General features: G+C 63.0%; 55 protein-coding genes, 1 tRNA gene and 1 CRISPR repeat array. Of the genes, 21 read left to right on the top strand and 35 right to left on the bottom strand.

The window, feature by feature from the left end; all coding sequences use genetic code 11:
* Positions 1–445: 445 nt before the first annotated feature.
* On the bottom strand, positions 446–802 hold the full coding sequence (locus QMC96_03705) for a hypothetical protein (GenBank protein ID MDI6875861.1): 357 nt from the start codon (positions 800–802) through the stop codon (positions 446–448).
* A gap of 173 nt (positions 803–975) precedes the next feature.
* On the bottom strand, positions 976–1,458 hold the full coding sequence (locus QMC96_03700) for a hypothetical protein (GenBank protein ID MDI6875860.1): 483 nt from the start codon (positions 1,456–1,458) through the stop codon (positions 976–978).
* Between the two features lie 15 nt (positions 1,459–1,473).
* On the opposite strand from QMC96_03700, the gene QMC96_03695 reads away from it, so the two are divergent.
* Positions 1,474–3,303 carry a PAS domain S-box protein gene (locus QMC96_03695; protein ID MDI6875859.1) on the top strand — a complete coding sequence of 610 codons (1,830 nt, stop codon included), beginning with the start codon at positions 1,474–1,476 and terminating at the stop codon, positions 3,301–3,303.
* 489 nt (positions 3,304–3,792) lie between these two features.
* Positions 3,793–4,095: a hypothetical protein gene (locus tag QMC96_03690; protein MDI6875858.1), complete on the top strand. Its 303-nt coding sequence runs from the start codon at positions 3,793–3,795 to the stop codon at positions 4,093–4,095.
* Between the two features lie 373 nt (positions 4,096–4,468).
* Here the strand turns inward: QMC96_03690 and QMC96_03685 are convergent.
* Positions 4,469–4,542: transfer RNA gene (locus QMC96_03685), tRNA-Val, on the bottom strand.
* Positions 4,543–4,613: 71 nt separating this feature from the next.
* On the opposite strand from QMC96_03685, the gene QMC96_03680 reads away from it, so the two are divergent.
* Together QMC96_03680 and QMC96_03675 are read left to right on the top strand one after the other, a co-directional pair.
* The gene (locus tag QMC96_03680) at positions 4,614–6,086 is read left to right on the top strand and encodes a bifunctional metallophosphatase/5'-nucleotidase (protein MDI6875857.1); all 1,473 of its coding nucleotides are present in this window, start codon (positions 4,614–4,616) and stop codon (positions 6,084–6,086) included.
* A gap of 18 nt (positions 6,087–6,104) precedes the next feature.
* Complete coding sequence (locus QMC96_03675; protein ID MDI6875856.1) at positions 6,105–6,476, top strand: DUF202 domain-containing protein; 372 nt, start codon at positions 6,105–6,107, stop codon at positions 6,474–6,476.
* A 366-nt stretch (positions 6,477–6,842) separates the two neighbouring features.
* Here the strand turns inward: QMC96_03675 and mch are convergent, their stop codons facing one another.
* From mch to QMC96_03640, 7 genes are all read right to left on the bottom strand, one after another.
* The gene (gene mch, locus QMC96_03670; protein ID MDI6875855.1) at positions 6,843–7,790 is read right to left on the bottom strand and encodes a methenyltetrahydromethanopterin cyclohydrolase; all 948 of its coding nucleotides are present in this window, start codon (positions 7,788–7,790) and stop codon (positions 6,843–6,845) included.
* Positions 7,791–7,883: 93 nt separating this feature from the next.
* Positions 7,884–9,008, bottom strand: a complete 1,125-nt coding sequence (locus QMC96_03665) for an ORC1-type DNA replication protein (protein ID MDI6875854.1) — start codon at positions 9,006–9,008, stop codon at positions 7,884–7,886.
* Between the two features lie 63 nt (positions 9,009–9,071).
* Positions 9,072–9,587 (bottom strand): hypothetical protein, encoded by a 516-nt coding sequence (locus QMC96_03660; protein ID MDI6875853.1) that lies wholly within the window; start codon positions 9,585–9,587, stop codon positions 9,072–9,074.
* A 33-nt stretch (positions 9,588–9,620) separates the two neighbouring features.
* Positions 9,621–11,162, bottom strand: coding sequence for a beta-ribofuranosylaminobenzene 5'-phosphate synthase (locus QMC96_03655; GenBank protein ID MDI6875852.1), 1,542 nt, complete (start codon positions 11,160–11,162; stop codon positions 9,621–9,623).
* 26 nt (positions 11,163–11,188) lie between these two features.
* Positions 11,189–12,358: a cofactor-independent phosphoglycerate mutase gene (locus tag QMC96_03650; protein MDI6875851.1), complete on the bottom strand. Its 1,170-nt coding sequence runs from the start codon at positions 12,356–12,358 to the stop codon at positions 11,189–11,191.
* A complete protein-coding gene (locus tag QMC96_03645) occupies positions 12,355–12,825 on the bottom strand; it encodes a small multi-drug export protein (GenBank protein ID MDI6875850.1) in 471 nt (156 codons plus the stop codon). The genes QMC96_03650 and QMC96_03645 overlap by 4 nt, the downstream gene beginning before the upstream one ends.
* Positions 12,822–13,763: an NAD-dependent epimerase/dehydratase family protein gene (locus QMC96_03640; GenBank protein MDI6875849.1), complete on the bottom strand. Its 942-nt coding sequence runs from the start codon at positions 13,761–13,763 to the stop codon at positions 12,822–12,824. Before QMC96_03640 ends, QMC96_03645 begins: the two co-directional genes overlap by 4 nt.
* Before the next feature lie 204 nt (positions 13,764–13,967).
* Here QMC96_03640 and QMC96_03635 point away from each other — a divergent pair, with 204 nt between their 5' ends.
* The 5 genes from QMC96_03635 to porB all read left to right on the top strand — a co-directional run bounded on the left by QMC96_03635 (position 13,968) and on the right by porB (position 17,897).
* A complete protein-coding gene (locus tag QMC96_03635) occupies positions 13,968–14,840 on the top strand; it encodes a methanogenesis marker 12 protein (GenBank protein ID MDI6875848.1) in 873 nt (290 codons plus the stop codon).
* 199 nt (positions 14,841–15,039) lie between these two features.
* Entirely contained in the window at positions 15,040–15,585 is a 546-nt protein-coding gene (locus QMC96_03630) for a pyruvate ferredoxin oxidoreductase subunit gamma (GenBank protein MDI6875847.1), read from the top strand.
* On the top strand, positions 15,585–15,842 hold the full coding sequence (locus tag QMC96_03625) for a 4Fe-4S binding protein (GenBank protein MDI6875846.1): 258 nt from the start codon (positions 15,585–15,587) through the stop codon (positions 15,840–15,842). The genes QMC96_03630 and QMC96_03625 overlap by 1 nt, the downstream gene beginning before the upstream one ends.
* On the top strand, positions 15,843–17,000 hold the full coding sequence (locus tag QMC96_03620) for a transketolase C-terminal domain-containing protein (GenBank protein MDI6875845.1): 1,158 nt from the start codon (positions 15,843–15,845) through the stop codon (positions 16,998–17,000).
* Positions 17,001–17,897, top strand: coding sequence for a pyruvate synthase subunit PorB (gene porB / locus QMC96_03615; GenBank protein ID MDI6875844.1), 897 nt, complete (start codon positions 17,001–17,003; stop codon positions 17,895–17,897).
* Here the strand turns inward: porB and QMC96_03610 are convergent.
* From QMC96_03610 to QMC96_03580, 7 genes are all read right to left on the bottom strand, one after another.
* The gene (locus QMC96_03610; protein ID MDI6875843.1) at positions 17,881–18,456 is read right to left on the bottom strand and encodes a LysE family transporter; all 576 of its coding nucleotides are present in this window, start codon (positions 18,454–18,456) and stop codon (positions 17,881–17,883) included. The two genes, porB and QMC96_03610, sit on opposite strands and share 17 nt — an antisense overlap.
* Positions 18,449–18,964 carry a DUF5803 family protein gene (locus QMC96_03605; protein ID MDI6875842.1) on the bottom strand — a complete coding sequence of 172 codons (516 nt, stop codon included), beginning with the start codon at positions 18,962–18,964 and terminating at the stop codon, positions 18,449–18,451. Before QMC96_03605 ends, QMC96_03610 begins: the two co-directional genes overlap by 8 nt.
* Before the next feature lie 41 nt (positions 18,965–19,005).
* Positions 19,006–20,211, bottom strand: coding sequence for a threonine synthase (gene thrC / locus QMC96_03600; protein ID MDI6875841.1), 1,206 nt, complete (start codon positions 20,209–20,211; stop codon positions 19,006–19,008).
* A 46-nt stretch (positions 20,212–20,257) separates the two neighbouring features.
* Positions 20,258–20,956 carry a metal-dependent hydrolase gene (locus tag QMC96_03595; protein MDI6875840.1) on the bottom strand — a complete coding sequence of 233 codons (699 nt, stop codon included), beginning with the start codon at positions 20,954–20,956 and terminating at the stop codon, positions 20,258–20,260.
* The gene (locus QMC96_03590) at positions 20,953–21,765 is read right to left on the bottom strand and encodes a nitrilase-related carbon-nitrogen hydrolase (GenBank protein ID MDI6875839.1); all 813 of its coding nucleotides are present in this window, start codon (positions 21,763–21,765) and stop codon (positions 20,953–20,955) included. Before QMC96_03590 ends, QMC96_03595 begins: the two co-directional genes overlap by 4 nt.
* Complete coding sequence (locus tag QMC96_03585) at positions 21,762–21,968, bottom strand: hypothetical protein (protein ID MDI6875838.1); 207 nt, start codon at positions 21,966–21,968, stop codon at positions 21,762–21,764. Before QMC96_03585 ends, QMC96_03590 begins: the two co-directional genes overlap by 4 nt.
* A 617-nt stretch (positions 21,969–22,585) precedes the next feature.
* Complete coding sequence (locus QMC96_03580; GenBank protein MDI6875837.1) at positions 22,586–22,801, bottom strand: hypothetical protein; 216 nt, start codon at positions 22,799–22,801, stop codon at positions 22,586–22,588.
* Positions 22,802–23,052: 251 nt separating this feature from the next.
* Here QMC96_03580 and QMC96_03575 point away from each other — a divergent pair, with 251 nt between their 5' ends.
* A complete protein-coding gene (locus tag QMC96_03575) occupies positions 23,053–23,223 on the top strand; it encodes a hypothetical protein (GenBank protein ID MDI6875836.1) in 171 nt (56 codons plus the stop codon).
* A 703-nt stretch (positions 23,224–23,926) separates the two neighbouring features.
* On the opposite strand, the gene ndk is transcribed toward QMC96_03575, so the two are convergent.
* From ndk to QMC96_03535, 8 genes are all read right to left on the bottom strand, one after another.
* On the bottom strand, positions 23,927–24,385 hold the full coding sequence (gene ndk, locus QMC96_03570; protein ID MDI6875835.1) for a nucleoside-diphosphate kinase: 459 nt from the start codon (positions 24,383–24,385) through the stop codon (positions 23,927–23,929).
* 6 nt (positions 24,386–24,391) lie between these two features.
* On the bottom strand, positions 24,392–24,583 hold the full coding sequence (locus QMC96_03565; GenBank protein ID MDI6875834.1) for a 50S ribosomal protein L24e: 192 nt from the start codon (positions 24,581–24,583) through the stop codon (positions 24,392–24,394).
* 4 nt (positions 24,584–24,587) lie between these two features.
* On the bottom strand, positions 24,588–24,797 hold the full coding sequence (locus tag QMC96_03560) for a 30S ribosomal protein S28e (protein MDI6875833.1): 210 nt from the start codon (positions 24,795–24,797) through the stop codon (positions 24,588–24,590).
* A 9-nt stretch (positions 24,798–24,806) separates the two neighbouring features.
* Entirely contained in the window at positions 24,807–25,175 is a 369-nt protein-coding gene (gene rpl7ae, locus QMC96_03555; protein ID MDI6875832.1) for a 50S ribosomal protein L7Ae, read from the bottom strand.
* 146 nt (positions 25,176–25,321) lie between these two features.
* Positions 25,322–27,319: a DUF2298 domain-containing protein gene (locus QMC96_03550; protein ID MDI6875831.1), complete on the bottom strand. Its 1,998-nt coding sequence runs from the start codon at positions 27,317–27,319 to the stop codon at positions 25,322–25,324.
* On the bottom strand, positions 27,312–28,283 hold the full coding sequence (locus tag QMC96_03545; protein MDI6875830.1) for a lysylphosphatidylglycerol synthase transmembrane domain-containing protein: 972 nt from the start codon (positions 28,281–28,283) through the stop codon (positions 27,312–27,314). Before QMC96_03545 ends, QMC96_03550 begins: the two co-directional genes overlap by 8 nt.
* Entirely contained in the window at positions 28,267–28,983 is a 717-nt protein-coding gene (locus tag QMC96_03540) for a glycosyltransferase family 2 protein (GenBank protein MDI6875829.1), read from the bottom strand. Before QMC96_03540 ends, QMC96_03545 begins: the two co-directional genes overlap by 17 nt.
* The gene (locus tag QMC96_03535) at positions 28,976–30,199 is read right to left on the bottom strand and encodes an NAD(P)/FAD-dependent oxidoreductase (protein ID MDI6875828.1); all 1,224 of its coding nucleotides are present in this window, start codon (positions 30,197–30,199) and stop codon (positions 28,976–28,978) included. The genes QMC96_03540 and QMC96_03535 overlap by 8 nt, the downstream gene beginning before the upstream one ends.
* 117 nt (positions 30,200–30,316) lie before the next feature.
* Between QMC96_03535 and QMC96_03530 the strand changes: the two genes are divergently transcribed.
* Positions 30,317–31,498: a tubulin/FtsZ family protein gene (locus QMC96_03530; protein MDI6875827.1), complete on the top strand. Its 1,182-nt coding sequence runs from the start codon at positions 30,317–30,319 to the stop codon at positions 31,496–31,498.
* 8 nt (positions 31,499–31,506) lie between these two features.
* On the top strand, positions 31,507–32,619 hold the full coding sequence (locus QMC96_03525; GenBank protein ID MDI6875826.1) for a hypothetical protein: 1,113 nt from the start codon (positions 31,507–31,509) through the stop codon (positions 32,617–32,619).
* A gap of 1,562 nt (positions 32,620–34,181) precedes the next feature.
* Here the strand turns inward: QMC96_03525 and QMC96_03520 are convergent.
* The 3 genes from QMC96_03520 to tuf are packed head-to-tail and all read right to left on the bottom strand — an operon-like array spanning position 34,182 to position 37,431.
* Positions 34,182–35,801, bottom strand: a complete 1,620-nt coding sequence (locus tag QMC96_03520; GenBank protein ID MDI6875825.1) for a TIGR03663 family protein — start codon at positions 35,799–35,801, stop codon at positions 34,182–34,184.
* A gap of 15 nt (positions 35,802–35,816) precedes the next feature.
* Positions 35,817–36,125 carry a 30S ribosomal protein S10 gene (gene rpsJ, locus QMC96_03515; protein ID MDI6875824.1) on the bottom strand — a complete coding sequence of 103 codons (309 nt, stop codon included), beginning with the start codon at positions 36,123–36,125 and terminating at the stop codon, positions 35,817–35,819.
* 28 nt (positions 36,126–36,153) lie between these two features.
* Positions 36,154–37,431, bottom strand: a complete 1,278-nt coding sequence (tuf, locus tag QMC96_03510; GenBank protein ID MDI6875823.1) for a translation elongation factor EF-1 subunit alpha — start codon at positions 37,429–37,431, stop codon at positions 36,154–36,156.
* A gap of 191 nt (positions 37,432–37,622) precedes the next feature.
* Here tuf and QMC96_03505 point away from each other — a divergent pair, with 191 nt between their 5' ends.
* Positions 37,623–37,937, top strand: coding sequence for a hypothetical protein (locus tag QMC96_03505; GenBank protein MDI6875822.1), 315 nt, complete (start codon positions 37,623–37,625; stop codon positions 37,935–37,937).
* Here QMC96_03505 and QMC96_03500 read toward each other — a convergent pair.
* From QMC96_03500 to QMC96_03490, 3 genes are all read right to left on the bottom strand, one after another.
* Entirely contained in the window at positions 37,891–38,775 is an 885-nt protein-coding gene (locus QMC96_03500; GenBank protein MDI6875821.1) for a 4Fe-4S binding protein, read from the bottom strand. The two genes, QMC96_03505 and QMC96_03500, sit on opposite strands and share 47 nt — an antisense overlap.
* Positions 38,776–38,836: 61 nt before the next feature.
* On the bottom strand, positions 38,837–39,547 hold the full coding sequence (gene cobS / locus QMC96_03495) for an adenosylcobinamide-GDP ribazoletransferase (GenBank protein MDI6875820.1): 711 nt from the start codon (positions 39,545–39,547) through the stop codon (positions 38,837–38,839).
* Entirely contained in the window at positions 39,544–39,978 is a 435-nt protein-coding gene (locus tag QMC96_03490) for a phosphatidylglycerophosphatase A (protein ID MDI6875819.1), read from the bottom strand. Before QMC96_03490 ends, cobS begins: the two co-directional genes overlap by 4 nt.
* A 41-nt stretch (positions 39,979–40,019) precedes the next feature.
* On the opposite strand from QMC96_03490, the gene QMC96_03485 reads away from it, so the two are divergent.
* Entirely contained in the window at positions 40,020–41,030 is a 1,011-nt protein-coding gene (locus tag QMC96_03485; GenBank protein MDI6875818.1) for a TIGR00303 family protein, read from the top strand.
* Here the strand turns inward: QMC96_03485 and QMC96_03480 are convergent.
* Positions 41,021–43,786 carry a cation-transporting P-type ATPase gene (locus QMC96_03480; protein MDI6875817.1) on the bottom strand — a complete coding sequence of 922 codons (2,766 nt, stop codon included), beginning with the start codon at positions 43,784–43,786 and terminating at the stop codon, positions 41,021–41,023. The two genes, QMC96_03485 and QMC96_03480, sit on opposite strands and share 10 nt — an antisense overlap.
* 122 nt (positions 43,787–43,908) lie before the next feature.
* Between QMC96_03480 and QMC96_03475 the strand changes: the two genes are divergently transcribed.
* The 4 genes from QMC96_03475 (at position 43,909) to QMC96_03460 (ending at position 47,706) form a co-directional block, all read left to right on the top strand.
* Complete coding sequence (locus QMC96_03475) at positions 43,909–44,463, top strand: GMP synthase subunit A (GenBank protein MDI6875816.1); 555 nt, start codon at positions 43,909–43,911, stop codon at positions 44,461–44,463.
* Positions 44,451–44,987 carry a YkgJ family cysteine cluster protein gene (locus tag QMC96_03470; GenBank protein ID MDI6875815.1) on the top strand — a complete coding sequence of 179 codons (537 nt, stop codon included), beginning with the start codon at positions 44,451–44,453 and terminating at the stop codon, positions 44,985–44,987. Before QMC96_03475 ends, QMC96_03470 begins: the two co-directional genes overlap by 13 nt.
* Positions 44,987–46,180 (top strand): TraB/GumN family protein, encoded by a 1,194-nt coding sequence (locus QMC96_03465; protein MDI6875814.1) that lies wholly within the window; start codon positions 44,987–44,989, stop codon positions 46,178–46,180. The genes QMC96_03470 and QMC96_03465 overlap by 1 nt, the downstream gene beginning before the upstream one ends.
* A gap of 1,010 nt (positions 46,181–47,190) precedes the next feature.
* On the top strand, positions 47,191–47,706 hold the full coding sequence (locus tag QMC96_03460) for a nitroreductase family protein (protein MDI6875813.1): 516 nt from the start codon (positions 47,191–47,193) through the stop codon (positions 47,704–47,706).
* Here the strand turns inward: QMC96_03460 and QMC96_03455 are convergent.
* The 3 genes from QMC96_03455 to QMC96_03445 all read right to left on the bottom strand — a co-directional run bounded on the left by QMC96_03455 (position 47,678) and on the right by QMC96_03445 (position 50,154).
* Positions 47,678–48,241, bottom strand: coding sequence for a DUF2115 domain-containing protein (locus QMC96_03455; protein MDI6875812.1), 564 nt, complete (start codon positions 48,239–48,241; stop codon positions 47,678–47,680). The two genes, QMC96_03460 and QMC96_03455, sit on opposite strands and share 29 nt — an antisense overlap.
* Positions 48,238–49,056 (bottom strand): helix-turn-helix transcriptional regulator, encoded by an 819-nt coding sequence (locus QMC96_03450; protein ID MDI6875811.1) that lies wholly within the window; start codon positions 49,054–49,056, stop codon positions 48,238–48,240. Before QMC96_03450 ends, QMC96_03455 begins: the two co-directional genes overlap by 4 nt.
* 87 nt (positions 49,057–49,143) lie before the next feature.
* A complete protein-coding gene (locus tag QMC96_03445) occupies positions 49,144–50,154 on the bottom strand; it encodes an EF-Tu/IF-2/RF-3 family GTPase (protein ID MDI6875810.1) in 1,011 nt (336 codons plus the stop codon).
* Between the two features lie 113 nt (positions 50,155–50,267).
* On the opposite strand from QMC96_03445, the gene QMC96_03440 reads away from it, so the two are divergent.
* The 3 genes from QMC96_03440 (at position 50,268) to QMC96_03430 (ending at position 51,716) form a co-directional block, all read left to right on the top strand.
* Positions 50,268–50,549 (top strand): glutaredoxin family protein, encoded by a 282-nt coding sequence (locus QMC96_03440; protein MDI6875809.1) that lies wholly within the window; start codon positions 50,268–50,270, stop codon positions 50,547–50,549.
* On the top strand, positions 50,546–51,046 hold the full coding sequence (locus QMC96_03435) for a ferredoxin-thioredoxin reductase catalytic domain-containing protein (protein MDI6875808.1): 501 nt from the start codon (positions 50,546–50,548) through the stop codon (positions 51,044–51,046). The genes QMC96_03440 and QMC96_03435 overlap by 4 nt, the downstream gene beginning before the upstream one ends.
* 202 nt (positions 51,047–51,248) lie before the next feature.
* Entirely contained in the window at positions 51,249–51,716 is a 468-nt protein-coding gene (locus QMC96_03430; GenBank protein MDI6875807.1) for a hypothetical protein, read from the top strand.
* A 303-nt stretch (positions 51,717–52,019) separates the two neighbouring features.
* A CRISPR array of direct repeats spans positions 52,020–56,019; the repeat unit is 37 nt; unit sequence CTTTCAATCCTCATTTTCCGAGGAACGGTATTGAAAC.
* Positions 56,020–56,038 lie beyond the last annotated feature (19 nt).

Genomic DNA, 56,038 nt, shown 5'->3' with positions numbered 1-56,038 from the left:
CGTTTCGTCATACAGGGTATCGCTCTGCCATGGTGCAGGAGGATCCGATAGAGGGTATCGCGGGGGACAAGGACTCCATGCTCTTCCCCGATCTGCTCCTCGAGGAGGATGGGTCCGAGTCCGTAGGTATCCTGTGCCGGGATGACGCGTGCGCCCGTATCATGAGGGATTCTCTCGGGTCGTCTCCCGGGCGTTCGCAGATATGGATGAAAGCCGTTCTTTTTGTAGAACGAGATGATTCGATGAATCCTCTGTCTGGTCACCGGGTGATATTCGGCGATCTCCCGCACCGCTCTCCCTCGTTTCCACGGATTGATGATTGTGCGAATATCCCGTCTTGATCATTTGCTCACATCAGGGTAGAAACATGGTGTCAAGAGTGTTTCGGGATACTACACTCCTCACTCTCTTCTCTCCTCTTCTTTTCGCCGTTCATACCCCTCGATCAGCGCAGGAGAGAAGGCCAGGAGCAGCCCCCCACCCCTAGCAGGAGAGCCACTTTCTGATCGTCCGGGAGTTTTTCATCCGGCAGGTAATGCCAGCAGGCTTTATTCAAGAAGGGACGGGAGAAGTTCTTGTAGATAGAATCGGTCGGAGGAGAATAGCCCGCTATTTTGAGGTAATCCCCACCCGTCTCCATCGTCATATCCAGGAGAGCCACAACGGCACGATCGCCCTGAGGTTTAGCCGCTTCTCCCGCCTTTAGCGCCTCTTCTCTTTTCTCATCGGCAGGAATGATATCTTCTGCAATGTCCTTTTTCCCGCCTTCAACCGGGATATTCTCTTCTATCGGCCCTGTCATGGCAGCCGCCGGAGCTCAAAGAAGAGACCATATTCCTCAATAATGATCCCCCCGATACTTTTCCGTCTCTCTCGAACTTCTCCTTTAACCCGGAGTCATTGAGGACTTTTTTCTAATAGTCCCGCAAGCTTCGGAGCAGCATCCAGCCCGCCGAACATCGGTATCCCCCACCATTAACCGCCGCAATGTGGGATTATACCGAACTTCATTCTCCTGATAAGCAGCCAATCTTTTACGAGAGGGGGATTCCACAGAAAGTATACCCCGATAGCCGCGCCGATCACAAAGACCGCGGCAGCCGCCCACATCAAGCCGCCCCCGCTTGTCTCTTCTGTTTTCTCTTCTCGTTTCTCTTCTCGAGGAGCCGCGTTTTCTTCCCCTTTCGGGAGGGGGTAGAGCTGCAATTTTCTCTTTTTCCCCCGCTTTTCTCGTATAGGAGCCGCTTGCTTTACCTCTTGTTTGTCTTTCATTGCAGGAGCCGCCGCTGACTCATTTTTTCGTTCGATGCGATATTTCCCACAAACAGGACATTTGCGCTTTTTCTTTAGACCTGGATCGCGCACCGCCCATTCATTCGAACCGGAGAGACAACCCGCTATTGCCTCTAAATTCTCCCCTTTTTTTTCTGTATTTTGCTCCTTTTGCTCCTCTGCCATAGCAATAGCAGGAGATTGAGGAGTATAAATATAGATGGCAACATGGACCCAATAACCGGGAATATGATGAGAATCTCAGCCAGATTCTCCTTGCTTCTTGTATTCTGTGAGGCCGTCAGGAGCATAAATACTTTTTTAATATCACAGGTGAAAGCTCGTTCAGCTCAGGGAATATTCTCTCGCGATCGGAGCGGCATGGCAGGATCCCCCAACCCATCCAAAGACAACCAGCCATCGGCACGGAAAGGACCGGAGAAGATCTCCCCTGCTGAAGTAGAAGAGATCGTGCAGAAGCGAGTGGCAGCCTTAGAGGAAGAAAACGCAGCGCTTCGCAGGGAAATTACATCCCTGAAACAGGCAGACACCGAGCGCAAGCGGGCGGAGGTGTCTCTACAGGAAGCTCTCGAACGACTGAGTTTTGCACAAAAAGCGGCAAAAGCCGGATTTTGGGACTGGAATATGGTCACCGGAAAACTTGAGTGGTCTCCGGAGTTTTTCGTTTTATTCGGTCTTTCCCCCACGACCGAGGCGTCGTTCGAAACGTGGCTCAATGTACTGTATCCGGACGATCGTGAACCGGCCATGGCCAAGATCAACCAATCGATCGAGCAACGAATATCTCTGGAGAATGAATATCGGATTGTTCTGCCCGATCGAGAAGTACGCTGGATACGTGCTTTGGGCGACACAACGTATGATGCAGATGGAAAACCCCTCCGCATGGCCGGCATCTGCTTTGATATCACCGAGCGCAAGCGGGCGGAGGAGGCATTGCGGGAGAGCGAGGGGAGGTACCGGAGCATCTTTGAGGAGAGCCACGCAGCGATGCTCCTGATCGATCCCGATACCGGAAAGATCGTGGATGCCAATCCTGCGGCGAGCGTTTATTATGGATATTCCCGCGACCGCCTGAAGACGATGAAGATCACTGACATCAATACCCTGAACGCACATGAGGTGTTCAGGGAGATGACCGATGCAAAAGCGGGCAGGAAGCGTCTCTTCAGGTTCCGGCACCGGCTTGCCTCCGGTGAGATTCGGGATGTTGACGTGTTCAGCGGGACCGTGACGATTCAAGGGCGGGAACTTCTACATTCGATAATCCACGACATGACCGATGCAAGAAAGGCCGAAGAAGCACTCAAAGAGTATGCTGAACGTCTCGAGCGTTCTAATGAAGATCTCGAACGCTTTGCCTATGTCTCCAGCCACGACCTGCAGGAGCCCCTGCGGACCATGGTCAGCTTCGCCCAGCTGCTGGAGAGGCGATACCGGAATAAGCTGGACTCGGATGCAGACGAGTACCTCAACTATATCGTGGGCGCCGGGAAACGGATGCAGAACCTGATCAATGACCTGCTGGAGTTCTCCCGGGTCAGCACCATGGGCGGGGACTTCCGCCCCATCGATGCAACGGCGGTTCTCGAGGATGCCCTGGCCTTTGTCCATTCCACTGCGGAAGAGAACGGTGCGACGATTACCTCGGATCCTCTTCCCCGTGTGATCGCCGATGCCAACCAGCTCCGGCAGGTCTTCCAGAATCTCATCAGCAATGCGATTAAGTTCCAGAAACCGGACGTTCCCCCCGTCATCCACATATCGGCCCAGAAACAGGAGGGCATGGTCCGGTTCTCGGTTTCGGATAACGGGATCGGGATCGAGCCCCAGTACTTCGAGAAGATCTTTGTCATCTTCCAGCGATTGCATGGCAGGGATGCCTATGAAGGCACGGGTATCGGTTTGGCCATTGTGAAACGGATCATCGACCGGCACGGAGGCCGAATCTGGGTAGAATCAGAATTGGGAAAGGGTTCGACCTTCCACTTTACCGTGCCAGCGGCATAATCTGACAAACCATTCCCAAAAATCGCCTTTCTTCAACCCACTTTTCGGTTCTGATACCGTATCCAGCATCTGTTTCGCCAGCTTCGCCGCCCCTGATCATATCGATGCGCGACCTCTGTGCCATCATCCAAGGTATAGGTATAGCGTTTTGTCGCGCCCTTAACCTCCTCTTCTTGTCGTACCGCTGTCCGCGCAGAGATCGGAATACCGCCAATGTACATGACCGCTGAAATCATGCTGTCACAGCCAGAAGAAAGGCACCCCCTCCTTTTTTCGCTACCTGCTTGACCGAATCCCGCAGCTCTCCGGGGTCCGCCATCAATACCCCCGTATCTTCTCCTGTGGATAGATGATCTTAATCTCAGGGATCGCATCGGAAGCCCTGTTAATCCTCCGAGAAGAGACCGTCCCAGCCATCAGACCTCCCCGTTATGCATCTCCTCATGGTGCAGATCGATCAGCTCCGAAAAGGAGAGCGTGTTTTCTCGAATGATCGCAGGGCAGTTCTTTCAGGTCTTGGGTCTTCTTGCATCGATTCCAATGATCATTAGTTTCGTACAAAACCCCCATCACCCTTCAGTTTACCTCCACGCACCTGCAGATACCTGGAGTGCAATCCTTTTTGCAATGAATTCCATTTTGGGAATAATAATTGGCGCTGGATTCCTGGCGTTTATCATTAAAGTAACAATCCGCCATGCCTTGAGATTTTACAGGTACATCCTTTTCATTGTTGCTCCATCGATTGAATCCCAATTTATCCCCAAAGCTGATCCCAAATCCAGCAGTTGATGCAACAGCGGCTGTCGTAATCCAATCGATGCGTAAAAAAGGTCTGTAGCCGATGTGATTGCGCTTTCGCAACAAACCTCATTGCTGCTATCCATTTTTATGGCGCGGCATCGAAAATCACACTAAAGGCACCTGTCTGGACAACCAGCCAATCAAGAGAAAAGAGAATGGAGAAAGAAGATAATGGAAAAAGAGACGCAATACGCTAGAATCAGGGAGAGATTGCACATCACACTATCGCCCGAGAGTCACGAGCGGGTGAAAAACAATCCAACGAATACCTCCCGATTGATAGATAGCCCAATCAACGGAGTTAAAAAAGGGATAAAGCCAGTTTACGTGTTTTTTTTCGTCAAAACAGGCTCAAAACAGATGGGCTTGGTCGGATTCGAACCGACGATCCCCGCCTTGTAAAGGCGATATCATGACCGACTAGACCACAAGCCCCGATTCACGTACATTTGGTCTGTGATCTATTAAAATTGTTTATTCCCCCGGCCGGGCCCCAAAGGTTTTTATTGCGGCCGATTCTGTGGTGTAGCAGACTGCCGATGACCCGCGAGCTGACGATCGTCCAGGTGAACGATACCCACGGATACCTCGAGCCGCACCCGGAGCTCTTCTGGCATGGGGACCACGCGGAGTTCCGGGTGGCGGGAGGGTACGCGAGGATTGCGGCGCTCCTCCAGCAGATCCGGAGGGAGCGGCCCGGAAAAGTGCTGGCGTTCGACTGCGGGGACACGCTCCACGGCACCTACGTGGCGGTGCAGACGCAGGGGATGGTCCTCGTGCCGATCCTGAACGCCCTGGATCTGGATGCCATGACGGTCCACTGGGAGTTCGCCTACGGTCCCGGGCACGCGGCGAGGCTGGCAGAGGAGCTCAAACACCCGATTCTCGCGATCAACTGCTACCGCAGGGAGAGCGGCGACCTGTTCTTCACCCCCTGGATCGTGAAGGAGGTGAACGGGCTTCTGGTCGGGATCATCGGCATCGCCTCGAACATCGTCGACAAGGTGATGCCCCCCTCCTACAGCGAGGGGGTGTACTTCACGCTCGGCAACGAAGAGCTGCCCTCCTGCATCGCGGCGCTGAAAGAGCGGGAGGGCGCCGATCTCATCGTCGTCGTCTCGCACCTCGGATTCCCCCAGGAGATGCAGCTCGCCGGCGAAGTGGACGGGATCGACGTTCTTCTCAGCGCCCATACCCACAACCGCCTTTACGAACCCGCGATCGTGAACGACACCATCCTCATCCAGTCGGGCTGCCACGGATCGTTCCTGGGCCGGCTCGACATCCAGGTGGAGGACGGCAGGATCGCGGACTTCAGCCACCGCCTCGTCACGGTCGGGGAGGAGGTGCCGCCCGATCCCGCCGTCGAGGGGATGGTGAACCGTGCCGTCGAGCCGTACCGCGACGAGTTGAACCGCATCGTCGGTTCCACGCCGATCGCCCTCCACCGCTACGCGGTGCTGGAGTCGACGATGGACAACCTCCTCCTCCAGTCCCTGCTCGATTGCACCGGCGCCGATCTGGCCTTCTCCAACGGGTGGCGCTTCGGCGCCCCCGTCCCCCCGGGACCGCTGACGGCAAACGACCTCTACAACATCGTCCCGATGAACCCGCCGCTCTCCACGGTGGAGCTGACGGGCCTCGAGATCTCGCGGATGCTGGAGGAGAACCTGGAACGCACCTTCTCGCGGGACCCCTACCGCCAGATGGGAGGATACGTGAAGCGGTGCATGGGCCTCACCCTCTACGCGAAGATCGAGAACCCGGAGGGGCACCGCATCCAGGAGCTCTTCGTGCGGGGGGAACGGGTGCGTCCCGATGCCACGTACACAGCCGCCTACATCACCCCGCAGGGCGTCCCGGCGAAGTACGGCTCCAACCGCCGCCACCTGGACATCCGTGCCGTGGAGGCGATGGAGCGCTACCTTGCCCGGGGCACCCCCGATGCGGCGCTCCGGGGGACGGTGGTGGCGGTCTGACCGGAGGAGGGCTCTGCGATGGGTGACGGCAACGGGGGCGGCGACAGACTCGCGAAGGAGAGGACGGATCTCGCCCAGGAGCGGACGCTGCTCGCCAACGAGCGGACCTTCAGCGCCTGGGTGCGCACCGGCCTCGCCGCCGTGGTCGGGGGGCTCGCGGTCGCCCGCCTCTTCGGGCCTCCCGGGGAGTTATGGATCGCCCAGGTCGTCGGCGTCATCCTCATCCTGACCGGCGCCGGGTTCTACGCCGCCGCCTACCGCAGTTACTGCGAGCAGTGCCAGGTGGCGGGGCGGGGCGCCGCCCGGCTGATCCCGGAGTGGTTCCTGCACGTTCTCGTCATCGCCCTCCTGGTGAGCACTGCATTTGCCCTCTACCTGGCGATCGTATAGAGCGGTCCAGCCCGTTCCGTTCGGGAGGTGAGACGCAGGACACTCCCCGAGCTCTGGCGGAGCAGCCGTATCGCAGGGGGGCGGCGCTCTGGCCGTCTCCTGCCGGACGTTTGCCATGGCGTGCAGGCCGCACACACCGCGGAGCGGCGTGGCGGGGGATGCGTGTTCTCTGCGGCGGCAGGGCGGGTTGCGGTGAAGGGGCGGACGCGAGCGGGGCCAGCCCCCTGAACAATACTATGAACAATTTAACCAATGAACAGCTGGTATGGAATGGAGATTAGAGGCTGATATGCACGGGGAATCGCACGAACCTTTGGTTCGTGATGGAACTCCCAAATAACAAAAAAGAGGCTTGTGCCCTCGCGTTCACAGGAGCCCGAAGGACTTGAGCGTGACCTCCGGGTTCACCTTGCCCACGTGGTAGACGGCCCCCTCGGAGAGCTCGTTGATGATCACTTCCGCCGGCGAGAAGAGCGCCGTATCGATCTGGTAGAAGTCGAAGTTCGCCTCCTTGAAGATCTCGTAGAAGGGTTTCCCGTATCCCCTGGAGGTGCTGCTCGGAATCCTGTCCAGGTAGTCCTTGATCTCGGGGGCCTTCATCGTCAGAAGGATGCTGCCGTGATAGATGGTGGCATCGTTCGTCGCCCCCATTGCCCGCGTGCTGTCCTTCTTCACCGGCGCGATCGGGGCGGTGCCGATGCCGCTCTGGATCTTCGTCGTGTCGAACCCGAGTTCGTTCAGTTTATAGACAGCCGTCTCCACGCAGCGCCCGGCCACCTGGATCGATCCGACCAGGGACGCAGTCGGGGCGACCACCACGCCCACGTTCTCCACATCGACGTTGCACTCCTCGGCGATCTTCTCCATCACCTCGCCGTTCGGCAGGGTGTTGCTCTCCAGCGCCAGGATGGCGTAGTCGAAGTCGTCCTCGTAGTTGATCACCTCGAACGTGTGCTTCGGCTTCAGCGAGAGAGCACGGGCAGGACCGCTCCCCATCGCGAAGTAGTTGCCCACCTTGACCGTCCAGCCGGCCTTCTGCGACCCCAGACAGGCGATGGCGGGAAAATCGGTGTTGACCTCGACGAATGCCAGAGGCACGTCCCGGACCCGCCCCATCCGGAAGGTAACCTCCCCGAGCCCCCCCAGGCATATCTCGGTGAACCGCTTGCCGGCGAGGTATCCGCCGGTCGTCCGCACCCCGCAGTCGACGATGCGACCGCCGTTGTCCAGCTGGTGGAACGCGGCGTTAAACTCCTCCGGAAACTCGGCAATTTCATCGAATAAATCCAATGCCAGTTCGTTTACACTGATCACAAGGAAACCCCCTGTACCCGGATAAAAGACGGTGCTGAAACAGATAATTGTTTTTAATTGATATCTGCCATGCAGACCTGCATGGCGATTCCGTCAGCGGAGCGCCTCGAGCACCTTCTCCGGCTCGTAGCGGAGACTGATCAGCCGCGTCCTCCCCCGCCCCTCCCGGTAGTGGAGGTTGATCAGACGCAGCGCATCGAACTTCCTGACCATCTCGTAGAACTTGGTGTAGCGGATCTGCAGGGGCTCCTTGACCTGGTTGAAGACCTCGCCGGCGTTCATCTCCTGGTCTCCCCCGGACATCTCCGCGATCCGCTGCAGGAGCTGCTTCTCCTCGGGCTTCAGGACCCGTACGGTGAACGAGAGGTGCAGGTAGCGGGAGATCTCGTACGCCTTGCAGATATCATCGCGGTTCACCGTTCTGCGGGCTTCGTGCTCGGCATTCAGCACCGCCCGCTTCAAGAGGTCGATCCCCACCCGCAGATCCCCGCTCTTCATCGTCTGCTCGACCACCATGTCGGACATCTCCGCGGAGAGCACCCCGGGGTAGAGCCCCTGGAGCACCCGTTCCTGGAGGATGTGGCGGATCTCCTCCTCCGTGTAGGGGGGGAAGTAGATCTCGGTGGGGCGGAAGACCGAGGCGACGCGGGCATCCAGCTCACGCGTCATGTCCACCGCCATATCGCTCACGATCAGGACGACCCCGATGCGGGTGCCGGGGTAGACCTCGTGGGAGCGGAGGAGGGTGTAGAGCACCTTGTTGAGCTCGTTCTCGTAGAGGAGGTAGTTCGCGTCGTCCAGGATCACCAGGAGCACATGATCCTCCCGCTGCATGATCCTCGCCACCGCATCGAAGACCTGCTTGAAGGAGGTGCCGGACGAGGGGGGAAGGTGGCCCGCGAGTTTGCGGTAGATCTGGGAGAAGATGGCGAACTTGGTGTTGTCGATCTGGCAGTTGATGTAGACGGGGACCACCTTCCGCGTGGTCTCCTCGATCTCGGAGCAGAGCTTCTTGACGCTCGTCGTCTTGCCGGTGCCGGGGAGACCTTTGCAGATGGTGTTCAGCGGGCGCCCTCCCCGGAAGGCGGGGCGGATCTGGAAGGCGAGCTCCCGCATCTGGATCTCGCGGTGGTGGAACTGCTCCGGAACGTAGTCGATCTCGAAGACCTCGGGATCCCGGAAGAGCGTCTCGTCCCACATCAGCAGGTTCTTCTTCATACCGGCAGCGCCACAGAGAGTATTTGCCCTGCAGAGCAAAAATATTTGCCTGTCTGGCCCGCTTTACGGTGCCTTCATGCATTTCTTGCAGAGCGTCCGCCCCGTGAAGAGCTGACTCATCTGGTTCTGGCCCTTGGAGACCGGCGCCTGGCACTCCTCACAGACGAACTCGGCCGATGGCGGCGCTCCAGCCGGTGAGGGGCTCTGCACAGCCGTCTCCGGTGGTCTGGCCGCCGCCGGTGCGGACGGGGCGGGCGGTTCGGGGATGCGTTTCGGCGCCGCCGCCGCGGGGGGAGCCGCTGCCGGCGCCTTCTCCTGCGGCGGTTCCCTCTTCGGAGGGGCCTGCTGCTCCGGGGCCCCCTCCGCCTTCTGCAGGGCGAAGACCCGGCTGCGGTAGCTGTCCACCCGCTGTGCGGTCTCCTTGGTGCCTCGCCCGAGCCGGGACAGGATCCGGTCCAGGAACCCGATCAGCTCCTCGGCGTCCTGCTCGTTCTCAATCTCGCCCCCGACATCCAGGCGGAGGTTCTCGTAATTGTCGAGATTGATGGTGATTCCGATGCTGAAGTTCCTCTTTGACATCTGCACTGATGTATACGACCGCTGACAGGATAATTATGTTCCCTGCGCCGTGCGGATGAAAGCACCGGTGTTTCGGGCTTTTGTGACCCTGATGTCGCCGCCCTCCTCCCCCAGCACCTCGCGGGCAGCCTTCTCCAGCGCCGGCACGCCCGTGTCGGCGACGGCATACACCGTCGGCCCGAACGAACTCATGCCGGCGCAGGCTGCTCCGCCCTCGCGGAGGGCGTCCATCAGGGTGCCGACGAGCGGCGCCTGCCTCCCGATCTCCACCTTCTTGAACCCGATCTGCTGGATGCGGTTGACTGCAGCCCCGAATAGGTCCAGATCGTGCTCCACGACCCCCGGCAGCATCCGCACCAGCACCTCGTGGCAGATCTCCCGCACCTCGTCGAGGGGGACGGGACAGCAGCTGCGGAATATATCGACCTCCTCCCTCCGGCTCGCCCCCTCCCCCGTGCGGGGCGTGACGAGCAGGATGCTCCAGTCCTCCGGAAAGGGGTGGCGGGCGATCGGATGCGCCGGCGTCGTCCCGCGGGATGCAGCGCTGGGGCGGAACTCCTTCTTCTCCCCGAACTCCCCGAAGCTGTGCCCGCCGTCGACGATGAGGCCCCCCGTCTCGAACGCGGCGGTGCCGATCCCCGACGTGCCGCCCCTCCCCACGATCCGGGCCATTTCGCGCACGCCGAGCGATCGGCCGGCCAGCTGGCAGACCGCTGCCGCCGTGGAGAGTGCGATCTGCGTCCCGCTCCCCAGCCCCCTGTGCTGCGGGACGGGATCGATCAGCGTGAACTCTCCCGAGGGCGGAAGGCCGAAGTGGCGGCAGACGGCCCCGGCAGCCTCCCGCACCCGGGCCTGCTGCTCCTCGCCCCCACCCCGCACCGCGAGCGTGCCGCTCCTCCGGGCGAGCAGGACCGTTCTCGGGCTGTCGAGCGTGATGCCGACGCCCCCGTCCACCCTGCCCAAGCCCCCGTGCATGTCCGTCAGGGCGAGGTGGAGGCGGGACGGGGCATCCACGGCGACGGTGATCGTGTCGCCGAACCTGGAATAGGGGAACACCTCCTCGATGGCGATGAGGGGCTTCTCCTGGTGGACGATGTGGTAGGACCGGGTGATGAGCGGCTCGTTTCTGAAGATCGAGAAGACCGAACTGAGCTGCTCGTCGGCGGGGCGGATGCCGAACCCGGTGATCTCGCGCCGCGCCTCGATGCGGTGCCGCTGCATGATCTTCCCGATGGGGATGTCCGCCCGCATCAGGTCCGCCCGGAACGCCGGGTCGAGCCTCCGCAGGGGAGTCTCCGAGCGTGCGTAGATCAGCACCTCCCCCGTCCGCCCGTTCTTCAGCTCCACGATCCGGTGGTTCACCGGATCGCCCTCCGCAATGCCGAGGGATTCCGCCAGCGCTGCATCGCAGGGCCCCACCTCCTGCAGAAGCGTCTCGATCTCCACCGGGCCTCCCGTGACGATCTCCAGCAGGGCCGTCACCGACCCGTCCGTCCCCAGGAGTATCTTCTGCACCGTCGAGAGTGCGCCCAGCTCCCGTTCCAGTTCCTCCAGCATCGTGCGGATGTCCTGCATCTCCCGCCTCCCCCGGCTCCCGGCAATCATACCGTCCGCCCATCCCTGCCAAAGAGCATCGGCAGGAACTCCGTGGCGTTCATCGTTCCGAACATGCCCTTCGCCGCCTCGCTCTCGGAGAAGCTCCCGCATCCGTCCGTCCCCCTCCCGAGAACGGCGAAGGGGACGGGCGTGCGGGTGTGCGTCTTCAGGCGGAGCGGCGTGGCATGGTCGGGCAGCACCGCCACCACCCCGTCGAACCGGTCCAGGATCGTGCCCACCATGCCGTCGAAGCGTTCGAGGGCGCGGATCTTCTCCTCCAGGCTCCCCAGATGGCTCGCCTCGTCGGTCGCCTCCACGTGCAGGTACACGAAGTCCAGGCGCTCGAGGGCGGCGAGCGCGTAGCGTGCCTTCGCCTGGTAGTCGGTGTCCAGATAGCCGGTCGCCCCCGGCACCCGGATCACCTCCATGCCGGCGTAGCGGGCGATGCCGTTCAGGAGATCGACCGCCGAGATCATCCCCCCCGGCAGCCCGTACTTCTCGGCAAAGGAGGGCATGGACGGGCGCCGCCCCCCGCTCCAGGGCCAGACCATCGTCGCCGGCGGCTTCCCCGCCCGCACCCGCGCGGCGTTGAGCGGGTGGTGGGCAAACACTCTCCTGCTCGCCTCCATGACGGCAAGAAGCCTCTCTCTGTCCCCTCCGCGGGGGAGGTAGTCTGCGCAGGGCCGTCCCACGATGTCGTGCGGGGGTGTGGTGACCGCCCCCTCCCCCCCGGGCACGACGAGCAGATTGCGGTAGCTGATCCCGGGGTACGCCCGCACCGGGGAGACTTCCGCGTCCAGGGCGCGGATCAGCGCAGCCCCCTCCTCGCTCCCGATGTGGCCGGCGGAGAAGTCCTGCATCACCCCGTCCCGGACCGTGACCAGGTTGCAGCGGTAGGCGATATCCCCCTCCAAAAGCGGCACCCCGATGTTCGCCGCCTCCAGCGGACCCCGTCCCGTGTAGTATCGGGCGGGATCGTAGCCCAGGATGGAGAGGTTGGCGATGTCGCTTCCCGCCTCCATCTCATCCGGAATGGTGCGGAGCAGACCGCAGGCGCCCTCCCGGGCGATCCGGTCCATGTTCGGGGTGCGGGCGTGCTGGAGCGGAGTCCGCCCCCCGAGAGCCTCGATCGGCTCGTCCGCCATGCCGTCCCCCAGGAGCACGATGTACTTCATGCGGCGCCTCCCAGGACCCCCAGGACCCCCAGCGTGGGGAGGGTGGTGATGAGGGCGGCGACCGCCGCCCCCGCCGCAATCGCCGGCAGGGCGTGACGGAACTGGATCCCGAAGATGAACGCCGCGGCGGCGCCGCTCCAGGCGCCGGTGACCGGAACCGGCAGGGCGACGAAGAGGAAGAGCGCGAACGTCCCCCACCGCTCGAAGCGGTCGCCGTGGCGGCGGGTCCGCTCGAAGAGCCAGGCGAAGAACCGATCGAAGAGTCCCGAGCGGGCCGAGAGCCAGTCCGATACCGGCTCCAGGAAGAGCAGGAGGGGGATCACGGGAAGGATGTTCCCGAGAAGACCCAGGGCATAGGCTTCCAGGGGGGCGAACCCGAGCAGGATGGCGAACGGTATCGCGTAGCGCGCCTCAAAGAAGGGCAGGGCCCCGAGCGCCACCACCGTGAACGCTGCCGGTATGCTCATGCACCACGCTTCCCCAGCATCGCCGAGACGGCGATCCGCACGCTCTCCCGCGATCCCACGGCCGGCTTCCAGCCGAGGGCTTTCAGCTTCTCCACGGAGAGCAGCATCCGGGGCACGTCCCCCACCCAGCCCCGGGCCCCTCCCGTGTACCGGTACTCCACGCCGGACAGCCCCATCTCCTCCGCCACGATATCGGCGATCGACGTCACGTCGATCCAGTCCTCGGAACCGACGTTGTAGACGTCGAACCTGTCCCCCGCATGGTCGGCGGCATAGAGCATCGCATCCACGCAGGCGTGCACCTCCAGGTACGACTTCGTCTGCCTCCCGTCCCCCAGGATCTCCAGGACCGCCGGGTTCCGGCGGAGCTTCTGGATGAAGTCCCAGCAGACCCCGTGGTTGGACCGCTCGCCGATGATGTTGGCGAACCGGAAGACCCAGGCCCGCATGCCGAAGGAATGGCAGTAGGCGGAGATGAGCGCCTCGCAGGCGAGCTTGGTCCCCCCGTAGACCGACACGGGTTCGAGGGGCGCGTACGCCTCCGGTGTCGGAATCACGGTTGCATCCCCGTACACGGTGGATGTGGAGGTGAACACGAGCTGCGGGACACCCTGGATCCGCATCGCCTCCAGCACCCGGGCGGTCGCGAGCACGTTGTTGCTGACGGGCGACTGCGGAGACAGGGCGCTCTCCCGCACATCCGGATCCGCCGCGAGATGGTACACCCTGTCGGCGGCGGCAAGAGAGGACTGCCACCCGTCGTCCAGGAGATCCGCCTGCAGGAACCGGATCCGCCCGGCATCCAGGTGCTCGCGGAGATTGTCGATCGTTCCGGTGCAGCAGCTGTCGATCACCAGCACCGAATCCCCGCGAGCGACCAGCGCATCGACGAGATGCGATCCGATGAACCCGGCTCCGCCGGTGACTACGGAAAACATGCTGTTCTACTGTACATTCCATGCCGCCAACTATTTCACTGTTGTGCACGCCGCGGGATCTGCCGGCCGCAGGGGAATCCGCCCCTCCCGCCGCAGCCGGATCGCGCTTCGGGCACGCATACCGGATGATATTTAAGGATGGCACCAGAATCTACATGTTCAACGATCGCCGTGCGGCGATCCCGCAGTATCAGGGGTCCGGCCATGTTCATCGGCATCGATCACGGAACGACGGCAATCCGGTTCGCATCCGAAGAGGGGGTCTTCAAGATCTCCCGCGAGAAGGCAAAGGAGTTCCGCTTCGAGCACCTGGAACGGCTCGCCCCCCTGTCCGAGATCGAGGGTGTGGCCGTCTGCTACTCCATGGGCGACGGGATCAGCCGGATCTCCGACATCCGCCGCGTGAAGAACCGGGGCGTGGTGAGCCGGGAGGGGGCCGGGCGGCACATCGGAGGCGGAACGCAGGTCTACGACGAGATCCAGAGGAGTGGTCTCCCCGCCGTGGTGATCCCCGGACTCCACCGCGGATCCCCCACCGATCCCCGCTTCAAGGCCTACAGCCACCAGGCGAGCCCGGAGAAGGTGGGCATCGCCTACGAGGTTGCAGCCCGGATCGGCCGCGACTTCGTGGTCTCGGACGTCAGCTCCAATACGGTGACGCTGCTCGTCTCGGACGGGCGGATCGTCGGGGCTCTGGACGCCTGCATCTTCGCTCCCGGCACCACGCAGGGGGCGATCGACGTGGACGCGATCCGCCGTATCGACCGGGGGGAGATCACGGCGAACGAGGCGTTTGTCCACGCCGGGGTGAACTTCACCCTGCCGGAACCGGAGCGGCTCCGCACGCTGGCCCTCTTCTCTGCCATGGAGTGCGCCGCCCTGCGGATCCTGAATCCCGCAGCGAGGGTGGCGCTGTCCGGCTCGATGGCGCCGGCTGTCGCCCCCGCGGTGGAACGCCTCCTCCGGCAGGACGTCGCGGTCTTCGACGAGTGGTGTGCGGCCCGCGGGCTGGCGAGGATGGCCCGCGATGTATTCCGGGGAGAGGAGGAGATCCTGGGCATCCCGGTGGACCGCTGACCCGCTGCACTCGGAACCTCCCGTCCCGCAGTGCGGTATGCGGGCAGGCCCGATCCCTGCCAGATGCCGGTTGAGAACCGGGAAATTCGGGAAATCCGCGTCAATATGGCTGTTTCCGCCCGAATCCCTGCGGCAGGAGCCGGAGAAGCGCTAGAATTATCTATGATCAATCGTGTAAAATCTATGGGGGTTACTGCATTTGAAGGAATTGCGCATACACGGCAGGGGCGGTCAGGGTTCGGTCACCGCGGCCGAACTGATCGCCGTTGCAGCCTTCCACGACGGCATGTACGCACAGGCGTTCCCCGCGTTCGGCGTGGAGCGGAGAGGTGCACCGGTGCAGGCATTCGTACGATTCTCCAGCGAGAAGATCCGCCTCCGGAGCCAGATCTACGAGCCGGACTACATCATCGTACAGGATCCCACCCTGATCGCGGATGTGAACGTCTACCAGGGGATGCGGGAGGGGGGGATCGCCATCGTCAATACCGAAAAAGAGCAGGACGCAATCCGGGTTCCGCCGGGCGTAAAACTGGTGCGGGTCGACGCGACCCAGATCGCCCTCGACGTCCTGGGCGTACCCATCACCAACACGGCCCTGATGGGGGCGTTCGCCGCTGCCACGGGCATGATCCGGTTCCAGGCCCTTGCCGATGCCATCCGCCACCGTTTCGGCAGGGATCTGGCCGAAAAGAACATCCAGGCGGCCCGGCGGGCCTATGAGATGGTGGGAGGCGCATCCTGATGCCGCTCGAGGTGGGATGCGTCGCACGCCCCGGCAGGGCCCGGGAGAATATCACCGGCTCGTGGCGGGTCTTCCGCCCGGTCGTGGACGTGGAGAAGTGCACCCGCTGCGGGCTCTGCCAGCTGATCTGTCCGGAGTCCGCTGTGGAGAAGCGGGACGAAGAGTACGTGGTCAACCTAGACTACTGCAAGGGCTGCGGGCTCTGCGCCGCCGAGTGTCCGGGCGAGGCGGTCGAGATGGCGCGGGAGGAGAAGTAGATGATGCAGATCATGGAGGGATCGATTGCGGTCGCCACGGCGGTGAAACTCTGCCGCCCGCAGGTGATCTCCGCCTATCCGATCACGCCCCAGACCCATATCGTCGAAGCCCTGGCAGACATGGTCGCCAACTGCGAGATCGACGCGGAGTACATGACCGTCGAGAGCGAGTTCTCCGCCCTTTCCGCCTGTCTCGGCGCCAGCGCTGCGGGTTCCCGGGTCTACTCGGCGACCACGTCGCAGGGTCTCGCCCTGATGTTCGAGGTATGCTTCAACGTTGCCGGCATGCGCCTCCCCATCGTCATGAGCATCGCCAACCGCTCGCTCTCGGCGCCCCTGAGCATCTGGAACGACCACCAGGACTCCATATCCCTGCGTGACTCGGGCTGGATGCAGATGTATGCCGAGGACAACCAGGAGTCCGCCGACCTCCACTACATCGCCTATAAAGCGGCGGAGGATCACGGCGTCCTGCTCCCGGCGATGGTCTGCTTCGACGGGTTCATCCTCTCCCACACCTACGAACCCGTGGACATCCCCACCCAGGAGGAGGTGGACGCCTTCCTGCCGCCCTTCAAGCCGTATCACCGCCTGGATGCCCGCGATCCCATCAGCTTCGGGATGTATGCCACGCCGGACTACTATATGGAGTTCCGCTACGAGGTCGACCGGGCTCTGCAGCGAGCGCAGGACGTGCTCTACAGGGCCGGGAAAGAGTTCGGCGAGCAGTTCGGGCGGGACTACAGCGCTCCCGTCGAGGGCTACCGCCTGGAGGATGCGGATATGGCCCTCGTGGCGATGGGATCGGTCTGCGGCACGATCAAGGACGCGATCGACGAGATGCGGATGGACGGGAAGAAGGTGGGTCTCCTGAAGATTCGCAGCTTCCGCCCGTTCCCGAAGAAGGCGGTCGCCGAATCCCTCCGGGACGTCTCGAGCGTCGCCGTGCTCGACAAGAACATATCGCTCGGCACCGGCAGCGGCGCCGTCGTCTACGAGGTGCGGGACGCCCTCTACGGCTCCGATATTGCGGTGCGGGACTTCGTCGCCGCTCTCGGGGGCCGCGACATCCGCAAGAAAGATATTGCCAATATCTTCGGCCACCTGGAGAGAGGGGAAGGGGACATGTTCTACGGACTGCGGCAGGAGGTGCTGTAGATGGCGGTCGACAGAAGCCTCGAGCTCTTCGAGTGCGGGCACCGGGCCTGTCCGGGCTGCGGGCCGGCACTGACGGCGCGGCTCGTGCTGAAGGCGGCAGGGGCGAACACGATCATCGTTGCCCCCACGGGCTGCCTGGAGGTCTTCTCCACGCCCTACCCGGAGACGGCGTGGAAGGTCCCCTGGATCCACTCCCTCTTCGAGAACGCGGCGGCCGTCGCCTCGGGTGTCGAGGCGGCGTTGCGGAAGCAGGGGAGGGACGAGAAGGTGGTGGTGATCGGAGGGGACGGCGCCACCATCGATATCGGGATGCTCTGCATCAGCGGGGCGTTCGATCGGGGGCACGACTTCACTTACATCTGCTACGACAACGAAGCCTACATGAACACCGGCATCCAGCGCTCGGGTGCCACGCCCCTGGATGCGAGCACCACCACCAGCCCCGCGGGGAAGTGCTCCCTCGGGAACCGCCGACCCAAGAAGGATATGCCCCAGATCATGGCCGCCCACGGTGCCCCCTACGTGGCCACCACCTCGGTCGCCTATCCGACCGACCTGATGAACAAGGTGGAGCGGGCGATCAACACCCCGGGACCGTCGTACGTGCAGATCCATGCGCCCTGCTGCACCGGCTGGGGGTTCGATGGCTCCCAGACGATCGCGATCGGCAAGCTGGCGGTCGAGACCGCCCTCTGGGTGATGTACGAGATGGTGGACGGGGAGGTCACCCGGGCAAAGAAGGTGGTGCGAAAACCCGTCGAGGAGTATTTAAAGGAACAGAAACGGTTCCGCCATCTCTTCAAGCCCCAGCGGCGGGACGAGGAGATTGCCAAAATCCAGGCGATCGCAGACCGCAACGCCGAGAAGTTCGGCATCGACATCAAGCCCAGAAAATAGAGAGGGCATAGTAGAGGCCAAAGAGCATCATGGCGATGCCGCTGGCCTTCACCACTTTTGCGTAGTGAACCCCGAGAAACCCTGCACTGCGGGCGACGATGAGGGAGAGTGCGATGTACCAGACGAGATCCGCGCCGATATGCCCGACGTAGAACGGAATCGGCTCCGGGTTGAGGGCGAGGAATCCCGCCCCGAACGTGAGCCACCAGATCCACCAGTAGGGGTTCGAGAGCGTGGCGGTCACCCCGAAGACGAACGGGCGGTGCCCCAGCGGGAGTGAGCCGCCGACCTCGCCCGTGCTCCGGAACTGCTGGATCCCGAAGAAAACGAGCACGGCGGAGCCGGCGAGCGCGATCCCCTCCAGGAAGGGGACCGTCTGCACGCCGAACGCGATCGCCGCCACCACCAGAGCCTCCAGGATCCCGTGGCCCAGGACCAGGAGAGCGGCCGCAGGGAGCGGCCGCTCGTGCGCCGCGCCGATCACGTAGGCCGTCATCGGACCGGGGGCGACCGCCCCGCTGAACCCGATGACGAGCGACGCAAGCATCACGCTAAGCACGGCGTCCGCCCCTCCGCGTGAGCAGGTAGGGGACCAGGAAGATGATGAGCGCGCTCACCCAGATGGTCCCGAACCCGATCAGGAGCAGTTCGCGGGGGCGGTCGTAGAACCGCACCTCGAAGGCCCGCGTCGCGTTCCAGTGGATCCGCAGGGATCCGTTCTGCTCCTCGATCTCCCCCCCGCCGCCGACGACGCCCAGGAACGGGTTCCGCACGTCGAAGTGCGCCGGCAGGAAGACCTGCACCCGGTACGGCTCCTCGAACGTGCCCTGGATATGGTTGTCCCGGATCGGGGCGGTGTAGGAGATGGTGTAGTTCCCCGGCGGGAACGCGATCGTGGAGGGGCGCGGGGTGGTGAAGGGGCAGGAATCGCAGGTCGCGTTCGAGAGGGTGATGTTCGAGACCGTCTGGGGTATCCGTTCGCCCAGGAGCCCGGGCTCCACGAAGGAGTACTCGGAGCGGCCCGAAACCTCCACGATCGCGGTGCAGGCGGTCCCGTTCTCCAGCACGTAGTAGTCCGCGGAGAGAGCCCCCGCTCCTCCGATCAGGACTATAAGCCCAATACAGAGAGCAAGGAGCGCTGGTCCGCGTCGATCTCCCGGGGGGGCTCGCATTGCCTGATCACGGTCTCCGGGTCCTTCAGCAGGTGGCCGGTCACCACGCAGACCACCCGTTCGTCCCTGTCGATCACACCCATCTCCACCAGTCTCCGCACGCCGGCCACCGACGCCGCGGAGGCGGGCTCGACGCCGATGCCCTCCTTCGCGGCCAGTTCCCGCTGCATGCGCAGGATCTCCGCATCGCTCACCGATGCCGCCGCACCTCCCGTGGTCCGGATGGCGGCGAGCGCCTTCTCGGCGTTCACCGGCGCCCCGATGCGGATGGCGGTCGCCACCGTCTCGGGATGCGGTTCGGCGATCACTTCGGGGTAGTTCCGCTCGATCGCGTCCACCACCGGGCGGGATCCTTCCGCCTGGATGCCGGTCATCCGCGGAAGGTGGTCGATCCAGCCCAGCTCGCGGTACTCCAGCAGGCCCTTGTGGATGGCGGAGATGTTGCCGGCGTTGCCCACGGGGAGCACGATCCGGTCCGGAACGCCCCCCAGCTGATCGATCACCTCGAACCCGATCGTCTTCTGACCCTCCAGACGGAAGGGGTTGATGGAGTTCAGCAGGTAGAGCCCGTGGGAGAGGCAGAGCTCGTGCACCATCTCGAGCGCCCGATCGAAGTTGCCGCGGATGGTGATCGCCTTCGCCCCGTGGATCAGCGCCTGGGCCACCTTGCCGAGGGCGACCTTTCCGCTCGGCAGGAGGACGACCGCAGGGATTCCCGCCTTCGCGGCGTAGACGGCAAGGCTTGCGGACGTGTTGCCCGTGCTCGCGCAGGCGACCATCTTCTTGTTCAGCTGCAGCGCCATGCTCACTCCGACGGTCATTCCGCGGTCCTTGAACGACCCGGAGGGGTTCATGCCCTCGTGCTTGGCGTAGAGGCGGGGCAGCCCCATCTCCTCGCCCAGGCGCTTCAAGGGGTAGAGGGGGGTTCCGCCCTCCTGCAGGGTCACCGGTTCGATCCGCACGGGCAGGAGGTCGCGGTATCGCCATACGGAGAGGGGAGTCCGCTGCATGCGGGCCCGGTCCGGCGACAGGGCATCCAGATCGTACTCCACCGCCAGGAGGTGCCCGCAGCGGCTGCAGGTATACACGATCTCATCCGGCGGAAAGGATGCTCTGCAGTGGACGCAGACGAGACGGTACATATATAGGAATGGGTTGCCGGGGTTTATAGATGTGAGGCGGAGCGCATCAGGTCAAGCGGTGCACACCCGCCGCGGCGAGAAAGACGGACCAGAGCACGATGGCGACTGCCGCCCCCGCCACCGGATTCTGCAGGAGAGTCGGCATTTCCGGAGCCGCCAGCAGGAACGCCGCTGCCAGAGCGAGGGCGATCCCGAACAGGAGCGGACGGAGGTCCCCGCTCCGCGTGCGGATCCCCCCCGTCAACCGGGTGGTGCGGAACGGAAACCACCAGGCGACCCCCATCGGCGTGCAGGAGTCCTCCAGAAGGTGCAGGATGCATCCGCCGAAGAACCCCGCGCCGAACAGGGTCAGGATGCTGTCGCCGGGGAGCCCGAGGCCCAGCAGGATCAGGCGGATGTAGAGGGTGAGCAGCAGGCTGGCGAGGGCAACGCCGACGGCGGAGTGCAGCAGCCCGCGGTGGCGGGGGCGAGCCCGGCTTCCGAAGACGATGCGGAAGACGCAGGTCAGGGGATAGTAGATGAGGTAGCGGATCGTGTAGCCGAACAGGGGGAGGAGAGGCCCCAGCCGCCCCCGTCTGACGTGGTATATGGATGCATCCGCCGCGTCGGCATCCGGAGCCAGGGAACCGACGAAGATGCCGGCGAGCACCGCACCCAGGGCGGGCAGCGGCAGGACGCCGATCGCCGGGGCGAGCATCGCCGCGGCGGTGCAGAGGCTCAAAAAGACGTGGTGCCCCCCCTTCATCGGCCTCCCCGCTGCCATTCCCGCCTCAGGCGGAGATAGACATCCTCGCGCCGGTCCCGCTCCACGGGCATCCTGCGGCGCGTGCGGGCGACAGCCGCGGGATCCACGCTGAAGTCCAGCTGCTCCTCCCCCGCGCCTCCCCGCACGAGGACCGAGCCGACCGGATCGGCTGCAACCGAGCCGCCGCAGTACCGATCGACCGGCGTCTCGCCGCTGCCGTTGATGCCGCCCGCGTAAAACTGGTTCTCCAGCGCCCGCACGCGAAGCAGGAGCTCCCACGCCTCGATCCGGCTGCAGGGCCAGGCGGCCGGCACCAGCACGCACTCCGCGCCCGCCTCCGCGTAGAGCCGGAAGAGCTCGGGGAAGCGGAGGTCGTAGCAGATGGCGACGCCGAACCGCACGCCCCCGACCGTGAAGAGCAGCAGGCGCTCACCCGCTGCATAGTGCGCCGGCTCCCCGCCGGGGGAGAAGAGGTGGATCTTGGCGTACGTCCCGAGCAGAGCGCCGTCCGCGCCGATGGCGACGCAGGTGTTCCGCGGCAGGGGATGGCCCGCCTCGGGAAACGATCCCAGGATGGCGATGCCATACTCCCCGGCATAGCGGCGAAGCGTCGAGACGATCCGCCCGTCGATCCCCTCGGCAGAATGCGCCGATCGCGGGGACCACCCCGTGGCAAACTGCTCCGGAAACGCGATCAGGGCGGCGCCCCGCTCCGCCGCCTGGCGAACCATGCCCTCCGCCCGAACGAGCGCCCGATCGGGATCCTCCCAGGCGAAGGCGAACTGGGCGATGCAGACCCTGACGCTCATGGTCGGGGCAGGGAGGTCTTCCGGCGGACGCCCCGCACGATGACCAGAGCCGCACAGAACACCAGGAGCGCCATGAGCACGACCAGGAGGTGCGGGGCGTAGGGCACCGGGACGCCATAGATCCGGAGAGCGACTATGGTGCCGCCCAAGACGAGCGACAGACCCATCAGGATGATTCCCAGCGGTGGTGTGTCCGTATCCATCGAGAGGCCTCCTCGGGGATCGGGGAACAGCGATGTCCGATCCGGTTCATTGGCTAATAGGTACGCGCCCCAGGTATATAGAATAGGAGCAGACCCCATGCTTCCCCGCAGTGCAGGCAGCCGGGGGTTTTTCCCCTGATCCCGCGGAAAACGGGGCGAGAAGAACGGTGACAATCCCTCTCTCCCGGAGCAGCCGGGGCGCCCCGCCATCCCGCGACCCGGCGCCCGAACGGTCGGGAGCCGCTGCGATCGGGAGGAGAGCGGCACAGGGTGACAGAGCGACGGCAGGGACGGCCCGTCCCCCTCCGGGTCGGGGGGTCGATCCCGCAGCCCGCCCGCCCCCGCAGCATGGATTGCGCATGCAGCGCCGATCCGCGCCACAGCGAGGGTCTGGGTTCGCTGCCGCATGCCGCCTTCCGCGGCACTGCGGGAGGTCTCCCCGGGCACCGAGGAGATTCCTGCGTCCATCCGGCTGCCGGGAGAAGCGCCGGCACGCGGCCATCTGCGGGGGTACCCGGGGGCGACGGGATACGTGTGCTGCCTCGATGGGGTTCAGTTCGGTCGGAAAAAAGTGCGGATGCTATGGAGGAGCGGCTGCGGGGAGGGGGCGCCCGGTCTCACAGACTGTCTGCGGGGACCGGGGCGGGATTTTTCGCAGGGACACCCATCTCGGAGAGGACGGCGAAGATGTTGCAGCCGATCACCAGCATGTTCAGTCCGACATAGGTCTCCACCGGCACTCCCTGCATCCACAGGAACTGCGCCCACAGGACGGCGGCGAACTCGATGAGGAAGAGGAAGATCCACGTTCGCAGAGGGGAACGCTCGTTCATATGTACAGGGGTTGGACTTTTACTATTTAAATATACTGCAAGCCATAAAAAATAATTTATGAACGTGAGTTCGATACACGCAATTAAATGGGTTAAAAAACTAAAAAATTATTAATAATAACTTTTCTATGAAAAGATAAAATTTATATAACCAATTGAGCAATTTTCGTATTTGGGCGGCGATCGTACCCCGCCCAGGGAGAAGCACGTGCAGAAAAATGTATATACCATCGCATTGCTTACATGTTTTAATGGCTGCTAGCCCGGTTCTCGACTTCGAGTCCATATACCTGCTCGTTCTGCAATTGGTGGACATTGCCACATCCGCTCATGCAAACGGGGATTATGCGCTGCGGGATCGAACGCTGGAACGCCTGAGTACCCTTCGAATCGACTATTCCAGGCAGCGATCGGCCTGCTGACCTCGGGTACACGGGGGCGGGTTCCTCATCCCTAGGGGCGGCACTCTCGCTTTTGAACCGGGCCGCGTTCGGGATCGTCGGGGGCAGGGAGCGCGGTCCTTCCCTGCGATCCGGACGCTTTATTGCGGACGGGAGCCCCGCTATCCCGATCGCGGCACGATACGGGCACCCGTGGACGGGGAGGCGGGCAGCAGAGGCGGAGCATCGAGCGGTCGGCGGGCCCGTATCCGGCGTACCCTGCCCGCCGGGGAACCGTGACAGGGCTGCGGTGGCGCCCCCACATCCGATCCCCCCGGCGGCCCCGCGTCGGGAGGACGGGATCGGTTTCCCCCCCGATCGCGGACGGACCCGGGTCCTTCGCAGGGGATTCCCGGAACTGCGCGGCATGCGATGCCGGGCGCCGCCGTACTGCGGGGAGGGGCCAAGGAGAGGCGGACGCCCCGGGGAGCCCGGGACATGACCGCCCCCGAATCCTATCCGTACGGCAGCCCTGCCGCGCCATGGGAAGAGCGGAGTTCCGCCTGCAGGGGCGCCGGGCGTGGCAGGGGGATCGAAGGCGCCGCCCTCCTGAAACAGGGATGCGTGAAATGAACGACGAGCCGGCAACGACCGCGGTCGGGAGCATCCCTCCCGCCATGATCGCGCATCGGCGGGGGCGATCCCCTCTGGCACGTGCGGCACTTCGGGAATACGGAAAAAGAGATTATTCCGGGTATTCGTACAGGACCGGTTCATCCGCCCGGCGGTAGGTCACCAGCTCCTCCGGGCGGAAGTGGATCGGGATCTCCCGGGCGGCGCTCTCGGGCGAGTCCGAGGCATGGACGATGTTCTTCCCCGTCTCCATGCCCAGATCCCCCCGGATCGTGCCCGGGTTCGCCTCTGCAGGGTTCGTAGCCCCGATCACCCGCCGCACGATGGGAACCGCGTTCTTCCCCTCCCAGACCATGGCGAATACCGGTCCGGAGAGGATGTAAGCGCGGAGACCCGGGAAGAACGGCTTCTCGCGGTGCTCGCGGTACTGCTCGGTCACCTGCGCCTCCGTGAGTTGCGCCAGCTTGGCTCCGACCAGCTTCAGCCCCTTCCTCTCCAGGCGGGATACCACCTCGCCGACGAGGGCGCGCTGGACGCCGTCGGGTTTGACCATCACAAAGGTGCGGTCCAACCAGGATCACTCCTTTCCGCGAGCCCTTCTTCCGGCCTGCGTCCAGGCCACCCGTCTCGGAAACCGCCCGAGTTTATAGTTGCTCTGGCATTTGGAGCTGCAGAAATAGAAGATCGTGCCGTCCCGCCGCACGAACATCTTCCCGGTGCCCGGCTCCAGGGCACCACCGCAGAAGCTGCAGGTTCTCATCTCAACCATGGTTTCACCGTTTCGAGAGCTTCTTCGCCTCGCGCTCCGTCTCCAGGAGCATCAGCACATCCCCCTCGCGGATCGGACCCACCGTGTTCCGCGTGATGATGCGCCCCTTGTTGGGACCGTCCAGCACCCGGCACTTCACCTGCATCGCCTCGCCGTGCATGCCGGTGCTGCCGATCACCTCGACCACTTCCGCCGGGGTTCCATCGTCTGCCATGTGCCAACCTCACGTCCGCAGCGCGGCGACCTTCTTCGTGATCTCTTCCACGATCTCCTTCGCCTTCCCGGGCTTGACGATGGCTGCAGCAGCCGAACCAACCTCAAGTCCGCTCGCGGCTCCGATATCGTTCTGCCGCTCAACGTAGACGTAGGAGACCTTCTTCTCTTCGCAGAGCATGGGCAGGTGCAGCACGATCTCCTCCGGCTGCACGTCTTTGCCGATGATCACGAGCTGGGCGATCCCGCGCTCGATTGCCTTGGTGGTCTCATTGGAACCTTTCTTGATCTTGCCGGTATCCCGCGCTATCTCAAGAGCCTCGAGCGCCTTGTTCTGGAGCTCCTCGGGAACGTCAAATTTTTCGAATACTTTCGGCATAACTCACCTCATTCAGGAGTAGCGTCTCCGTCATCAGTCATCAGTGACGACGTAAGCATATTATTTCATCAAGAAGGGAGATAAAGGTTTGCGATTTCCCGCACATACCGAGCATTTCTCCAGCCCGAGGCTCCGTCCGCCCCGCACTAGTACGGGAGGCGGTAGATCGCGACACCGCCCCGATCGTAGATGGCCGTGAACTCGGACTCGGGTATGTTCACCTGGTAGCGCTCCCGCTCCGCCGCCCCCACGTAGAGGAGCGTTGCGTTGTACTTCCGCATCAGCGGAACCGCAAGATCCGCCCGCTCGTAGATGGCGCGCACGTCCATGGCGCGTTCTGCCACGCGCCCCGCGTCCCCCCGCCACATGTGCTCGTGGAAGGGCTGGCCGATGACGGCGGGAATGCCGCTGAACGATGAGATGCGGGAGAAGTAGGTGTAGTCGCCCCCCTCGGCCTCCACGATCCGATCCCCGACCGGGAGGGTGCGCAGGAAGGCGATCGCCTCTGCATCCCCCGGATTGGTGAACTCCAGGTACTCCAGCCCGTCCAGCGTGCCGGTTCCGGGTCCGAAGTTCACGTTCAGGAGGAACGGGAGGAGAAGCAGCCCGATCACCGCGATCCCGCCCAGGGCGCGGCGGCAGGGGATCGGGAGATCCCGCGCGGGCAGGACCTTCGGAAGGTGGCCGCCGATCAGGCTGAACGCGGAGACTGACATCAGCAGCCAGGCGGGGACGTAGCACTTGAAGACGGTGTTCATGCGGTAGTAGACGTCCCCCATGTTGTCCCTGAAGTAGATCACCTCGCACAGGATGGTGAGGGCGAGGGCGCAGACGGCAAGCCACTCCGGCAGGGTCCTCCCCTTCCGCACGAGCAGGAGGGCGAGGGGCACGGCCGCGATCGCGGCCGCCGCGTACCCCGCCAGGAGCAGGGGGGCGGCCGCCAGCGCCAGGTAGGGCCGCTTCCCGAGATCTCTCGCGGCATGGAGGTAGAATACGGCCAGGAAGAAGCCGTGCACCAGCAGGAACGGGAGCGGCTCCGAGGGCGTGGGGACCAGGTGGACGCCCTGGATGCCCTGCGTCTCCAGCTGCAGGTAGAAGGGGAGATACAGCAGGATGGCGAGCGGCGGGACGGCGAGCAGGAAGCGGGCCGCCGACCAGTCACGGGGCGTCTCCCGGTAGCGTCTCCAGACGAGAATCCCCACGAGAACCGTGATCGGGGCGTAGATCAGCACGTCCCAGGTGTTGATGCCCGGCATGGAGCCCAGCGAGAGCGCGGCAAGCCCGGCCAGGATCCACCGACCCCCGTCCCGGAGCCGCCCCCATGCCGTATAGGCATAGGCCAGCAGCGCCAGGAGGAAGACCTGGTTGAAGATGCTCATCACGTGGGGGTGCACATCCCCCCAGAGGAACGAGAAGAAGGGATACTCGTTGATGGTGTTCGCGATGGTGCGGGTGCTCTCCCAGAGGACCGTCTGCATTCCCTCGCCGAGGAGCAGGTGGTAGAAGAACGATGGATTGGGCAGCAGGAGGGCGAGGACCGGAAGCCAGCGGAAGCGGGGGACGAGGATCTGCCCGATGAGGACGAGGCCGACGGCGGAGAGGGCAAAGACGGTCGGCAGGGCCAGGTTGAACGTGACGGAGGAGGGGGCGCCGCTCAGGATTCCCAGGCACCCCATCGTCCAGTAGCCGAGGTAGTAGTAGACCTCGAGGGTGCCGCCGGCGTACCAGGGGTCGAGGGGGGGCACGACGGGGCTGCGCATCACCGACGCCAGGAAGGCGTGGTCCATGAACTTCTCTGCAAAGGAGATGGTGGGGTTGACGAAGCGGAGGGAGAGCATGAACAGGAAGCCGACCAAAAAGATCCCGTCCCACGCCAGGTTCTCCCGCAGGCTATCGCGGCTGTAGGCCCTCTGGTAGAGGTTCAGACCGAGGAGGGCGGCAAAGGGGAGCAGGACGAGGGGGATGGGGAGGGCGAGCAGCCCCAGGTACCAGGATCCCAGGGTGAAGAGCAGGATGGACGCCGGGTAGGCGATCGCGTATCCGAACCGCGGAAATGCCCGCTCGAGCGGGGGGAATACGGCGATCTGCAGGAGTTTTACGACCGCCAGCCAGGAGACCACGTAGAGGAACTGCGATTCAATCACCAAAGAGGTCTTCCCTCCGCAACCGTTTCGTCACGGCGTTCCGCAGCACCGAGAGTGCCCATCCGCCGAAGAGGTAGATCGATCCCACGCCCCCGACCAGCGTGACCGCGTTCTTGATCAGGTGGTCGACCACCGCGATGAGAATGGCGGTCGGCTCCGGGGTCCCGGCCAGCACGAAGGTGGCTGCAAGGCTGGCCTCGTACGTGCCGACGCCCCCGGGCGTGATCGGCACCGCCTTGACGAGGTTCCCGATCACGATGGCCAGTACAACGACGACGAAGGGGATGGACTCCTGAAACATCAGCACCACCGCATAGCAGACCAGCACGTCCAGGATCCAGATGAGAATCGATGAAGTCCCGAAGCTGAGGAAGGATCGGAGGTTCAGGGATGCCTCCCGCACCTGGTCGAGCATCTCCAGCAGCAGCACGAGGAACCGGTGCTTCGCCTCGAACCGTCCGAGCAGCACCAGCCCGATGAAGAAGGCCCCGCCGCCCAGGAGCGGAACGATGAGCACGGTGTAGAACCAGGGGGGCACGTCGAGGGCGAAGGGCAGGGCGACGATCCCGAGCACCGCCACCATCAGGATATCGAAGACCCGCTCCACCAGCAGGGAGGATACGCCCCGGGAGTAGGTCGCCTTCTCCTCGTGCTTCAGGATGAAGATCCGCACCAGATCCCCCAGGCGCGCCGGCACGATCAGGTTCGCCGTCTGGCTGATGAAGATGCTGGCGGTGGAGAAGACCAGATCCACGTAGACCTCCAGGCCGCGGAGGATGGAGCGGTACCGCATGCCCCGCAGCAGCCAGGCGCACAGGCAGATCGCCACCGCCACGACGAGGTAGAGGGGGACGGCGTGCTCCAGGGTCAGGAGGAGCTGGTCCCAGACCCGGAAGAGCATGTAGCCGATGATCCCGAGGGCGATCAGGGTGGAGAGAATAATGGCGCTAACGTTCCGATACATGCAGCCGCCACCACAGGTCCAGGATTGCCGATCCCATCTCGAAGACGTCCTTTGCGCGTACGGTCGTGCCTCGCCCGGCCCGCCAGCGCACGGGGAACTCGAAGACCGTGAACCCCTCTCTCTGCCCCCGCACCAGGATCTCGGTGTCCCAGAACCAGTGCTCCGCCCGCACCCGGGGCAGCAGCGGGAGGATGCGGCTTCGGTTGAAGGCCTTGAACCCGCACTGGTGGTCGTGCAGCCGGCTCCCCAGGATCGTCCGCACGAGCAGGTTGTAGCCCCGGCTGGCGAACTCGCGGTCCCCCGATCGGGCCACGTCGCTCTCGCGCAGCAGGCGGGATCCCGTGGCCATGTCGTACCCCCGGCGGATGGCGCCGATCAGCTCCTCCAGGTGGCGCATGTCGGTGGCGAGGTCGACGTCGTAGTAGCAGACGATCGTGCCCCGGGCCTCGCCGATCGCACGGGCGAGGGCCTTTCCCCGCCCCTGCCTCTCGTCGCTGTGCAGGAGGCGGATCCGCGGATCGGAGGCCATCGCCCGCTCCACGGCTTCCGCGCTCCCGTCGGTGCTCCCGTCCTCGGCGACGATCAGTTCGAAGGACCCGCCGACCCCGGAGAGTGTGCGGATGGACGCGGGGATCGCCGCCTCCAGGGACCGCCGGTCGTTGTAGACCGGCAGGACTGCCGTCACTTCCACTTCAGGCATCCGCACCCCGCATCCGCTCCGCCGCCGCATGGGCGGCGGCGACCGAGCCTTCCATGCTCCGTTCGGGGTAGTTCGGCAGGCTGAACATGCCGGCCACGAACAGCCCGTTCTGCTCGTACGCCGGGATCAGGTCGCGGTATCCCGTGCGGTAGACGGGACCGGCGAAGCGGTTCACGGCCATCCTCTGCCAGCGGATGGACGCCCTTCCCAGGTGAAACCGCCTGCAGAAGTCTGCGAGCATCCGCCCGGGGAGACCGTTGGGGACCCGCTCCGCGAAGTAGGAGGCCAGGTAGACGATATGCTCGCCGTACCGCTCGATCGGCGCGAAGTTGGTGTGGGCGATGACCGCACCATAGGGGGCGGGATCCTTCATGTTCACCCAGTAGATGCCCTCCAGCACGTCCCTGTCGATCCCGAGCGTCATGCAGGCGGCTCCCTGGTAGGGCACGGCGGGCAGCGGCGGCCCCGCCAGCGGGATCTCCTGCGGGGGGATGGTGGAGAGGACCGCATCGAACCCCTCCCCGTTCACCCGCCACCCGCGCCCTTCCCGCTCCACGGATGCTGCCGGCGTGCCGGTGCGGATGATGCAGCCCCGGTCCCGCAGCGCCTCTGCCAGGCGGTCGATCAGCACCTGGAAGCCCCCCCGCAGGTAGCCCAGGCGCTCTCCGCCCACGCCCCGGTCGGACCGGATGGCAATCCGGCTGATCAGCCAGGCGGCAGAGACGTCGTCTCGCGCATCGCCGAACTTGCTCTTCAGCAGGGGTTCGAAAAAGGAGGCATACGCCCGCTCGCCCAGCGTGGACAGGATGAAATCCCGGGCCGGCACGGCGTCGAGGGCGGCGATGTCCATGCGTCCTGCCCGCAGCGTCAGCAGGGCAAGCCTCGCCTTGTCGGCGAGGGAGAGGTGAGGGTAACGGAAAATTTCCATGGGCGTATTCAGAGGATAAAGGTTTCCCTCAACCCAGTAGCCGCTCGTGCCCTTCAGCCACTCCAGGTGGCTGCCGATTCCGAGGCGGTCGAAGAGGGTCAGCAGCTGCCGGTCCCCGGAGAAGCAGTGGTGATAGTAGCGTTCGATCCAGTATTTATCGACATGGTAGGAGGCCAGGCACCCGCCGAGGCGGTCGTCTCTCTCCAATACCGCAACGGTATGTTCGTCCGAGAGATCGAGAGCTGCCGTCAGACCGCACAAACCCCCTCCAATGACACAAATTTTCATAATCTCTGTATCCTGTACAGTTTTAGCCGGAGCCCATAAGAAAGTTTTTGAACCCAATAGAATAAAGTATTTTAGGCAATTGGTGTATACCAGCAGCGGGCTGGATGGTGTCCACAGATGAGGGTATTTTTCATTGGTTTCGGTCAGGCCGGCGGAAAAATTGTCGATATGTTCCTGGAGCAGGACAGTAAACTCCCCAAACAGAGTTTCCGGGGCATCGCTGTCAATACCGCCCGCACGGATCTGATGGGGTTGAAGCAGATCCCCCTCAAGGATCGCATTCTCATCGGCCAGACCGTGGTGAAGGGCCACGGAGTCGGGACGGATAACGTCGCAGGTGCGAAGATCACGGCGGACGAGATCGACAGCATCATCAGCGCGGTTGACACGCGGGGAACGCACGATATCGACGCCTTCGTGATCGTCGCCGGGCTCGGCGGCGGAACGGGCTCCGGGGGCACCCCGGTGCTCGCCCGCCACCTGAAGCGGATCTACCGCGAACCCGTGTACGCGCTCGGAATCCTGCCCGCTCCCGAGGAGGGGCGGCTGTACTCCTACAACGCCGCCCGGAGCCTCTCGACCATCATCAACGAAGTGGACAACACCTTCATCTTCGACAACAGCGCCTGGAAGAATGAAGGGGAGAGCGTCAAGACCTCCTACCAGCGCATCAACGACGAGATCGTGCGCAGGTTCTCCATACTCTTCCGTGCCGGCGAGATGACGAAGGAAGGGGTGGGGGAGATGGTCGTGGACAGCAGCGAGATCATCAACACCCTCCGGGGAGGGGGGATCAGCACCGTCGGGTATGCCATCACCGAGGTCTCGAACTCCAGCAGGAAGAAGGGTCTCCTGGGAGGGCTCGCCTCTCTCGGACTGTCCCGGAACAGGAAAGGGGGATCCGAGGAGGTGCTGCTCGGGGAGGACAAGGCCGCGAAGGTGATCGCCCTGGTCCGCCGGGCGATGCTCGGGCGGCTCACGCTCCCCTGCGACTACTCCTCGGCCGAGCGGGCGCTGGTGCTGATGGCGGGACCCCCCGACGAGTTCGACCGCAAGGGCGTCGAGAAGGCCAAGAGCTGGGTCGAGGAGAACATCGCCGGCGTGGAGGTGCGGGGCGGGGATTACCCGGTGGAGAGCAACTACATCGCCGCGGTCGTCCTGCTCGCCACCATCCGCAACGCCCCCCGGATCGCCGAGCTGATCGAGAACGCAAAGGAGACCCGGGAAGACGTGATCAAGCAGAAAGAGCGGGAGCCGCCCGCCCTCTTCGACGAAGGAATCGAACCGCTATTCGAGTGAGGTGAACCATGAAGAAGATAGGTACGGCAATCATCGGAATCTTCGTCATTCTTTTGACCCTCCAGGCCGCATCCGCATTCGCAGTGAAAAACCCAACGTTTCCGAGCAGCAACATACAGGCCGGTCAGCAGATATCGGGGCAGCTGATCATCGAATTCCCCTCGTCCGGCGGCCTGACCTTCCCCATGGAGGACGACCTCGCATTGTTCACCGATCTCACGAATCCGAAGTGGAGCGCCCAGATCGAGGTGGACGGGGTCACGAATCCGCCCATGAATCTCGGCAGATACCCGAAAATTGACGGTTTCTACCTCTCGTACCCGAGCAAGAACACGGTAAAGGTGATCGTCGGTCTTGAGGGGCAGGTGCCCGTGGACGGCGTAAGGCCCGAAATTTCGATCGTCAAGATACAGCAGGTCGATTCTTCGGGTACGCCGAGAACCACGGCAGGCTCCCAGTACTTCCTCAATACCACGATTATCGATACGGGCGACATCAGCACGCGGGTATCTCGGACGGAGTCGGATCTTGCCGGACTGAGCTCCACGCTGGATGCGCAGAGCGCCCTGGGGGTGGATGTCTCCGCGGCAAAGACGAAGTTCAACGAGGCGAAAGCCGCTCTCGATAGAGCCAAGAGCGAGATCGGTTCGAAAAATTACCAGGCGGCCACATCGAGCCTGAATTCGGCTGCAGACCTGATCACCCAGGCGGGACAGGAACTCGAAAAGGCCATGGCGAAACACGATCTGGATCGTGCCGGCCAGAAAGTGAACGAGGTCGGCAGTCTGATCGACTACTTCAAGACGAACCGCAGCATGGGCAGCGACGCGCGTGTGGTCGAGATTGTCAGCAAATACGAGACTGCGAGCCAGCTGCTCTCCACGGCAAGGGCCAACTTCGATCGGGGCGAATACAGCAGCGCCCGCATCGGTGCCAACCAGACTTCCCAGAAGGCCGACGAAGCCTACAACCTCGCCACCAGCCTGAGGGCCGAGATCGGCGAAGGGTTCTCCCTGGGCGGCATGCTCCCCATCGTCCTGGGCGTGGTCGTCGTCGGGGTCCTGATCGCGGTGGGCTACGCGGTCTACAGGAAGAAGACGAAGTGGGACGAACTCGGCTGATTCTCCCTCCTCTTTTATACCCCCTTACAGGTTTATCTCCCCGCAGGAATGCGCAATCGTATTTCAGAAGGATCAGGCTGACTGAATTTCGAATGCCCTTCGCATCGATTGCCTGATCTCCCATGCAGGCCCCATCGCTACGATAGGGGCAGGCACCCCCACCCCGCCTGTGATAGCCTCGTATTCAACGATGCCGGGAAGGCCGGATCGGCCTGAGCCCGAATAGCACCAAGCTCCTGCTCTCCCCGATCCAGCCCCTATCGCACCGGGGGGGAAGGGCTCTCTTCCCCGATTGCCTCAGTCCCTGAATGCAATACCCGTGCGGGGATGCCAGACCATCTCGACCATGGATGCCCTTCGCATCGACCTCGCGCTCCCCCAGTCCGTGCCTATCGCACCTAGGGGGGAGAGGGTTTTGAAGGGGGAGGGGGGTGCACCCCCCTCCCCCCAACTGCCCCTACCCCCGCGTACGATAGCCTCCGAGGAGGATCGGGGGCGATACTCCACCGTGCCCCCTCCACAGAACGATAGAGCCTGCTCTGGCATCCGCAAACAAATCCAGGAAAGCCCGATGGCTGGTCGAATGCTCGGACAGTGCTCCGGTCCCCTCTTGCCTATCGCACTAAGGGGGTCCCAATCCCCACCTGCCCCATCCCGGTGCAATGGAACCTGATTCGGGATGCAGAAGAGATCTCTCTCCCCCCATGGAGAAGGAGACTGGTTCTTTCGGACCCCTCACCCCGACTTTCTGTATCCATCCTCTTCGGTAGAAGACTGCTCCGACTCGCTCCCCAGCGACCCAATCGCACTTATGGGTGCTGCTCTCAACCTATAGCGTGCTCCGCTGTTCGATGGACCGGATTGCAGAACAGGCAGAATGGCCTTCCATGAACTCCTGCGTATGCCGGGCATACGTGTTCGGATCGCCACTCCGCTGAAGGCGCCCTCTATGTCCGCCAGTTCCCAGAGTGAGCACTGCGTATCCGAGGCCGGAAGAAGACAGACTTTGCCTCCAGGCGGTGCGAACCATCGATCTATACAGTCAGCCTGAGATCCAGACTGTCAGGATCGAAGGGCCATCGACGCGTTTCTTCGGGATATGCACGGCGTTGGCCTGGATTGGGGCATCCGGCTCGGGGGGGACGGGGACCTTGGGGATCGCCCTCCAGACCAGAGACCTGCTCCTCCCGACCTTGCGGAAGCCCCCTGATGCGGCTGTTTCACGCTGGACGGGGGGACCCGGGCCAACTCTGGGACATACGAAAGGCGAACCATCGCCGGCGGGGAGGGTGGAGACCGGCTACTGCACGGTTCCGCGGTTCGAGGGGCGGGGCTATACCGCCGCCATCGGGAGCCGATCTGGATAGCGTTCGGGAGCGGAAAGGTCCAGTCCATCGCCGCACGCTCCTGCGTGCCAGTGCATCCACGAGCGTGCTTGAGAAACCGGGCATGCAGCGGACCGGCTCAGGGACCCGTAGGAGGGGGAGGTGTGGGAGTGCAGGCCGCCTGGCGCCACCGAAACCTGTCTGCACCGCGGGCAGGGCGACGGGGATTCCTGACGGTCAGGTCTCGTTCCGGGTGAACACATCGAAGTTCATGCTGCCCATCGGGCCGTCACGGGTGAAGTAGTACTCCAGCAGGCGATCCTCGTTCTCGTCGTAGGAGAACCAGTAGTTCAGCTTGAAGGTCTCCTTCCCGTAGCCGGGAATCGAAGCGTAGCTGCTGGCATCGTGCGCGATGACAAGGTCGAAATCCTGGGTCAGGAACGTGCTCTCGTCCACCCTGCGCCCGTAGTACACCAGCTTCTCCGCGTCCCCGCCGCGGTAGTACCAGGGCAGGGGCCAGTAGTTCTCCGAGGCGATGGCGACCCGATCGGCCGCATCGATCTTCGCCATCACCGCACGGAGCTCCTCGGAGTTCTGCACCTGCACGATCGGCTCGTTGATGTCCGCCGCAGTGAAGGCGACGTGCCAGGTCATCGCGATCAGGAAGACCGCCGATACCGCGACGGCGACCTTCTGCCAGTGCGGCTTCCAGAAGGGCAGCGCGTAGACGGCGATGAAGATCATGGGGATCAGCTGGTGGATGGCGAGCCAGGGCACCTTCTCTCCGATGTAGCCGTAGATGCCGATCGAGAGGACCATCCAGTAGATGGCGAACGCAAAGAACTCCGTTCGCCGGTTCGGCGCCGGAGCCGGCGGAGAGGGAGCAGCGGGCGCATCCGCCCCGCCCTGCCGGGGGCGGATCCGCTCCCGCAGCGGCTGCAGCCTCTCCGCCAAGGGGGTCTCCTTTCCGATAAACAGCACGGTGCCGATCCCCGCCAGGATCAGGAGGGGGACCTCGTAGAGGATGAAAAGAATGATGTAGAAGTAGAACGGCCCGCAGAGGCGGCACTGGTCGTGCATCGCCGTCCAGTGCTCGATCGCCCGGTACCACCCCGAGGTGGTCAGATTGAAGTCCTGGCCGACGAGCACCTCGGGCTGCGCTCCGAACGACGAGTAGAGCAGCGCCATGATGCCCGCCACGGCGAGGACGGCGAGCACCAGATCGCCCTTCCACTGCGGGGGAAGCGCAAACCGCCCCTTCCCTATCCCGAAGAGGAAGAAGGAGCCGAAGATGAGAGCGATGATGGGCATCTCCTCCTTGCAGCAGAGCCCGCCGGCGAGGGCGACCGCCGCCAGGAGGAGGAACTGCGTCCTGCCCCGCTCGAAGTAGTAGAGGAGCGCCACCAGCAGCAGGAGCGTGAAGAAGAGCATGAAAATGTCATGGCGGAGGAACCGGGAGAAGTAGACCAGATCCGGGGATATGGCGATGAACAGGGCCGCCACCAGCGTCTGCGTGCGATCCAGGTATCCCAGGCGGTAGATGGCGTAGACCAGGGGCACGAGAGCCGCCCCCAGGAGCGCCGGGATGAGCCTTCCTGTGAGATCGGAGTCCCCGAAGAGCGAAAACATGCCTGCCGTCGCATAGTAGAGGAGGGGGCCGTGGTAGGAGGGGTCGTAGGTGTACGCGCCCCGGGTGAGGAGCTGGTAGGAGAACCAGGCGTGGATCGCCTCGTCGTGGTGGAAGAGTTTGAGATCCAGGAACGCGAACCGCAGCCCGAAGGCTAGCAGGGTGACAAGAAGAAAAGCGGTCTCGAAAGAGAACGTTGCACGGCGGAGAGAGAGTCCTGCGGCGGACATTGCCGCTCCTCCGCTTCAGCTCTCCAGCACAATCTCGATTCCAATGTCCTTGGGCACCTGGATCCGCATCAGCTGGCGCAGGGCCCGCTCATCAGCATCGATATCGATCAGGCGTTTGTGTACCCGCATCTGCCAGCGGTCCCACATGGCAGTCCCCTCCCCATCCGGACTCTTGCGCACCGGCACCACCAGTCGCTTGGTGGGAAGCGGAATGGGACCCGCGAGATTCACACCGGTCCGCTCGGCAATCTCCTTGATCCGCTGGCAGACCATCTCAACCTTCCTGCAATCCGTTCCTGTGAGGCGTATTCTGGCTTTCTGCATCCCTATCCCCCGAAAAAGATGGTATTGGTTATCTCATCTGCTTGGGCACGATGTCGATGCACATGCCGGCTGCGATGGTGGATCCCATGTCGCGGATGGCGAACCGTCCCAGGGGAGGGATCTCTTTGAGCTTCTCGATGACCAGCGGGCGGGAGGGCTTGACCTTGATGATCGCCGCATCCCCGGTCTTCAGGAACGTCGGGTTCTCCTCCTTCACCTGGCCGGTGCGGGGGTCGAGCTTCCGCACGAGCTCGGTGAACGTGCACGCCACCTGTGCCGTGTGGCAGTGGAACACGGGCGTGTAGCCGACGGTGATCGCGCTCGGGTGGTGGAGAACCACGATCTGGGCGGTGAACTCGTCCGCCACGGTGGGGGGGTTCTCGATGGGGCCCGTCACATCCCCGCGGCGGAGATCGTTCTTGGCGATCCCCCGTACGTTGAACCCGACATTGTCACCGGGCAGCGCCTCGGGGATCTCCTCGTGGTGCATCTCGATGGACTTGATCTCGCCCTCTTTGTTGGCCGGCATGAAGCTGACCTTCATGCCCTTCTTCATGACCCCCGTCTCCACGCGCCCGACCGGCACCGTGCCGATTCCGCTGATGGTGTAGACATCCTGGATGGGCAGCCGGAGCGGCAGGTTCGTGGGCTTCTCCGGCTCTTTTAAGGTGTCCAGGGCCTCGAGCAGCGTGGGGCCGTTGTACCAGGGCGTCTTGTCGCTCTTCTTGGCGACGTTCGCACCCTGGAAGGCGCTCGTCGGGATGAAGAGCATCGTCTCCGGCTTGTAGGCGACCATCTTCAGGAGATCGGATGCGGCCTTCTTGACCTCCTCGAACCGCTTCTGGTCGTAGTTGACGGCGTCCATCTTGTTGATCAGGACGATCAGCTGGTTGATGCCGAGCGTGCGGGACAGGAAGACGTGCTCCTTTGTCTGCTCCTGCACACCCTCCGCCGCCGAGACCACGAGCAGTGCGGCGTCCGCCTGGGACGCGCCCGTGATCATGTTCTTCACGAAGTCGCGGTGCCCGGGGCAGTCCACGATGGTGAAGTAGTACTTGTTCGTGTCGAACCGCTTGTGGGCGATATCGATCGTGATCCCACGGTCGCGCTCCTCCTTGAGGTTGTCCATGACCCATGCGAACTCGAACGTGCCCTTGCCTTTCGCCTCGGCCTCCTTTCGGTAGCCCTCGATGATGTGGGCAGGCACAGCGCCCGTCTCAAAGAGCAGCCGGCCTACCATGGTCGATTTGCCGTGGTCGATGTGTCCGATCACTGCCAGATTTAAGTGCGGCTTTACTGCTGCCATTCTACGTATCCTCCGCTCATATATGGGACCATTCAGGTAAACAGTCCGATTGATGCGAGTGTAATATATTGGAAAGTCAAGTATATAAATCATTTCAATAGCTCGCCATTTGCCCAAATTGACTCATAACGTTGAGAAATGGCCATAAACCGACACTATCAAGTGATAGCCGTGCCAAGTACTGGACTGCCATGAAGTCTCTACCACTGAACCGGACCGAGCAGGGCGATCAGGTGACCGTCGAGTGTGCCGACGGGGAGGTGTCCGTATATACCCGATGCGCCTACTGCATCCACTGTGAGGGGGTGCGGGTGGGGAGGCGGGTGATGCCGGCACCCCTGAAACAGGCGCTTCAGGACCTGAAACGGGGAACCGCCCAGGACGAGTCGGTCTTCAGCGCCGCGATGATGTTCAACACCCTGATCCGGGACGGATCCGCGATCGAGTGCAACGACGACGCTAACGAGGGGTTCCGCTCGCTGTACGCGTCCCGACGTCTCCGATGATCTCCTTTTTGAACGCCTCGAAGTTCAGGTCGTCCAGCTGGTCGGACAGGAGCCGCCCGCTCCAGGCGCGGCGGTAGATCCAGGCGGCGATCTTCTCCACCGCATCCACCACCGCATCCTCGCTCTCGACGGCGACGAGCTCCCGCCCGATCCGGGGGTGCCGCCCCCGCCGCCCGCCGACCGACACCAGGTAGTGGCGCGACTGCGGCTTGATCAGGTGGAACGGGCAGGACTGGATGCAGATCCCGCACTCCACGCATTTTTCCGTGTCCAGGACGCAGATTCCGTTTCTTATCGATACCGCCCCCTCCCTGCAGTACTCGACGCACGTCCCGCAGCCGGTGCAGAGACCCGGGTTCCGGAGCGGTCTCACCCGTCCGCTGATGCCGATCTCGTTGAGCATGGGGCTGGTGCAGGCGTTCGGGCATCCCGAGATGGAGATGCGCAGCTTCACCGGCATCTCCTTCCCGAACAGGCGTTCGTTCAGCTTCCGGGCCAGGGGGAGGGTGTCCACGGCGGCGAACCGGCAGCGTTCGGTGCCGGGGCAGGCGACGATGTTCACCACCTCGTCGCGTTCGGCACCGAGGGGGGTGCCGTTCTTCGCCAGCGCACGGGCGACCTTCGTCATGGCATCGGGAGAGACGTGGGGGATCTCCACCGCCTGCCGTGCCGTGATGTGCACGATCCCCTTGCCGTACCGCCGGGCGATGGAGGCGATGCCCCGCACCTGCTCGACGGTGAGGTTCCCCGCGGGAACCTGGACCCGCACGGTAACGTACTCCGGGTCCCGCTCGGTGATGATCCCCCCCCGCATGTGGATGCCGTACTCCTTCATCATCCCACACTACTCTCCCGATGAGACCTTAAAAAGATTCACGGACCGGCAGGCGGGGGATGCGTCAGAAGAGTGCCGCTGCCAGGATGACGAGCATCCGCACGATCTCGTTCGCGGCCCCGACCACGTCCCCGTTCACCCCTCCAAAGAGCCGCCGCGCCAGGAGGAGCATCCCTGCGGCGCCGCCGACGGTGACGATCGCCGCGACCGCCAGTGTCGGTGCGGGCAGGGGCAGGAGGAGCAGCGGGAGCCAGAGGAGGAGGGCGATGAACGGGAAGTACCAGCGGGCCCGGGCGTGGAGGTAGCTCTGGATGCCCTCGTGGAAGGGGGTGCCCACGGCAGTCAGGGCTGCCATCGCCAGCTTGGCGCTCACCTCGGCGAGCAGGATCGTGTAGCCGACCTGCGGGCTCCCCTGCAGGGCGGCAAACGCCAGCAGCGTGACGACGAGCCCGAGTCCCACCCCGCCGGCACCGCTGCTCCGATCGGTGAGCGCCTGGATCCTCCTCTCCCGGCTCCCGTGCGCCATGACGCCATCGCCGAAGTCCAGCAGCCCGTCGAAATGGTGGAATCCCGAGAGGACCAGCGTCAGGGCGAGGGCGACCGCCGCGGCGATGGGGGCAGACGGAATGGCGAGGACCGCCAGGAGCGCGATCCCGCCGATCACGTAGCCGGCCAGGGGATAGAGGTAGGAGCGGCGGGCGAACTCGTCGAAGTCCACCGATCTCCCGAGGGGGAGGATGGTGGTGAACTGGAGGAGGGCCAGGACGGATTTCAGGTACATTCGCTGTAGAGCCGCGAGGTGCAGCCGGCGATCAGCCCGGCGACCGCATCGTCGAGGAACGGTCCGAGGCGGGAGAGGATGCCCGGTTTCTTCTGGTCGTAGCGCGTGAACTCGAAGCGGGCGCAGGTCCCTCCGATATACTCGGCGATCGCCATCCCCAGGATCTCGTCTGTCAGCAGAAAGACGGGATCGCCGGCGATCTCGGAGTCCCTGCGGTTCGCGTAGATCTCCTCCTCCAGCAGGATGGCAGCCAGCAGGAGAGAGGATACGTTGGGATCGGAGAGCGCACGAATCACCTTCTCGCGCAGGATCTCCTCCGCCGTCCCGGCGTCGAGTCCGTGGGGGACGTAGAGCGCCATCGCTGCAGACAGGATATCCTCGATCTCCACTCCTTTCTCCAGCAGGCGCTCCGTTATCTCGAACATGGCAATAGTGTTTTAACCAGGGTTCCTATATACAGATCGATATGCAGTTTATCTCACCGGATCCACCGTTCCAGCCAGAGAACCCCCTCCTTTCCATTATCCTCGCCAACACTCTCCTCTCGACCGTTCCCGGCATATCGGGGGCTGGCCCGAGCCCGGGGAAAACGGTCCTCACCCCCATCCTGGACTCGGAGCTGATCGCGAAGGGTGCGATCACCTCCCGCCCCACCCGACCCAACACCCCCACCGGATGCCCGACACCGGCGATCATCACGCGGGCGATGGCGGAGCTGACCGGGGATCAGCCGCTCTTCATCAACGCCGGCCTCACCGAGACCCCTGTCGTCCCCTGCCTGGACCTCTACGGTGCGGCGGGGCAGGATCCCCGATACGGCGATGCCGTTCCGCAGGCGGAGGCGCTGTACGTGCGGGGCGCATGGGCCGGGCGGCACCTCTCGCGCTGCAGCGATCTCCTGCTGCTCGGCGAGTGCGTGCCGGGGGGCACCACGACCGCCCTCTGCGTGCTGCGGGGATTCGGATATGCGGCGCGGGTCAGCAGCAGTTACATCTCCAACCCCGTCGGCCTCAAGGAGGAGGTGTGCCGGGCGGTGCTGGAGAAGATTGCTGCCCTTCCGCGGGCCGATCCCCTCGCGATCGTCCGCTGCGGGGGGGATCCGATGATGGCGGTTGCCGCCGGGATCGCGAGCACGTACGCGGGAGACCTCGTGCTCGCCGGCGGGACGCAGATGCTCGCGGTCGCCGCCCTGATCCGGGCCCTGGGGATGGATGTACCCCCGATCGTGACCACGGTCTACGTCCGCGACGATCCGTCGGCCAGTTTCGCGGAGACTGCCGCCGAGGTGGGCGCGACCGCCTACTACGTCGATCCGCAGTTCGGGGATCTCGGGCACGCCGGCCTCGCCCGCTACTGCATCGGCGAGGTGAAGGAGGGGATCGGGGCCGGCGGTGCGATGATGCTCGCCTACCTGCGGGGGCATTCGCCCGAGCGGATCCGCAGCACGATCCTGGACAGAGCCCGGGGCTACGCCTGATCGGCCGCCGTCTCACCCCTCCGCGATTCCTTCCCCCTTCGGACGCCGCCCGCTTCCGCCGCGAGGGGGGACAGCCGCCGTTCCCGCTCCTGCCGCCGCTTCAGCGCCTTGTAGATCTCGTGGCCAGCGTAGAGGAGGACGGGGAAGGGCACAAGGATGAGCAGGTAGGGATAGGGCACGAACGCGGTGCTGAAGACGAACTGGATCGGCTCAACGAAGAGGAACAGCAGGACGAGAACGATCTCCAGGGCGATGCCGTAGACGAGCAGGCGGTTCGAGGAGAGCCCCCTCCCGAAGGAGGGGTGCTCCCAGGCGCGGAGGGTCCAGGCGTTGGCGATCTGGCAGAAGATGGCGCCGAGCAGGGTCATCGTCATCGCCTGGCGGTGCAGCACGGTGCCGCTGACGGCAAGATCGCCGTACTGCCAGCCCTGCAGGAAGAGGAGCGCGAAGAAACCCGTCATCGCCGCTGTGGCCTCGATGATGCCCAGGAACCCGTAGCCGCGCTTGAAGACCTCCCGATCCAGGATCCGCTCGGTCTGTCCGACCGGCGGTCGGTCCATGATGTCCTCCTCCGCCTGCTCGGCCCCGAGCGCGAGGGCCGGCACCAGATCGGTGCCGAGGTCGATCGCGAGCACCTGGATGACGGCGAGGGGCAGGGGGATCGCCAGAAAGAACCAGAGGATGTAGGGGACGATCTCCGGCATGTTGGAGGAGAGGATGTATGTGACGAACTTCTTGATGTTGAAGTAGACCGTCCGCCCCTCCTCGATCGCCGCGACGATGGAGGCGAAGTTGTCGTCGAGGAGGACGATGTCCGCCGCCTCCTTCGCCACCTCGGTGCCCCGTATCCCCATCGCGACCCCGATGTCCGCCCGCTTCAGCGCCGGCGCGTCGTTCACGCCATCGCCGGTCATGGCGACGATCTCCCCGTTCTTCTGCAGGATCCCGGCAATCCGCAGTTTCTGGTCGGACGGCACGCGGGCGAACAGGATATCCCGGGTCTTCAGGAGCTCTCCCAGCTCCTCGTCCGAGTACGCCAGGATCTGGTCCCCCGTGATCGTCTGGTCCACGGGCAGCCCGATCTGCTCCGCGATCGCCATCGCCGTGAAGGGGCTGTCCCCCGTCAGGATCATCACCCGCACACCGGCCGTGCGGCACTTCGCGATCGCTTCGCCGACCTCGCCCCGCGGCACGTCCATGAAGGCGACCAGTCCGAGCACGATCAGGTCGGCCTCCTCCTCCCCCCGCTGATAGGCGATGGCGAGCACGCGGTAGGCCCTCTTCTCGAACTCTTCCGCCCGGCGCAGGATCGTCGTCCGCCGCGCTTCGTCGAGCTCCTTCACCTGGCTGTCGGCGTCGATGTAGTAGCGGGAGATGCCCAGGATCACTTCGGGAGCCCCCTTGGAGAAGATGTACTTCTGGGCGTTGCGGGCGTAGATGGTGGACATCATCTTCCGCTCGCTCGTGAAGGGGATCTCCCCCGTGCGGATGTAGCCGCTCTCCCCGATCTCGGCCTTGTGCGCGGCGGCGACGATCGCCAGCTCCGTCGGATCCCCGAAGACCATGGAGTCCTCGATCCGCGCCCGGCAGTCGAGCATCCCCGATATCAGGCAGAGCTGCAGCCGCTCTTTCGAGCCCTTCAGCTCCTTTCGGAAGTGGAACTCCCCGCCCTGGAAGTAGCCCTCCCCGCTGACGGTGATCTCCTCCCCGCTGGTCAGATAGATCTCCCGCAGCGTCATCTCGCTGCGGGTGAGGGTGCCGGTCTTGTCGGTCAGGATCACCGTGGCGCTCCCGAGCGTCTGGACGGCATCGAGATTCTTGACGAGCGCATTCCTCTTCGCCATGTTCTGGCTGGCGAGGGAGAGGGAGAGGGTGACGGTGGGCAGCATCCCCTCCGGAATATTGGCGACGATGAGGGCGAGGGCGAAGATCGAAGCGAGAAAGAGTCCCCGGCCGAAGAGGACCGCCAGGGCAAAGAAGACCGCGCCGATGGTCAGGGCGATGAGGGTGAAGACCCGTGTCATCCGCGCGAGCTCGAGCTCCATCGGGGTCCTCCTCCGGGCGACGGTCTCGGTGAGGGTGGCGATCCGTCCGAACTGCGTATCCTTGCCGGTGGCGAACACGACTCCGACGCCGTTTCCGGAGGTGACGGTGGTGCCGGCGAACGCGACGTTGCGGGCATCCAGGATCTGCTCCCGCGGTTCCGGACCCGCCGTCCGCCGCACCGGGCGGGACTCTCCGGTAAGGGTGGCCATGTTCACGTACAGGGAGTTCGCCTCGATCAGGACGGCATCGGCAGCGATCTTATCCCCCTCGTCCAGGAGAAGAAGATCGCCCGGGACCACCCTGCGGGCCTCCACCTTTGCGGGAACGCCGTCCCGGCGCACCGTTACGAGGGCGGGCAGCAGCCGCATCAGGGCCTCGACCGTCTTCTCCGCCTTGTACTCCTGCCAGAACGCGAACGAGGCGTTGACGATCACCACCGCCACGATGGCAAACCCCAGGATGTCGTAGCCTTCCTGCGGGGAGGCGAGATGCGCCACGAATGCCAGGGCGGCCGCCGCCTCCAGCAGGATCGCGAAGAACGAGGTGTACTGCCGCCCGTAGGCGGCAAGGTAGTTCTTCTTCTGCCGCCGTTCGATCTCGTTGAAGCCGTACTCCGCCAGCCGCCGTTCCGCCTCGTCGCCTGTCAGGCCGGACTCGCGAGTGCCGGAGCGGGCCAGGACCTCTTCCCGGGGGAGGGCATACATATCCATACATGCTCCCGGTTCCGTGCCCGATTTCTCCCCGTACCCCTTCCCCATAATACTTTCGGGTATGCGGGTTCCCGGGAGAGGGATGAAAGGACTATACTACCGAAGCGCCAACAGGTACAGGAATGCGACCCATCTATGTCGTCAACAACTTCGGTCAGTTCAACCACCTCATCCTGCGGAAGCTGCGGGACATGGAGATCGAGGCGGAGCTGATCCCGAACAGCACGCCCCCGGAGACGGTGGGGGAGGGGTGCCGCGGGATCGTTCTCGGCGGGGGTCCGACCCTCGAGCGCGCCGGACGCTGCGCGGAGTACCTCGACCTGGGTCTGCCCGTGCTCGGGATCTGTCTGGGGTTGCATATCATCGCCGCGGCCCGGGGCGGATCCGTGCAGAAGGGGTCGCACGGCGGGTACGGGGCGGTCTCCGTCGAGATCGTGGACCATGACGAGATCCTGGCGGGATACCCGCCGCGCATCCCGGTCTGGGCGTCCCATGCCGACGAGGTCGGCAGGCTCCCTCCGCACTTCTCCATCCTGGCCCGCTCGTCCATCTGCCGCGTGGAGGCGCTGCGTGCCGACGACGAACCGATCTTCGGGATCCAGTGGCATCCCGAGGTGAGCCACACCATGGACGGCGCCCTCCTCTTCAGGAACTTCAACCGCATATGCCAGCCGTAGAAGAGATTGCACGAAAGATCCAGGCCATCGGTTTCCGCTGCAGCCGCTGCGGCGACTGCTGCCGGGACGGGGAGAGCGGGACGGTGCGGGTGCTCGTCGGGCCCGCCGAGATCCGGCGGATCAGCGCCGCCTCCGGGCTGGGCTGGGACGACCTGGCAGAGCCCTATCCCGAGTGGATCGAGGTCGGCGGGGGGACGTATTTCACCTTCGCCTGGTGTCTCCGCCGCCGCGGGGGAGAGTGCAGCCTCCTCACGCCGCAGGGCTGCAGCGTATACGCCGACCGCCCGCGGATCTGCCGCACCTATCCTTTTATGCTGGATGGGGAGAACCTCGTCGCCTCGGAGTGCCCGGGTCTCGGGACGCCGATACCGTGGGAGGATGCCGTCTCGATCGCCCGCGATCTCCTGGAGCGGAAGCAGCAGGAGGAGGAGGAGGATGTCCGCATGCTCGCTGCCTTCGCGTGCACACCGCTGCCGCGGGGAAAGCGGGTCGTGATCGACAGCGAGGGGATGAAGGAGCAGTAATGGCGGAGATCAGGCTCGTGGGGACGGCCCATGTCTCCCAGAAGAGCATCGACGAGGTGCGGGAGGCGATGGAGACGTTCCAGCCGGACATCGTGGCCGTGGAACTGGACCCGGCCCGTTGCGCGGCTCTCAAGAAGCAGGGCGAGGAGCCGTCCATCGCGGACGTGTTCAGATCCGGCAACTTCACCCAGCTCCTGGTCCAGTGGCTGCTCGCCCACCTGCAGCGGCGGATCGGAAGCGAGGTGGGCGTGGAGCCGGGGGCCGAGATGAAGGCCGCGATAGAGGAGGCGGAGCAGCGGAGCCTCCCGATCGCCCTGATCGACCGCGACATCCGCATCACCCTGACGCGGTTCCTCAACGCCATGACGTTCATCGAGAAGCTGCGGCTGCTCTACGCCCTCGCGGTATCGATGCTCGCGACGGAGACCGAGGAGATCGACGTCGAGGAGCTGACGCGGCAGGACGTGATGACAGCGGCGCTCGACGAGTTCCGGCGGTTCTCCCCGCGGGGCGCCCGGGCGCTGATCGACGAGCGGGATGCCTACCTGGCCCATAAGATCCGCATGCTCGCCCGCTCCCACGAGAAGGTTCTGGCGGTGGTCGGCGCCGGGCACGTCAGGGGGATCCAGCGGTTCCTGGAGGATCCGCAGTCGCTCCCGCCCCTGGAATCGCTGACGGCGGACGTGAAACCCCGCCCCTACGCGAAGATCCTGGGAGGCCTGGTCACCGCCCTCTTCGCCACCCTGATCCTGGCCCTGCTCTTCTCCGGCGTGGGGATGGAGGTGCTGGTCGCCGCCCTCGTCTACTGGGTGCTGATCCACGGTGTGCTCTGCGCCGCCTTCGCCCTCGCCGCCGGGGGGCATCCTCTCTCCGCCCTGACGGGCTTCGGGGTCTCCTGGCTGACGGCGCTGAACCCGCTGCTTGCCGCCGGGTGGTTCTCCGCCATCGTGGAGGCGAAGATACGGAAGCCCACGACGAAGGACTTCCGGGCGATCATGGAGGCGGAATCTCTCTCCGACATGCGCAGGATCCCGCTCTTCCGCGTGGTGCTCGTCGCCGCCCTGGCCAATATCGGCAGCACGCTCGGGACGATCGCCTATTTCATCTTCATCTTCCCGGCGCTCGGCATCGACCCCACCGTGCTGCTGATGGACGGGCTGCAGAACATCGGGAGCCTGCTCCCCGTCCCCTGACACATCCTGCCTTTCCCCTTTCGTGCACCTGCGGCTTCGCTGCGATCCCGCGAGACGCCCTCATCCCCGGGCCTGCTCGCGAAGACCGGCGGGACGAGAGTCATCATCTACAGGTGCTGCCGGCAGAGCACATATCGATGGGGGAGGATGCACTCCTATGGCACGGCTCTGCCCGTCCACCCCGGCTGCGCCGGCGATCCGGTTTCAGGCACGGGGAGGGAAGGGTCTCCCTCGCGGGATAGGCCCGGATATGGGAGCGGGGGTGCGGCTATCCGATCCTGCCGCATCTTCGAAAGGGGGCGCGGGGGAGTCTCAAGAGTGAAACCATCCCATCGAGGCTGTCGCAACGATTGGGGGCAAGGCACAGGGGAGGGGGACGATACGATCCTCCAGCGGAGATGGTCTGAGTCTGGAGTTCCCATCCTGCCACGGGGAGAGTATGGATGCGGCGATTCATATCCGGGAACAACGCCCTCATTCTCCTCTTACCGGGACGGGTCCTATCGCATTTGTGGGGGAGGAGGTTCAGAGGGGGAGGGGGCGCATCCCCGTACACCGCCCCGCTGGTACGATGGCCTCTACGGGAGGATTTCAGGCTTGAGCTTCCCCTGGTTGAGATAATGCGAGAGTGTAAGATTTTCAGCTTCCGTGCTCGTTCAACCGTCTCCGTTGCGTCTCCGAATATCTTGCCCATCTTCTATGATTGTGCGCGGTAGTGCTGTATATCGGCACCGAAGACCTCTGGAGCATCCACAATCATCGTAGAATTCACGTCCCGATGCGCAGGGCCTCGTACCCGTCCGCGTCTTCTCCACCACGAACCTATCACTGCTATGACGAGGGTATCACGGTTGTCTGCCTGACGAAACCCGCCTGTGCCGGGAGAAGAACCTGAATCGAGCGGACACACAAAACGCCGCCGGGTGCGAAAGCCCGCAGAAGCATACCGGGGCGAGATGCAGAAACCATTACAGAAAGGTATTACTGTTGAAAAGGTCCCATGCAGGATTATGAATCTTGGCGTTACCATCATCAAGTCTCGGAGGAGCATCCGGAAGTACCGCGACACCCCTGTTCCGGCCGAGGTGATCCGCGATGCCCTGGAATGCGCCCGCCAGGCTCCTACGGCGAGGAACGAACAGCCCTGGCTGATCGGGACCGTCCAGGATCGGGAGACCCTGAACACGCTCGCCAGTCTCGCCGACAACGGCAGATTTATCGCCGGTGCCCCGGTCTGCTTCGCGGTGTTCGCGGAGAAAGCCCAGAAGTACTACCTGGAGGACGGATGCGCGGCGACCATGCAGCTCATCCTGGGGCTGTGGTCGCACGGTGTCGGCTCCTGCTGGGTTGCCGGGGACAAGAAGGGCTATGCAGACGACGTCCGCAGGCTCCTGGGCGTTCCGGAGCGCTATACCCTGGTATCGATGGTGCCGGCGGGGTATCCGGCGGATATGCCCGCCGGGGAGATCCTGGTGAAGAAGAAGGACCTCCCGGAGATCACGTTCTCCGAGCGGTACCAGGAGTGACGTCCGACTGTTTTGCCGGACAGAAAGGGCAGATGGAGGTCTCCACGTCGCCCTCCTTCTCCCGTACCGGGCAGAGGTACTCCCCGTCCTGCTCCTCCACGGCGAATCCGCCGGGGAACGGCGTGCCCACCGGGTGGGCGGGGAGCCCCAGCACGAAGATGTTGAATGCCGCGAGGAGGTAGTAGAAGAGATAGCGGTCGCTCTCTTCGCGGGTGGCGGCGGACCTGCAGGCACGCTCCACCATGGCGCAGTACTCGGTGAACCGGTGCGGCAGAGGGCCTTCGATCCCCTCCAGACCCCCGCCCCGGCAGAGGAGGAGAACGCGGTGATGCGTTCCGAAGATCTGCTCGATCAGGCGGGGGTAGAGCCGGCTGCGGTAGGACGGGGGGAGGTGCTGCAGATCCTTCAGCAGGGCAGCGCGGAGATCCTGGAGATCCGCCAGCGTATACCGCTCCACCGAGCGGCAGACGATCTCCGCGAGCTCCCGCCTCCCCGCAGCCCCCCGCAGCGCCCGGCAGATCTCTGCGCACTTCACGGCTCCTCTTTCCTGCAGATGAAGAGGGATCCCTCCCGGCAGGGGATGATCATCACGTGGAAGAAACTGTCCAGGTCGCGGATGAAGTCGAGGCGGGAGCGGGGCACGAAGTGGGGGTGGCGCCGCCCGATCTCCCGCACCAGGAACTCGACGAGCAGGGAGTCCTCCACCGTCTCCCGTGCGATCGGGAGCAGGGTGACCAGCGTCCCGTCCGGATCCAGAACACGGGAGATCTCGTCGAGCGCCGCCTCGAGATCCGTTGCCGATAGCCAGGGGGCCAGGATCAGGTCCAGCCTCTCGTCGGGGAACGGGAGCTGCGCGGCATCGCCGGCGAGGCGGTGGAAGCCGGGATGGTCCGCACCCTGCCCGTTGTCCACCAGGTAGAGCCTCTCTGCACCCTGCAGGCACCCTCTGGCGGCCGCCACCCAGGGATCCTTCCGCGAGGCTGCGAAGGGGGAGAGGACGAGCGCCGCATGGCGTGCACCCGCCTCCACCTCCAGGGCGATCTGCTCGCCCGCCTGGGCCGCCAGGTGCTGGATGTAGGTGCGGTAGAGCAGCAGGACTCCCCCCCGCACCGCATCTTCGAGCGCCCGGCTCCCCTCCCCGGTCAGGCCGTACACCTTGCGCTCCGGCCCCTTACTGCTCGCCGCCCTCGTGTGGGCGACAAGGGCCCGCTTCTCCAGGCTCCGCAGGATCTTGTAGAGATCGGAGTGGCTCTTCTGGATGTTCCGCGACTCCAGCCGGTACTTCAGCTCGTAGACGTGACAGGGATTCTCCTCGAGCACCTCGAGGATCTCCGTCTCCAGATCTCGCATACACTACTGTTGGAATCGACTAGAGTAAAAATCTGCGATTCTCGCCCCCGCCCTCGGGCGGGGGATCCCGTGGACACCTGACAGAGCCTATCGCACCGCCTGTGCCGGCTGCCCCGATGGCAGCTTCGCCACCCACCCGGCGAGGGTCATGGTCCCGACGATGCGGAGCTTGCCGCCCTCCAGGTGGTGGAGCACGACGCGGTCCTTCGGGGCGCAGACGAGCGGCTTCTCCAGCGCCAGCGTGAGCACGGGCGAACGGGGGTTCCCCCCCTCCTGCACCAGCTCCAGGCGGGCCGGGACGAACTGCATCCAGTGGCCCAGGTGGAGCACCATCCCCTCCCGCAGGGGGCGGTTCCAGTACTTCACCAGATGCGCCGTGCCGGTGGCCGAGGAGACCGAGAGGAGGGAGCGGTCGCTGGTCAGCACATACCCCCGCTCGAGGTCCTCCACTCCGACGTTCTTCAGCGCCAGCCCCACGCGGTCTCCGGCCCCCGCCCATTCGGCCTCGTCGTCATGCTTCTGGATGGATCGGACCTGGGCGGTCTTCTCGAGCGGGAGGACGGAGAGAGTGTCGTGCCGGCGGATCGCCCCCGCCACCACCCCGCCGAGGACCACGGTGCCGATCCCCCGGACGGTGAAGAAGTGGTCGACGGAGACGCTGCCCGCCGGCGTCTCCCGCGGCACGGCCGCCTTCTTCGCCGCATCTTCCAGGAGCTGCTCCCGCAGGGCGGCGCGGTTGTCCTCCGCGAAGCGGTAGCGCTCGACGACAGTCCCCCGGATGAGCGGCATCACCTGCTCCTGCCCGATGAAGTTGCGGAGCACGACGAAGCCGTCCCGAATCCCCAGGCAGTCCAGCATCAGCACCGCCTCGCCGAAGAGGGGCGTGAGCCCGTCCACAACCAGGATCGCCTTCTCTGCCGTGGCGGCGGCGAGGTAGAGGGGGGCGAACCGTTCGGGGTAGCGCGTCGGCTCCAGGAACGTGACCGAATCCTCCCCTTTCTTCAGGTTGTAAAAGGTGATATCCGTCGATGTACCCTTCTTTCCCAGATCGCGGGCGTAATCGTTCTGTCCGAGTACGACGACGTTCAGGTTTCCCATGGGGAACAAGGTGTGACGGGAGCGGATAAAAACTCTCTGCGGGAGATGGCGGCGCGTCGGGAGGGTGGACTTAAGTACCATGGGCGACTATAGGCGGGGGAGAGGATGGCACAATGCAGTGGACGCATGTGGAGGGCAAGGACAGGGGCAAGGTGCGGCTCTACGCGCTGAGCACCTGCGGGTGGTGCGCGAAGACCAAGCAGCTCCTGATGGAACTCGGCGTCGACTTCCGGTACGTGTACGTCGATCTCCTGGACGCAGACGAGATGGCGCAGGCGATCGATGAGGTTGCGCAGCTGACATCCCAGCAGGCGTTCCCGACGATCGTGATCGACGATGACAGGGTGATCGTCGGCTACCGGGCCGACCAGATCCGCGAGGCCCTGGGTCCATGAACGCGGAAGACGTCGATCAGGAGGCGATCGAGAGACTCTACGAGCGGCTGACGAGGGAGGCCGAAGAGGGGGGGTACCACCTGAACCCCGATGTTCCGTTCACGAAGAACCTCGTCCGCGGGCTGATCGTGAACGAGCGGCGGTACGGCTATCCCTCCTGCCCCTGCCGCCTCGCGATGGGGAGCCGCGAGCGGGACCGCGACATCATCTGCCCCTGCGACTACCGGGATCCGGATCTCGACCAGTACGGGGCCTGCTACTGCGCCCTGTACGTCAGCGGCGCGATCCTCCGCGGCGAGCGGGAACTGACGCCGGTACCCGAACGGCGGCCTCCGATGGCGGAGAGGAGGGCGCAGGAACCGGTTCTGCCCGCCTCCTCCCTCCCCTGGCCCGTCTGGCGGTGCCGCGTCTGCGGATACCTCTGTGCCCGCACCCACCCTCCCGAGGTCTGCCCCATCTGCCGGGCAACGCAGGATCGGTTCGAGCGGTTCCTCTGATTCCGGCGGGAGGCCTTTCCCCTCTTCCGCCGGGTATCCGCAGGTTGAACCGTCCCCGATCTCCCCAGGCACTTCGAAAACGCCTGTGTTCAGGACATTCCTGCTCACGGGTCCCGATTTTCCTGCCCGCGGGATAGACGGTGCGGATTCGCCGTTTCTCGTTTCGGAGGGTTTTTATTTCGAACCCCCGACATACTCTGCGATGGATCCCATGCGCGACAAGTGCAAGGTCTGCCGCAGCGGATACGCGGGCGAGGTGGACGAACTGCTGCGTCAGCGGAGGACGTACAACGAGATCATCTATCTCATGAAAGACAAGATCCCCGGTCTCAAATCCTCCCACATCACCTCCCACAAGAAGCACCCGGCTGCCGTGGACGAGGAGATCCAGGGGCTGCAGCAGAGTCTGACCGCCCTCCGCCAGAATCTGGCAGCCCCCCCGTCCATCCTCCCGCAGGGCTCCCCGAAACCCATGGACGACATGGAGCTGCTGGAGGCGATCAAGAACAAGGCGGTGCTCCTCTTCGATCGCACCACCGATCCCGGAGCGATGCAGAAGCTCGCCATGATCGTGATCGAGATCATCCGCCTGAAGTACGAGATCACCGGCACCATCTACGCTCCGCCGCCCAAGCTGCTGGCGATGGAGGAGACGCTCAAAGTCCATTAGAGCCGGAACTTCTCATCCATTTTTTCCTGCCGTCCTGACCCGCCCTGCCGCACAATCCAGCATGTGCACCATTGAGATGGACAGGGGGCCGGCGGCCCATGCCGGATCCGGCAGACCTATCGCGTCAAAGGGAGGCGCACTCCCACCCCTGCACCCTCGCGTGCGATCGGGCCTGCTCCGGGAATGGGGCGAGTTCGGCTCCAGCCTCATCGGGGAAGGGATGCAGAGCGATGCCGGCGGAGGATTCATAATCATATACCCGATCGTCTGCTCCCCTGGCCAGGACCTCTCCCGGGATGTCCGCTTTCAATCCTCATTTTCCGAGGAACGGTATTGAAACAGCATCTGGTATTCCGCGCCACATGCGCAGATCCAGCTTTCAATCCTCATTTTCCGAGGAACGGTATTGAAACGAGGCGACGACCGGTTCGCCGGCCCGGGCAGAGAGCTTTCAATCCTCATTTTCCGAGGAACGGTATTGAAACCCAGGCGTCGATCATGGCACTCTGGGGGGCGTTCCCTTTCAATCCTCATTTTCCGAGGAACGGTATTGAAACTGCTGCAGCACCCGATAGGCGAAGGTCTCCCGGATATCTTTCAATCCTCATTTTCCGAGGAACGGTATTGAAACGAATTCTAGAGGCAGCCCTTTCTCTCCTGAATCCTCTCTTTCAATCCTCATTTTCCGAGGAACGGTATTGAAACGCGCTCGACCTGCGGGTGACGGACTTCTTGATGCCATCTTTCAATCCTCATTTTCCGAGGAACGGTATTGAAACATGGTCACAGCAGATCCATCGTTTACCCCCCACTTCTTTCAATCCTCATTTTCCGAGGAACGGTATTGAAACGTTCCAAGGATGTCAAACAGTTCGGGCTGAAGTCGGCTTTCAATCCTCATTTTCCGAGGAACGGTATTGAAACGATATATGCCCCTGTTTAGGCTGTTTCCATTGACTCGCTTTCAATCCTCATTTTCCGAGGAACGGTATTGAAACATTCTTTTACTAAAATATTACCTCCATCCAATCCTATCTTTCAATCCTCATTTTCCGAGGAACGGTATTGAAACGGCGGCGATCGGCCTGGCCCGGGCCCCCCCGGACCACTTTCAATCCTCATTTTCCGAGGAACGGTATTGAAACTACCGAGGGGGACCTGGACAAGGCCTTGCAGGAGATCTTTCAATCCTCATTTTCCGAGGAACGGTATTGAAACCCATCAAGAACCCCGAGGGGACGATCGGTGTGGATCTCCTTTCAATCCTCATTTTCCGAGGAACGGTATTGAAACGTTTCTCCGCGGGGACCTCGCCGCGGAGATATTTTTCTTTCAATCCTCATTTTCCGAGGAACGGTATTGAAACCCGGGAGACCCCACCGATCCCACACTCGGGGATCCGCTTTCAATCCTCATTTTCCGAGGAACGGTATTGAAACGATGAGGATAACGGAGTTGGATGTCCTGCATACCACTTTCAATCCTCATTTTCCGAGGAACGGTATTGAAACATCAAGAAACAAAACAAGAATATAAGTCAATCATTATCTTTCAATCCTCATTTTCCGAGGAACGGTATTGAAACGGCGTGCCGGCAAACTTGCCGATCTGCCGCGCCCATCTTTCAATCCTCATTTTCCGAGGAACGGTATTGAAACACGATGGATCTGCTGTGACCATATCTGAGAATTATCCTTTCAATCCTCATTTTCCGAGGAACGGTATTGAAACGGAATATATAGCTTCTGCTCGTTATTCGGCCATTTTCTTTCAATCCTCATTTTCCGAGGAACGGTATTGAAACCGATGCTCAACCTGGCCGAGGTGGATACAAAAGGATCTTTCAATCCTCATTTTCCGAGGAACGGTATTGAAACTAGAGAGCACCGGGAGGTCCAACGCCCGGGCCTGGACTTTCAATCCTCATTTTCCGAGGAACGGTATTGAAACCGGGAGAGTCTCCCTGGAGCCCGGGAAATACCAGGCCTTTCAATCCTCATTTTCCGAGGAACGGTATTGAAACGAAGATGATCCGCGTGGCGCACATTGATGATACTGCCCTTTCAATCCTCATTTTCCGAGGAACGGTATTGAAACAGTCACCAATAAAACGCGGGAAGAGTTTTTAACCGCCTTTCAATCCTCATTTTCCGAGGAACGGTATTGAAACCGCCCTTCCAGACCTGGTGAATCGTGGGGAATGCAGCTTTCAATCCTCATTTTCCGAGGAACGGTATTGAAACTTCATAAGAAACCTCGAAAGAGCGCGCTGATCTGGACTTTCAATCCTCATTTTCCGAGGAACGGTATTGAAACTTTCAGAGGGCCTCGCGGAGGTCGATGTGACGTTCGCCTTTCAATCCTCATTTTCCGAGGAACGGTATTGAAACGAAAAATGATTACCGGTTCTGGTACCTGGTCCACAATGCTTTCAATCCTCATTTTCCGAGGAACGGTATTGAAACCCGCTTATCCATTATGGGACACGACGAGCAGCTTCCTTTCAATCCTCATTTTCCGAGGAACGGTATTGAAACAAATGGAGTCTGAATATGGGTTACTATGCAGAATGTCTTTCAATCCTCATTTTCCGAGGAACGGTATTGAAACTACGGTGCCGACGAGGATTTTGCCGAACATGTTCGCCCTTTCAATCCTCATTTTCCGAGGAACGGTATTGAAACAATACCACGGATCGGCAGAATCCTCGGGATTTGTGACTTTCAATCCTCATTTTCCGAGGAACGGTATTGAAACCAGATGACGATGTTCCTGGGAGTGGTTGGATACAACTTTCAATCCTCATTTTCCGAGGAACGGTATTGAAACAGAGTATTCGCCAGTCGTATACTCGTATAAGGGGTCACTTTCAATCCTCATTTTCCGAGGAACGGTATTGAAACACCTGAGCGATACACAACTCTCCCGGGCAAACCTGCGCTTTCAATCCTCATTTTCCGAGGAACGGTATTGAAACGTGCTTTAACAAAATGGTAGCACTTGTGGATAGGACCTTTCAATCCTCATTTTCCGAGGAACGGTATTGAAACAAAGACGCGGAGTCAGAAGACGAGGATCCAGCAATTCTTTCAATCCTCATTTTCCGAGGAACGGTATTGAAACTATTCAACGGTGGGGCGGATCAGTCCTCGTGGGTCCTCTTTCAATCCTCATTTTCCGAGGAACGGTATTGAAACATCGATAACGGGCCGGGGGGCACATCTGGCGATCATCTTTCAATCCTCATTTTCCGAGGAACGGTATTGAAACTTCCGTTACGAGGGCCGTCGCCGCCTCCACAAATGAGCCTTTCAATCCTCATTTTCCGAGGAACGGTATTGAAACCCAGGCAGACCGCATCATCCCCGAAGTCGATCCGGCCTTTCAATCCTCATTTTCCGAGGAACGGTATTGAAACACAGCGACGGGGTTTGGAACTGTATCTGGCTCTACCCTTTCAATCCTCATTTTCCGAGGAACGGTATTGAAACGGGTGCTAACCTGCAGGGGGCAAACCTCGCAAAGGCTTTCAATCCTCATTTTCCGAGGAACGGTATTGAAACTTCGGGACCTCGAAGAGGGATCCGTCCGAGAGGACCTCTTTCAATCCTCATTTTCCGAGGAACGGTATTGAAACTGCTCTGCCGTCCGTATGCCCGGGGCACACGCTCCACTTTCAATCCTCATTTTCCGAGGAACGGTATTGAAACAAGACCTATACGAGCACGGGTCTCCGGGACATCGTCCACTTTCAATCCTCATTTTCCGAGGAACGGTATTGAAACATGAGGGTTGCCTGTGAGAGGTTCGCTTCCTCCAGATCTTTCAATCCTCATTTTCCGAGGAACGGTATTGAAACGGTGTCGGTTGACTCTTCGGCGGCTGCCTTCAGCGCGTCTTTCAATCCTCATTTTCCGAGGAACGGTATTGAAACAATACATCGAGCGCCACGCACGCCCTATCGGGGTGAACTTTCAATCCTCATTTTCCGAGGAACGGTATTGAAACGACCGCACGAATCGCTGAAAGACCTCCTCCTCCGCATCTTTCAATCCTCATTTTCCGAGGAACGGTATTGAAACTCGCGATTCGGGAGGTCCTGCACGTTCTGGGTGAACCTTTCAATCCTCATTTTCCGAGGAACGGTATTGAAACGTGACGGGCACGGGTGATCTCGCCCGGCGGTTCGGACCTTTCAATCCTCATTTTCCGAGGAACGGTATTGAAACGAAAACCCGGATGCCGCGATTATGTCGGCACTCAGAACTTTCAATCCTCATTTTCCGAGGAACGGTATTGAAACTGGCTTGAATATCATGTAT

Source organism: Methanomicrobiales archaeon, assembly GCA_030019205.1.
Classification (GTDB): Archaea; Halobacteriota; Methanomicrobia; order Methanomicrobiales; family JACTUA01; genus JASEFH01.
Note: the sequence above shows the minus strand (reverse complement) of the source record. Positions and strands in the feature narration are given on the sequence as shown.

Bases quoted from the DNA above. Each gene is read 5' to 3' on its own strand.
- QMC96_03645 (MDI6875850.1), bottom strand. From the start codon at position 12,825: ATGAGCATACCGGCAGCGTTCACGGTGGTGGCGCTCGGGGCCCTGCCC.
- QMC96_03450 (MDI6875811.1), bottom strand. From the start codon at position 49,056: ATGCGAGATCTGGAGACGGAGATCCTCGAGGTGCTCGAGGAGAATCCC.
- QMC96_03460 (MDI6875813.1), top strand. From the start codon at position 47,191: ATGAATCTTGGCGTTACCATCATCAAGTCTCGGAGGAGCATCCGGAAG.
- QMC96_03530 (MDI6875827.1), top strand. From the start codon at position 30,317: ATGAGGGTATTTTTCATTGGTTTCGGTCAGGCCGGCGGAAAAATTGTC.
- QMC96_03430 (MDI6875807.1), top strand. From the start codon at position 51,249: ATGGATCCCATGCGCGACAAGTGCAAGGTCTGCCGCAGCGGATACGCG.
- QMC96_03475 (MDI6875816.1), top strand. From the start codon at position 43,909: ATGCGACCCATCTATGTCGTCAACAACTTCGGTCAGTTCAACCACCTC.
- QMC96_03565 (MDI6875834.1), bottom strand. From the start codon at position 24,583: ATGGTTGAGATGAGAACCTGCAGCTTCTGCGGTGGTGCCCTGGAGCCG.
- QMC96_03665 (MDI6875854.1), bottom strand. From the start codon at position 9,008: ATGAAGAAGAACCTGCTGATGTGGGACGAGACGCTCTTCCGGGATCCC.
- QMC96_03520 (MDI6875825.1), bottom strand. From the start codon at position 35,801: ATGTCCGCCGCAGGACTCTCTCTCCGCCGTGCAACGTTCTCTTTCGAG.
- QMC96_03575 (MDI6875836.1), top strand. From the start codon at position 23,053: ATGGCTGCTAGCCCGGTTCTCGACTTCGAGTCCATATACCTGCTCGTT.
- QMC96_03640 (MDI6875849.1), bottom strand. From the start codon at position 13,763: ATGTTTTCCGTAGTCACCGGCGGAGCCGGGTTCATCGGATCGCATCTC.
- tuf (MDI6875823.1), bottom strand. From the start codon at position 37,431: ATGGCAGCAGTAAAGCCGCACTTAAATCTGGCAGTGATCGGACACATC.
- QMC96_03660 (MDI6875853.1), bottom strand. From the start codon at position 9,587: ATGTCAAAGAGGAACTTCAGCATCGGAATCACCATCAATCTCGACAAT.
- QMC96_03490 (MDI6875819.1), bottom strand. From the start codon at position 39,978: ATGTTCGAGATAACGGAGCGCCTGCTGGAGAAAGGAGTGGAGATCGAG.
- QMC96_03485 (MDI6875818.1), top strand. From the start codon at position 40,020: ATGCAGTTTATCTCACCGGATCCACCGTTCCAGCCAGAGAACCCCCTC.
- QMC96_03585 (MDI6875838.1), bottom strand. From the start codon at position 21,968: ATGGATACGGACACACCACCGCTGGGAATCATCCTGATGGGTCTGTCG.
- QMC96_03625 (MDI6875846.1), top strand. From the start codon at position 15,585: ATGCCGCTCGAGGTGGGATGCGTCGCACGCCCCGGCAGGGCCCGGGAG.
- QMC96_03480 (MDI6875817.1), bottom strand. From the start codon at position 43,786: ATGGATATGTATGCCCTCCCCCGGGAAGAGGTCCTGGCCCGCTCCGGC.
- QMC96_03595 (MDI6875840.1), bottom strand. From the start codon at position 20,956: ATGAAGGGGGGGCACCACGTCTTTTTGAGCCTCTGCACCGCCGCGGCG.
- QMC96_03690 (MDI6875858.1), top strand. From the start codon at position 3,793: ATGATCGCAGGGCAGTTCTTTCAGGTCTTGGGTCTTCTTGCATCGATT.
- QMC96_03545 (MDI6875830.1), bottom strand. From the start codon at position 28,283: ATGTATCGGAACGTTAGCGCCATTATTCTCTCCACCCTGATCGCCCTC.
- QMC96_03580 (MDI6875837.1), bottom strand. From the start codon at position 22,801: ATGAACGAGCGTTCCCCTCTGCGAACGTGGATCTTCCTCTTCCTCATC.
- QMC96_03535 (MDI6875828.1), bottom strand. From the start codon at position 30,199: ATGAAAATTTGTGTCATTGGAGGGGGTTTGTGCGGTCTGACGGCAGCT.
- porB (MDI6875844.1), top strand. From the start codon at position 17,001: ATGGCGGTCGACAGAAGCCTCGAGCTCTTCGAGTGCGGGCACCGGGCC.
- thrC (MDI6875841.1), bottom strand. From the start codon at position 20,211: ATGTACCGTCTCGTCTGCGTCCACTGCAGAGCATCCTTTCCGCCGGAT.
- rpsJ (MDI6875824.1), bottom strand. From the start codon at position 36,125: ATGCAGAAAGCCAGAATACGCCTCACAGGAACGGATTGCAGGAAGGTT.
- rpl7ae (MDI6875832.1), bottom strand. From the start codon at position 25,175: ATGCCGAAAGTATTCGAAAAATTTGACGTTCCCGAGGAGCTCCAGAAC.
- QMC96_03620 (MDI6875845.1), top strand. From the start codon at position 15,843: ATGATGCAGATCATGGAGGGATCGATTGCGGTCGCCACGGCGGTGAAA.
- QMC96_03435 (MDI6875808.1), top strand. From the start codon at position 50,546: ATGAACGCGGAAGACGTCGATCAGGAGGCGATCGAGAGACTCTACGAG.
- QMC96_03700 (MDI6875860.1), bottom strand. From the start codon at position 1,458: ATGGCAGAGGAGCAAAAGGAGCAAAATACAGAAAAAAAAGGGGAGAAT.
- QMC96_03505 (MDI6875822.1), top strand. From the start codon at position 37,623: ATGAAGTCTCTACCACTGAACCGGACCGAGCAGGGCGATCAGGTGACC.
- QMC96_03635 (MDI6875848.1), top strand. From the start codon at position 13,968: ATGTTCATCGGCATCGATCACGGAACGACGGCAATCCGGTTCGCATCC.
- QMC96_03655 (MDI6875852.1), bottom strand. From the start codon at position 11,162: ATGCAGGACATCCGCACGATGCTGGAGGAACTGGAACGGGAGCTGGGC.
- QMC96_03525 (MDI6875826.1), top strand. From the start codon at position 31,507: ATGAAGAAGATAGGTACGGCAATCATCGGAATCTTCGTCATTCTTTTG.
- QMC96_03705 (MDI6875861.1), bottom strand. From the start codon at position 802: ATGACAGGGCCGATAGAAGAGAATATCCCGGTTGAAGGCGGGAAAAAG.
- QMC96_03465 (MDI6875814.1), top strand. From the start codon at position 44,987: ATGGCGGAGATCAGGCTCGTGGGGACGGCCCATGTCTCCCAGAAGAGC.
- QMC96_03675 (MDI6875856.1), top strand. From the start codon at position 6,105: ATGGGTGACGGCAACGGGGGCGGCGACAGACTCGCGAAGGAGAGGACG.
- QMC96_03470 (MDI6875815.1), top strand. From the start codon at position 44,451: ATGCCAGCCGTAGAAGAGATTGCACGAAAGATCCAGGCCATCGGTTTC.
- QMC96_03440 (MDI6875809.1), top strand. From the start codon at position 50,268: ATGCAGTGGACGCATGTGGAGGGCAAGGACAGGGGCAAGGTGCGGCTC.
- QMC96_03540 (MDI6875829.1), bottom strand. From the start codon at position 28,983: ATGCCTGAAGTGGAAGTGACGGCAGTCCTGCCGGTCTACAACGACCGG.
- QMC96_03560 (MDI6875833.1), bottom strand. From the start codon at position 24,797: ATGGCAGACGATGGAACCCCGGCGGAAGTGGTCGAGGTGATCGGCAGC.
- QMC96_03590 (MDI6875839.1), bottom strand. From the start codon at position 21,765: ATGAGCGTCAGGGTCTGCATCGCCCAGTTCGCCTTCGCCTGGGAGGAT.
- QMC96_03650 (MDI6875851.1), bottom strand. From the start codon at position 12,358: ATGAAGTACATCGTGCTCCTGGGGGACGGCATGGCGGACGAGCCGATC.
- QMC96_03500 (MDI6875821.1), bottom strand. From the start codon at position 38,775: ATGATGAAGGAGTACGGCATCCACATGCGGGGGGGGATCATCACCGAG.
- QMC96_03445 (MDI6875810.1), bottom strand. From the start codon at position 50,154: ATGGGAAACCTGAACGTCGTCGTACTCGGACAGAACGATTACGCCCGC.